Source organism: Pectobacterium sp. CHL-2024 (assembly GCF_044751765.1).
Lineage (GTDB): Bacteria > Pseudomonadota > Gammaproteobacteria > Enterobacterales > Enterobacteriaceae > Pectobacterium > Pectobacterium brasiliense.
Window position 1 is genome coordinate 1 of the sequence record NZ_JBIXKO010000023.1, and the last position, 43,023, is coordinate 43,023.

The window sequence follows — 43,023 nt, forward strand, 5'->3', positions numbered from 1 at the left end:
GAAACAGCAAAAGTATGACGAGAATTACGCTACAGCAGCTTGACGCTCAAGACGGTAGCTGTAAGCTCGGATTGCGCCATCCATGGCGCAAACGCTTTACTCTTCTATCCCATTATCACCGTTCTCGTTCTGTAAATCGGTTTGCCAAAAATCTTAATATGCCGTAAGGCAGCTTATTTACTGCTCCTACAGCCTTACGGCTGAAACGGCTGGCGGTGGAACAGGTCATGTGAGCATTTCGGGCAGAGTGGCAAAACTTCCGGCGTGTAGAATGCAATATGATGATGGCAGTTCTCACACACCAAATTACCTAGCCCCACCACTTCACCGCTGTGATACACCCCGTGATGATTCACATCTTTGAAGATCTCACGCCATTCTAGCTGCGTTTTATCCGTAATATCCGCCAGCTCCTGCCATAGGCTTTCCTTGATGACTCGCATAAACACGCTGTCGGTAAACTCATCCTGACTTTCGTTATAGCTGCGGGCAAACTCTTCCAGATCGCGCTGAACAGCCTGAATCACCTGCTCGATTTCTTTCTGCGTCAGCTCCGAGCTTTCCTGCAAGGTTTTGCGGGCGCTCTGCACCAGACTGTCGAGATCGCGTTCACCATTGTTCAGCCGGGCCGTCACTGAAACCATTAACTCGCGGTAATAGCGGGCTAGTTTATTCATGCTTCCTCCTGAATTAAGCGGGTTGAAAGGTGATAAAGCACGACTATTCGCTGTCTGGCACACCGGGCCAAAAACCGATACGTTGCCTATCTCTCTCTATTTTAGATTATTTTTTCGGTACGCCTGATAAATTGTCGCCAATTTGCGCAACGCCTCGCAGTATGCCGCTCACAGATCAGAAATATTCCTCAGTCAGGCGCTGGGTGTTGTTGCCCGCGCCGCTTACGGCTATGCTATGCGGATCTTTTGTTATGAATCAGAACAGGCTACTCACGTAGCGATTCTTCACTAAACAGGACCCCTGGCAGCCATGCAAGAGCAATACCGCCCAGAAGAGATAGAAGCGGACGTCCAGCTTCACTGGCAAGAGAAGCAGACATTTAAAGTCACCGAACAGCCCGGCAAGGAAAAATACTATTGCCTTTCCATGCTGCCTTACCCTTCTGGCCGACTACATATGGGCCACGTCCGTAATTACACCATCGGCGACGTGATCTCCCGTTATCAGCGCATGCTGGGCAAGAACGTTCTGCAACCGATCGGTTGGGATGCCTTTGGCTTGCCGGCAGAAGGCGCAGCGGTTAAAAACAACACCGCGCCAGCCCCCTGGACCTACGCCAATATCGACTACATGAAAAACCAGCTCAAACTGCTGGGCTTTGGCTATGACTGGGATCGTGAAGTTGCGACCTGCAAACCAGACTACTACCGCTGGGAACAGTGGTTCTTCACCAAGCTGTACGAGAAAGGCCTGGTTTATAAAAAAACCTCCGCCGTTAACTGGTGCCCGAACGACCAGACCGTACTGGCGAACGAACAGGTTATCGACGGCTGCTGCTGGCGTTGTGACACTAAAGTCGAACGCAAAGAAATTCCACAGTGGTTTATCAAAATCACCGCTTACGCAGACCAACTGCTGAACGATCTGGATACGCTGGAAAGCTGGCCTGAGCAGGTCAAAACCATGCAGCGTAACTGGATCGGCCGTTCTGAAGGTGTGGAAATCACCTTTGATGTGGCAGACAGCGACGAGAAACTGACCGTTTACACCACGCGCCCCGATACGTTCATGGGCGTGACCTACGTTGCCGTTGCCGCTGGTCACCCTCTCGCTGCGCAGGCTGCTGCAACCAACCCCGCGTTGGCCGATTTCATTGCAGAATGCCGTAATACCAAAGTTGCCGAAGCCGACATGGCGACGATGGAGAAAAAAGGCATGGCCACTGGCCTGTATGCGATTCACCCGCTGAACGGTGAGAAAGTCGCTATCTGGGTCGCCAACTTCGTCCTGATGGAATACGGTACGGGCGCAGTGATGGCCGTTCCAGGCCACGACCAGCGTGACTGGGAATTTGCCACCAAATACGATCTGTCCATCAAGCCAGTTATTCTGAACGCCGATGGCAGCGAGCCCGATCTGTCCGCTCAGGCGATGACAGAGAAAGGCAGCCTGTTCAACTCTGGTGAGTTTGACGGTCTGGATTTCGAGGCTGGATTCAACGCTATTGCCGATAAGCTGGTAGAAAAAGGCATCGGCGAGCGTAAAGTCAACTATCGCCTGCGTGACTGGGGTGTCTCCCGTCAGCGTTACTGGGGCGCACCAATCCCAATGGTGACGCTGGAAGATGGCACCGTCATCCCAACGCCAGAAGATCAACTGCCGGTGATCCTGCCGGAAGATGTCGTGATGGATGGCATCACCAGCCCGCTGAAATCTAACCCGGAATGGGCGAAGACAACCGTTAACGGTCAGCCAGCGCTGCGTGAAACCGACACGTTCGACACCTTTATGGAATCTTCCTGGTACTACGCGCGCTACACCTGCCCGCAGTACGATCAGGGAATGCTGGATCCGGCTGCCGCCAACTACTGGCTGCCCGTTGACCAATACGTTGGCGGTATCGAACACGCCATCATGCACCTGATGTATTTCCGCTTCTTCCACAAACTGATGCGCGACGCCGGTCTGGTGACCTCTGATGAACCCGCCAAACGCCTGCTGTGTCAGGGTATGGTGCTGGCCGATGCCTTCTACTATCTGGGCAATAACGGCGAACGCATCTGGGTGTCTCCGACCGACGTAACCGTTGAGCGTGATGAGAAAGGACGCATCGTCAAAGCCGTCGATAACGAAGGCCGTGACGTGGTTTACGCGGGCATGAGCAAAATGTCGAAGTCTAAAAACAACGGCATCGACCCGCAGGTCATGGTAGAGAAATACGGTGCAGATACCGTGCGTCTGTTCATGATGTTTGCTTCTCCGGCGGAAATGACGCTGGAATGGCAGGAATCCGGCGTAGAGGGCGCAAACCGCTTCCTGAAACGCGTCTGGAGACAAGCCTTCGAGCATACTGAGAAAGGTGCGGTAACGTCTCTGGATATCGCTACACTGACGGAAGATCAGAAATCACTGCGCCGCGATCTGCACAAAACGATTGCTAAAGTGACCGACGATATCGGCCGTCGCCAGACCTTCAACACCGCGATCGCTGCCATCATGGAGCTGATGAACAAGCTGGCGAAAGCGCCGCAGGACAGCGATCAGGATCGCGCGCTGACGCAGGAAACCATGCTGGCCGTCGTTCGCATGCTGTATCCGTTCACGCCGCACGTTTGCTTCACGCTGTGGCAGGCGCTGCAAGGTGAAGGCGACGTTGATACTGCGCCGTGGCCGGTTGCAGATGAGAACGCGATGGTTGAAGATTCCAAGCTGGTCGTTGTTCAGGTTAACGGTAAAGTACGTGGTAAAATCACCGTTGCCGCTGACGCAAGCGAAGAACAGGTTCGCGAACGCGCTGCACAGGAACCGCTGGTCGCGAAATATCTGGACGGCGTCACGGTTCGTAAAGTGATTTATGTCCCTGGCAAACTGCTTAACCTGGTTGTGGGTTAAGGCAAGGAGGAACTGTGCGACATCGTCTATTCACGTTGTTGCTGGGGCTGGCGGTGTTAATCACCGCTGGCTGCGGTTTTCATCTGCGCGGCACGACACAAGTGCCTGCGCAGTTACAAACACTGGTGCTCGACAGCAGCGATCCTTATGGTCCGCTAACGCGTGCAGTACGTGAGCAGCTCCGTCTCAGCGATGTGAAAATCGTTGACGATGCGACGCGTCAGGATATCCCGTCTCTGCGGGTACTGGGCTCAAGCGAAACGCGCGATACCGTCTCTATTTTTCAGGACGGTAAAACAGCGGAGTACCAGATGGTACTAACGTTGCAGGCGCAGGTGCTGATGCCGGGTGAAGATATTTATCCGCTCAGCGTGACGGTGTTCCGCACGTTCTTTGATAACCCGCTGGCTGCACTGGCGAAAGATGCCGAACAGGACATCGTCCGTCAGGAAATGCGTGAGCAGGCTGCCCAGCAGTTGGTGCGTAAATTGCTGACCGTCAACGGTAGTCAGGAAGTCAAAAATCGGTTGCAGTCTACCGATTCCACCGCTGCCGCCACGCGTTCATGATTCGGCTTTACCCCGAACAACTCACCGCGCAGCTCCATGAGGGGCTGCGCGGTTGTTATTTGGTCTTTGGTTCAGACCCGCTGCTGCTGCAGGAAAGTCTCGACAGCATCAAACGGGTCGCTCAACAGCACGAATTCAGCGAGCATTTCAGCTTCATCCTGGATCTTCATACCGACTGGGATGCGATTTTCAGCACCTGTCAGGCGCTCAGCCTATTCGCCTCGCGCCAATCGCTCTTACTGGTTTTGCCGGAAAACGGCCCAAACGCCGCGATGGGTGAAAATCTGGTTAAGCTCTCTGGATTATTGCACCCCGATATTTTGCTGATTCTGCGCGGTCATAAGCTGACCAAAGCGCAGGAAAACAGCGCCTGGTTTAAAGCGCTGGCGCAAGACAGCGTCTATATCAATTGTCTGACGCCGGAACAGGCCCAGCTCCCTCGCTGGGTTGCTCAACGTGCCAAGTCCATGAAGTTAACTCTGGATGACCAGGCCACGCAGCTCATTTGCTATTGCTATGAAGGCAACTTGCTCGCGCTGTCTCAGGCGTTAGAGCGGCTGGCGCTGCTTTATCCCGATGGCAAACTGACCCTGCCGCGCGTGGAAAGTGCGGTCAATGATGCCGCTCACTTCACCCCGTTCCATTGGCTTGATGCGCTGCTGGCAGGCAAAGGCAAACGCGCCTGGCATATTTTGCAGCAGTTAAAACAGGAAGATTGTGAGCCTGTCATTTTATTGCGCACGCTACAGCGTGAACTGCTACAGCTGCTGGCGCTAAAACGACGCATGTCAGGCACGCCGCTGCGTACGCTCTTCGATCAGCAAAAAGTGTGGCAAAACCGGCGTGACCTGCTCACCCAGGCACTGCAGCGGCTTTCTCTTCAACAACTACAGCAGGCCGTACGGTTGCTAACGCAGGTGGAAATAACCTTAAAGCAAGACTATGGTCAGTCCGTTTGGTCTGAACTGGAATCGCTTGCCATGCTTCTGTGCGGCAAAGCCTTGCCGGAGGCATTCATCTGAATACGTCACCCGCAGCGCCATCCCTGACCGCGTTTTTTGGCGGCACGTTTGACCCGATTCATTACGGTCACCTTCAGCCAGTGACTGCACTGGCAAAGCTCGTGGGACTGACTCAGGTCGTCCTGATGCCCAATAACGTTCCACCGCACCGGCAGCAGCCCGAAGCCAGTTCCCGGCAGCGTTTTCATATGGCTGAGCTGGCCGTGGAAGGCAACCCGTTATTTACCGTGGACGATCGTGAACTGCAACGGCAAACGCCCTCCTATACCATCGATACGCTGGAAGCGCTGCGTGCTGAAAAAGGCCGAGATGCACCACTGGGCTTTATCATCGGGCAAGATTCGCTGCTAACGCTGCACCACTGGCACCGCTGGCAGGATCTGCTTAGCGTCTGTCATTTGCTGGTATGCGCTCGGCCCGGCTATCGCTCGACGTTGGAAACGCCCGAATTACAGCAGTGGCTGGACGATCATCTGACGCACACGCCGGACGATCTTCATCAGCAACCGCAGGGACGGATTTTTTTAGCAGACACACCGCTGGTCACCATTTCCGCCACGGACATTCGCCAGCGTCGCCAGCAAGGTCTGGACTGTCGCGATTTATTACCTCCCGCCGTGCTCAGCTACATCGACGAAAGCGGCCTGTACCAATAACGCCGCTTTTCCTGCCCATCAGCCACGGGCTTTATACCACTCGGTAAAAGTGCGTGATATACTCCGCGGCTGGTTTCAATCACCGGGAAAAGCGGAAATTCTCGGCAATTACTCGGTGATTTACCTTTTTCCTAAACAATTCAGCGCCACACGCGTTCGTCAGTTGCTGACAAAACGCCATTGAGGGGGAACCTTTGCAAGGCCAAGCACTCCAAGACTTCGTTATTGATAAGGTCGATGACTTAAAAGCCCAGGATATTGTTGCACTTAACGTGCAGGGTAAGTCCAGCATCACCGATTACATGGTTATCTGTACGGGTACCTCTACGCGTCATGTCGCTTCTATCGCCGATCACGTCGTGCAATCTTCACGCGCCGCGGGTCTGATTCCACTCGGTGTTGAGGGCGAAAGCGCTGCTGACTGGGTTGTTGTCGATTTAGGTGACGTGATGGTTCATGTCATGCAAGAAGAAAGCCGCCAGTTGTACGAATTAGAAAAATTGTGGGGCTAGTATGAAACTGCAACTGGTCGCCGTTGGCACCAAAATGCCCGACTGGGTGCAGACTGGTTTCACCGATTATCTGCGCCGTTTCCCAAAGGACATGCCTTTCGAATTACTCGAAATTCCGGCGGGGAAACGGGGTAAAAATGCTGACATCAAACGCATTCTGGAGCGCGAAGGCGAACAGATGCTAGCCGCAGTAGGCAAAGGCAACCGCATTGTTACGCTGGACATACCCGGGACTCGCTGGGAGACGCCGCAGTTGGCGCAACAGCTAGAGCGCTGGAAACAGGACGGGCGCGACGTCAGTTTGCTGATTGGCGGACCTGAAGGACTTTCGCCGGAGTGCAAAACCGCAGCAGAACAAAGCTGGTCACTCTCGCCATTAACGCTGCCGCACCCGCTTGTTCGTGTACTGGTGGCGGAGAGCCTGTACCGTGCATGGAGCATTACGACTAATCACCCTTACCATCGGGAGTAAGGCGATACGATGAAACCTGTGAAATAACGCTGGATGAAAGTAGAACGTAAACCCTTTCGTGATTATACGGCTGAGTCCGCCCTGTTTGTGCGCCGTGCTTTGGTAGCCTTTCTGGGCATTTTGCTGCTTTCCGGTGTATTAGTCGCTAATCTTTATCATCTGCAAATTGTGCGCGTTGATGACTACCGCACACGCTCTAATGAGAACCGCATTAAACTGGTTCCTATCGCGCCCAGCCGCGGCATCATCTATGACCGTAACGGCACCCCGCTGGCGCTGAACCGCACTATCTATCAGTTAGAACTGGTACCCGACAAAGTCGACAACCTTAAAGATACGCTGGAAGCTCTGCGCCCTGTCGTCGATCTGACCGATAGCGATCTGGAAAATTTTGAAAAAGAGCGCAAGCGCTCACGCCGCTTTACCTCTATTCCGGTAAAAACCGGGCTCGATGAGATTCAGGTCGCCCGCTTTGCCGTCAACCAATACCGCTTCCCCGGCGTTGAAGTGAAGGGCTACCAGCGCCGCTACTATCCCTATGGTTCTGCACTGACGCACGTCATCGGCTATGTTTCCAAAATCACCGATAAAGAAGTAGAGCGGCTGACCAAAGAAGAAAAAATTGCCGACTATGCCGCCACGCGTGACATCGGTAAGCTCGGGATTGAACGTCATTACGAAGACCTGCTGCACGGCAAGCCCGGTTATGAAGAAGTTGAGGTTAACAACCGTGGCCGCGTGATCCGCCAACTCCATGAACAGCCACCGCAGGCCGGGCGTGATATTTATCTGACGCTGGATCTAAGCCTGCAAATCTATATCGAGAAACTGCTGGAAGGCAGCCGTGCGGCCGTGATTGTCACCGATCCACGCGACGGCGGTATTCTGGCGATGGTTTCCACGCCCAGTTACGATCCCAACCTCTTTGTCGACGGGATTTCCACCAAGAATTACGCAAAACTCCAAAGCGATCCCGATCGTCCGCTGATCAATCGCGCGACACAGGGGATTTACCCCCCCGCCTCCACCGTTAAACCTTATATCGCGGTTTCCGCCCTGACAGCGGGCGTAATTACTACGAACACGAGCCTGTTCGATCCTGGCTGGTGGCAATTGCCGGGCTCCGAAAAGCGCTTCCGCGACTGGAAAAAATGGGGACATGGTCGCCTTAACCTCACCAAATCGCTGGAAGAGTCCGCGGATACCTTCTTCTATCAGGTCGCTTATGACATGGGCATCGATCGCCTGTCCGAATGGATGAACAAATTTGGTTACGGCGAGAGAACCGGTATCGATATTTCGGAAGAAAGCAAAGGCAATATGCCAACGCGCGAGTGGAAATTAGGACGCTTCAAAAAACCCTGGTATCAAGGGGATACGATTCCGGTCGGGATTGGTCAAGGTTATTGGACCGCAACACCTATCCAAATGAATAAGGCACTGGTGACGCTGATCAACGACGGCCAGGTCAAAACGCCGCACCTGCTTTATAGCTCGCGGGAAAATGGCAAGATTGTGCCTTTCCGGCAGACAGAGAATCAGCAAATTGGCAACATCCACTCTGGCTATTGGGAAGTGGCGAAGGATGGGATGTATGGCGTAGCTAATCGGCCTAACGGTACTGCCCACAAAAGCTTTGAGGATGCGCCTTATAAAATTGCGGCCAAATCCGGTACGGCACAGGTTTTCGGCCTGAAAGAAAACGAAACCTATAATGCGCACAAGATCGCAGAACATCTGCGTGACCATAAATTAATGGTTGCGTTTGCCCCCTATAAAGACCCTAAAGTAGCGATGTCGATTATTCTGGAAAACGGTGGTGTAGGCCCGACCGTTGGCACCATCACCCGCCAGATCCTCGATCATATTCTGCTGGGTGATAACAATACCGATTTACCCAGTGCGCCTCCTGCGCCACCGGGTAGCGAGAGTGAGTAACAGACAGTCATGACCGATAGCCAACAAAAGGGATCGTTCTGGGCGAAAATCCACATCGATCTGCCGTTTCTTCTCTGCATCCTGGCACTGCTGGGCTATAGCCTATTTGTTTTATGGAGCGCCAGCGGACAAGACGTCGGTATGATGGAGCGAAAAGTCGTTCAAATCGTGCTGGGGTTTACGGTGATGATCGTAATGGCGCAAATCCCTCCGCGCGTATATGAAGGCTGGGCCCCCTACCTCTATGTATTTTGCGTGATTTTGCTGCTCATCGTGGATATTTTTGGGCAAATCAGCAAAGGCGCGCAGCGCTGGCTGGATCTGGGCTTTATCCGTTTTCAGCCGTCAGAAATTGCCAAGATCGCCGTACCGCTGATGGTCGCACGTTTTATCAACCGTGATATGTGCCCGCCGTCGTTAAAAAATACGGCCATCGCGCTGGTGCTGATTTTTGTCCCTACGCTGCTGGTTGCTGCGCAGCCCGACTTAGGCACCTCGATTCTGGTCGCGCTATCAGGGCTATTTGTGCTTTTCCTCGCCGGTATGAGCTGGCGCTTGATTGGCATCGCCGTCCTGCTACTCGCTGCTTTTATTCCTATACTCTGGTTTTTCCTGATGCATGATTATCAGCGCGCCAGGGTCATGATGTTGCTCGATCCAGAAAGCGATCCGCTCGGAGCCGGGTACCATATTATTCAGTCGAAAATTGCGATAGGCTCAGGCGGGCTGTCTGGAAAAGGCTGGCTGCATGGCACCCAGTCTCAGTTAGAGTTTCTGCCAGAGCGCCACACCGACTTTATCTTTGCCGTGCTGTCTGAAGAGCTTGGGTTAATCGGTGTGTTGGTTCTGCTCGCCATGTATCTGTTCATGATTATGCGTGGCTTGGTCATCGCCGCAAATGCGCAAACCTCGTTCGGCCGGGTGATGGTCGGCGGGCTGATGTTGATTCTGTTTTTCTATGTGTTCGTCAATATCGGGATGGTCAGCGGTATACTTCCCGTCGTTGGCGTGCCGCTGCCGCTAGTCAGCTACGGTGGGTCGGCGCTGGTCGTCTTAATGGCGGGGTTCGGTATCGTCATGTCGATACATACTCACCGCAAACTGCTATCTAAGAATTTATAACACGAGGTGAGCAATGCGTAAGGATTGGCTTTGGGTCGGCGTAGCAACTCTGGCGCTTGCGGCCTGTACCACAACGGAACAGCGGCAGCCTGCGCCGCCCGTAACCCAGGTTTACAGCGGACCGACGGAAGAGATCGGTGGCGCAGAACCGCGTTATGAACCCTACAATCAGGGTACGCTGCAAGACTACAGCATCAAAGGCAAGAGCTATAAGATTGTCAAAAACCCGCAAAATTTTAGCGAGACAGGTTTAGCCGCATGGTACGGCGAAGAAGCCAGCGGCAACCGTACGTCAATCGGCGAAACGTTTGATCCTAATGCGATCACCGCCGCCCACCCAACGCTGCCTCTGCCAAGCTATGTCCGCGTGACCAACCTGAGTAACGGTCGCCGTCTGGTAGTTCGCGTGAATGATCGCGGGCCGTATACACCGGGCAGAATTATCGATCTGTCGAAGGCAGCAGGCGATCGACTGAATATCTCGAACAATACCAAAGTAAAAGTGGACTTCATCAACGTCGCGCCAGACGGTACGCTCTCCGGTCCCGGAACCGTCGGCACCACCGTCGCTAAGCAAAGCTTCGCCCTGCCGGAACGTCCGAGCTTCGGTGCCAGCGGGCTGGGTACACCGATGATGGAAACGACGTCGCCAACGCCCAACAGCGCCGTGCGCCCGATCAGCAATAGCAGCCTGAGTGCACCAGCAGAAAGCACACAGCCGCAGAGCAGCGCGCCGTCGCACAGCGGTGGTTTTCTGGGGGCACCTTCCGCTCTGCGTGCTGGCGTAGTTGAGTCCAGCGTGACGCCAGCGGTAGCGCCATCGTCATCCGCTGCGCCAATGAACGCCGCGCCAGTTGCCGCTGCAACAGTTGCCGCGCCCGCGACTGCAACGCCATCTGCCACGGGTCGCTATGTGGTTCAGGTCGGTGCATTGAGCGATCAACAGCGCGCGCAAACCTGGCAGCGCAGCCTGAGCGAACGCTTCCGCGTGGCCGGGAAAGTCACGGCGAGCGGCGGCCTGTATCGTATTCAACTGGGGCCATTCCAGAATCGTCAGCAAGCCGCTGAACTTCAACAACGTTTGTCAGTCGAAGCTCAGCAGCAGTCGTTTATTATCGCCGCACCCAGCACCCTCTAGTAACAGATAATCGGCAGACTCACGCAGCGAAAACGGCGGCTATGGCATTGAACATACCGCCCTTTTGCAAAATCACGTAACGTAATGTCTGGTGCCTGCCTATTTCCCATCTGCTATAGTGTGGCTCGTTTTTTAACTCATACCCACGGATGTTGTTGTTCCAATCATGAATACTGTAAACACGTCTCGTTTTACTAAACGTACTGCGCTTGGCGCACTGCTCGCCATTAGCGCCTCTTCCTTTGCCTATGCCGAAGATATCAATCTTAAAACGATGATCCCCGGCGTCCCGCAAATCGATGCTGAATCCTACATCCTGATTGATTACAACTCTGGGAAAGTGTTGGCGGAAATGAATGCCGACACGCGCCGCGATCCGGCCAGCTTAACGAAAATGATGACCAGCTACGTAATTGGTCAGGCCATTAAATCAGGAAAAATCAGCCCGAACGACATCGTTACCGTCGGTAAAGATGCCTGGGCAACCGGCAACCCGACCTTCCAGGGTTCTTCCCTGATGTTCCTGAAGCCGGGCGACCGCGTTCCTGTCTCCCAGTTAAACCGTGGCATCATTCTGCAATCTGGTAACGATGCCTGCGTCGCAATGGCTGACTACGTTGCCGGCAGTCAGGATGCCTTCGTTAACCTGATGAACGGTTACGTGAAAGCACTGGGGCTGAAAAATACCAATTTTGAAACTGTGCACGGCCTTGATGCGCCGGGTCAGTTCAGTTCGGCACGCGATATGGCCCTGATCGGTCAGGCGCTGATCCGCGATGTGCCAGAAGAATATGCGACCTACAAAGAGAAAGAGTTCACGTTCAACAATATTCGTCAGCCTAACCGTAACGGTTTGCTGTGGGATTCCAGCCTGAATGTTGACGGCATCAAAACGGGCCATACGTCATCAGCAGGCTTTAATCTGGTTGCCTCGGCAACAGAAGGCCAGATGCGCCTGATTTCTGCGGTACTGGGTGGACGTAACGCCAAAGGCCGCGAATCAGAAAGTAAGAAACTGCTGACCTGGGGCTTCCGCTTCTTTGAAACCGTCGCGCCATTGAAAGCAGGCAAAGAATTCGCTTCTGAGCCCGTCTGGTTTGGCGACAGCGACCGCGTTGCGCTGGGCGTTGAGAAAGATGCCTACCTGACTATTCCGCGCGGCCGTATGAAAGATCTGAAAGCCAGTTATGTTCTGGACAACACGGAACTGCATGCGCCGTTAGCCAAAAATCAGGTTGTGGGTTCCATCAACTTCCAACTGGATGGCAAAACCATCGATCAGCGCCCGCTGGTGGTTATGAACGAAGTGAAGGAAGGCGGGATCTTTGGCCGCATGATCGACTACATCAAACTGATGTTCCACCACTGGTTCGGCTAATCCCCCTTGTGTGGGGCCAAAACGTCCCCATATAGATACCATCCATAACTCCCGCAGAACGCGGGAGTTATGCTTTTTTAGTATACTGTACTGATGTCAGTGCTAATACCGTCGGAATAATGTCGACGTATTACCCTCTCTGGAGCGCAAATGAAAACCAAATTAAACGAACTGCTTGAATTCCCCTGTGTTTTTACCTACAAGGTCATGGGCGAGGCAAAACCAGAGTTGGTCGATCTGGTCGTTGAAGTGGTACAGCGTCATGCGCCAGGCGACTACACGCCGCAGATCAAACCCAGCAGCAAAGGGAATTATCACTCCGTTTCCATCACCATCACTGCGACACACATTGAGCAGGTGGAAACGCTGTACGAAGAACTGGGCAACATCGACATCGTGCGCATGGTTCTGTAAAGCATGAGTTCTGTAAGACCTGGGGTTCTGTAAAAGTCGTACTGTAATCAAAATGGGCGGGAAAACTGGCGAGTGCGGCAGGGTTTTGTGATTTTGCAAAGTGCTGTTCGCTGAGGCTTCCCGCCGTTATAATCCCTCCACCTTTCCTTAACCTGAAGATGACACACTTGCTACAGGATAAGATCATCGTACGCCAATTTGACGTACAGCCGTATGAACCCGTCTCTCTGGCGATGCATAATTTCACCGACCGACGTGATGATAAAACCCCAGATGAAATCTGGCTGGTTCAGCACCCTCGCGTATTTACGCAGGGTCAGGCAGGCAAAGCCGAACATGTCCTCATGCCCGGTGATATTCCCGTGATCCAGAGCGACAGAGGCGGTCAAGTGACCTACCACGGCCCCGGTCAGCAGGTCATGTACGTGTTGATTGACCTGAAGCGTCGCAAGCTCGGCGTTCGTCAACTCGTCACCGCCATCGAAAATACCGTGATTGGCACACTGGCACATTTCCAGATTGAAGCTCATGCGCGCCCTGATGCGCCTGGCGTTTACGTAGGCGAGCGTAAAATCTGTTCGCTAGGGCTGCGTATTCGCAAAGGCTGCTCTTTCCACGGGCTGGCGCTCAATATTGCCATGGATCTTTCCCCTTTCCTGCGTATCAACCCGTGTGGTTACGCCGGAATGGAGATGACGCAACTCAGCGATCTGGTGCCGGGCGTCACGGTGGACGACACCGCCCCTGTGCTGGTGAACACTTTTTTGCAGTTAGTCGGCTACTCCGCACCCGAATTTGTTTCGTGGAATCTGGACGTTCAGGGTGAGCCGCTTCCTGGTTAACGCATTTCATCTTGTTAATAAAAATCAGTCAGGTAGACGATCGTTTTTTGATAAATTACATTTTATTCACATAATTTCTTCATTTTGATCGCGCAAAGGCTGATTGTGGTTAGGCAAGATGATATAATTTTTATAGTTTTTTAAAAAAAAGTTTAACTAAAAACATAATCCTTTGAATTTGAATTACAAATTTAAAGAAACGATTCAGAACTGGAACTTACGCAAACATGAGTAAACCGATTCAGATCGAACGCGGCGTTAAATACCGCGATGCCGATAAGATGGCGCTAATCCCGGTACGTACCGTCGTCACCGAACGCCAAGAGCTTCTGCGCAAACCTGAATGGATGAAGATTAAACTTCCGGCAGATTCAAGCCGTATTCAGGGAATCAAAGCGGCCATGCGCAAAAACGGGTTGCACTCAGTTTGCGAAGAAGCGTCCTGTCCGAATCTGGCGGAGTGTTTCAACCACGGTACCGCCACCTTCATGATTCTGGGTGCCATTTGTACCCGTCGCTGCCCGTTCTGTGACGTTGCCCACGGCCGCCCGCTTACACCGGATGCCAATGAGCCTGAGAAACTGGCACAGACCATCCATGACATGGGTTTACGCTATGTCGTGATCACCTCCGTTGACCGTGATGATCTGCGCGACGGCGGAGCCCAGCACTTTGCAGACTGTATCAGCGCCATTCGCCGCAAAAATCCGAGTATCCGCATCGAAACGCTGGTGCCAGACTTCCGTGGCCGTATGGATCGCGCGTTAGAGATCTTGACCGCCACGCCGCCAGATGTGTTCAACCACAATCTGGAAAACGTACCGCGCGTTTACCGTCAGGTCCGCCCTGGTGCGAACTATGAGTGGTCACTGAAGCTGCTGGAAAACTTTAAAAAAGCGCATCCAGATATCCCAACCAAATCTGGCCTGATGGTTGGATTGGGGGAAACCAATGCGGAAATCGTGGAAGTGATGCGTGACCTGCGCCGCCACGGCGTGACGATGCTAACGCTGGGACAATATTTACAGCCGAGCCGCCATCACCTGCCAGTACAACGCTACGTCAGCCCGGATGAATTCGATGAGATGAAGGCCGAAGCGATGGCGATGGGCTTTACCCACGCTGCCTGCGGCCCATTTGTTCGCTCGTCCTACCATGCCGACCTACAGGCAAAGGGCATCGAAGTAAAATAAGCGCTCATACATATTTACACATTTTTTGTGTGGGATAAAAAACGGACGGCAATTGCCGTCCGTTTTGCTGTGTGAGATGCGATCAGGGTTCTTTACGAGATGAATCATGCAGCGCTGCCGTATCATCCGTCTTTGCCGGCTGCTCGTCACTCATCGCCTTCTTGAAGCCTTTAATCGCCGCGCCCAAGTCACCGCCGAGGCTACGAAGTTTATTCGTACCGAACAGCAGAATGATTAACGCGCCAATCACCAACAGCTTGGCAATACTGATACCTTCCATACAAACCTACCTGATTTAGATGCTGGAGACGCCAGCGAACGAGAACGATTTTTATTGAAAATAATTCTTTTACTCTATGTCCTCTATCTAAGACCTTATGCAGTACGACACAATTAGCATCTGTAACAAATTGCATCTATAACAAAGTAAGACGCGGCAAAAGCACTTTCGCCCGTATTCAGATTGCTTTACAACTTTCACCTCGGCAGCACTACAAAAGTCCCTTCTGACGGCGTAAACTTTCCCTACTACAGCGGAGATGACATTCCTCCCTACCCTCGCGCAGCCAAAACGCTGACAGCCTTAAAAACAGGGTACAACCGCCACTCGGCTAATGATGTCTACGTCCACCTCGCAGAGAGGGCGTAGCGTCCTGCCCCATACTCTCCGAGACCACAAAAACAATTCAGGCAAAACAACCCAAGAAAGGTTTCTATGTTTAGTACATTACTCGCGGTATTTATTGGTGGCGGAGTCGGTAGCGTGGCGCGCTGGCAGCTTGGCGTGAAGTTTAACAATCTGTATCCAACGCTGCCGCTGGGCACTCTGCTTGCCAACGTGATCGGGGCTTTTGTTATTGGCGGCGCACTCGCTTTCTTCCTGCGCCATCCTCATCTCGATCAGGACTGGAAAATATTGATTACCACCGGGCTGTGCGGCGGTTTAACGACGTTTTCGACCTTTTCCGCAGAAGTCGTCATGTTCCTGCAAAGTGGACAATTGGCGGCGGCGGGGTTACACGTCCTGTTGAATCTGGCGGGTTCTTTGCTCATGACCGCACTGGCGTTTGCGCTGGTCACGTGGGTGACAACACATTGAGGTCATGTGGGAATTGATAGCACGTGGAAAATGAAGCAAAAAAAACCCGCCATAGGCGGGTTTTTCACGAAATCGGTATAATTAAATAGCGTTAACGTTAGCAGCTGAAGGACCTTTGGCACCGTCAGTGATTTCGAACTCTACACGCTGACCTTCAGCCAGAGTTTTGAAACCATTGCTCTGAATGGCAGAGAAGTGTACGAACACGTCTTTGCTACCATCTTCAGGAGTGATGAAACCGAAGCCTTTAGACTCATTGAACCACTTAACACTACCTTTAATCTTAGACATCAAACTTACCTTTACATGAATGAAAGACACAAAATCTGTGTCAGGTACAGTACAACAATAGATTGGCCTTTTGTCCAGTTGAAGTTGGATAAAAAGTGATAAAAGTCGCTAAAAATGTATACCGCGCAACTCAGCTGTCCTATTTTAACCCGATGCAGAACGCAGAGAGTTCAGTTCTGACCAATTCATCACTTTTTACGATATGAAGGAAGGCATCATGGTAAGTAAAACGCTGGGTCTGATCGGGGGCATGAGTTGGGAATCTACCATTCCGTATTACCGCATTATCAACGAGTATGTGAAAAGCCAACTTGGCGGCCTGCACTCCGCCAAAATCATCCTGCACAGCGTCGATTTCCACGAGATCGAACGGTTGCAGTCACAAGGTGATTGGGAACAGTCAGCCGCTGTACTCAGCAATATCGCAGTAGGATTACGTCAGGCGGGAGCAGAGGCGATCGTCATCTGTACCAACACCATGCATAAAGTGGCCGATGACGTTGAACGCGCCTGCCAGCTTCCTCTTTTGCATATTGCCGATGCCACCGGTGCCAGCCTGAAACAGCACGGATTGAAGAAAGTCGGTTTGCTTGGAACCCGCTACACAATGGAGCAGGATTTCTATCGCCAGCGCATTCAGGAACGATTTGGCGTAGAGGTGATAGTTCCTGACCATGAGGGAAAAGAAGCCGTTAATCGCATCATTTACGATGAACTGTGTCTGGGAAACATTAACGACGCATCGCGGCAGGTCTATCGGGACATTATCCAGCAGCTTGAACAGCAAGGCGCAGAAGGCATCATTCTGGGGTGTACGGAGATTCCGCTATTAATCAGCGCTCAGGATGCAAAGGTTCCTCTTTTTGATACCAGCAGGCTCCACGCGATTGCCGCTGCGAAATTTGCACTTAACCAGTCATGACTATGAATTAATTAGATAAAATAAAATTCATACGCAAACTAATAATAGCCTCTTTTATTCACTCAGGTTTCCCCTTTTCACAAAGAAAAAAAGCAGTATTGAGATACTCAATACTGCTTTATTCGTATGATTTTATTCCTGGTATGGTATGCAATGACTAACAGTACTTCTCGTTATTATTTACGTAACATTGCTTCAATAAAATCTTTCCAAGTACTTACTTCTACTTCTACCATGCGAACCTCTTGGTGATTAACGGCGACGCATTATATGCACACTTTTTAATCAGGAAAAAGTGTTATGAAAGTATAAAAACTATACTTCCTCACATTTCTGCTACACAGTTCACAGTAGATCTCCCCGCCTTTTTTCGGCATGCTGGGCTATCGCACGATTAGACTCAGTCAGGCCGTACTGTCCTGAACAACAATCGTCATGCAACCCAATAAGCAGAAAGGATTTTATCCCTATGGCGCTGACCATGTATGGCATCAAAAACTGTGACACTATAAAGAAAGCGCGCCGCTGGCTGGACGATCAACAGGTGGCGTATCGCTTCCATGATTACCGTGCCGATGGTCTGGATGAACAGCTGCTACAGCGTTTTATCGACCAACTGGGGTTTCAGGCCTTACTCAACACACGCGGAACGACCTGGCGTAAACTCAGTGAAGACCTGCGTGAACGGATCAACAGCGATGCCAGCGACAGCGCAGAGGCTGCCAAAAATCTCATGTTGGAACAGCCAGCGGTGATTAAACGGCCGTTGCTGATAACCGATGACGGCCAGTCGCTGCTTGGTTTCAGTATCGACAGCTACCAGAAATTTATTGCGGAGAACAAATAACGTGTCTTGCCCAGTCATAGAGCTCGCTCAACAGTTAATTAAACGCCCTTCCCTCAGCCCGAATGACGAGGGTTGCCAGGCGCTCATGATTGAACGCCTGACGGCGATTGGCTTTACCGTCGAAGCGATGGATTTTGGCGATACCCAGAATTTCTGGGCATGGCGCGGCACAGGGAAAACGCTGGCCTTCGCCGGACACACCGATGTGGTTCCCAGCGGCGATGAAAGCCACTGGCAGCATCCACCGTTTGAACCCATCATTCGTGACGGCATGCTGTACGGTCGCGGCGCGGCGGACATGAAAGGTTCACTGGCTGCAATGGTGATTGCCGCTGAACGCTTTGTCGCCGCCCACCCTAATCATCAGGGGCGTCTGGCGTTCCTGATTACCTCGGACGAAGAAGCCAGCGCCGTTAACGGCACCGTGAAAGTCGTTGAGGCGCTGATGGCACGCAACGAGCGATTGGACTTCTGTCTGGTCGGCGAGCCGTCCAGTACGCATGTTGTGGGTGATGTGGTCAAAAATGGCCGCCGTGGTTCTATCACCGCGAATCTCCGCGTACACGGCGTGCAAGGGCACGTTGCCTATCCTCATCTGGCGGACAATCCCGTTCATCGCGCAGCACCGGCGCTTAACGAACTGATCGCAACCGAGTGGGATCAGGGCAACGACTTCTTCCCACCGACCACGATGCAAATCGCCAATATTCAGGCAGGTACCGGCAGCAATAACGTCATCCCCGGCGAGTTATTTGTGCAGTTCAATTTCCGCTTCAGCACCGAATTGACGGATGTGTTAATCCAGCAGCGCGTGGCGGAATTACTGGATCGCCACCAGCTTAATTACACCATCGACTGGAAGCTCTCCGGCCAGCCATTCCTGACCGCACGCGGCGAACTGGTCGATGCCGTGGTGAATGCCGTCAAACATTACAACGAAGTTACCCCAGAGCTGCTGACCACCGGCGGCACCTCCGATGGCCGTTTCATTGCCCGCATGGGCGCACAGGTCGTTGAACTGGGCCCCGTGAACGCCACGATCCATAAAGTGGATGAATGCGTCAGCGCGGCAGACCTGCAACTGCTGAGCCGCATGTACCAGCGCATTATGGAGCAGCTCATCGCATGATGACGCCAGCTACGTTAACCGGTAAAAGCGACCAGCATCTGGTCGCTTTACAGGGTCGTCATCGTCTTCAACCGGAGGCGGTAACCGCGTTTCTGGCGCTACAGCAGGCGGCAAAAACGGCGGGATTTAACCTACAACCCGCTAGCACCTTTCGTGACTTCGAGCGCCAGCGTCAGATCTGGAATGGCAAGTTTCGCGGTGAGCGTCCCGTCATGGATGCCAACAGCCAGCAGCTGGACGTGTTATCTCTGGACGAAGGTGAGCGATGTGAAGCAATTCTGCGCTGGTCCGCTATGCCCGGTTCCAGCCGCCACCATTGGGGCAGCGATCTCGATATCTACGATCCCGATTTATTACCCGCAGGCCGTTCGCTCCAGTTGGAGCCGTGGGAATATGAAGAAGGCGGTTACTTTGCCGCGCTGAATACGTGGTTGAGTGCGCACATGCATGAATACGGTTTTTATCGACCTTATGCGCACGATCTCGGCGGTGTCGCAGCCGAACTCTGGCATATCAGCTATTATCCACTAGCACAGTATGCGGAAGAACAGCTTACACCCGACCTCATTCTTGCCGCCTGGCAAGATGAAGACATTGCAGGCTACCACTGGCTCAGTCAGAACTTGCCGCAGCTGTTTACCCGTTATATTCATAATGTTGATGAGGCGTAACCATGGCATGGCTGGCTGATTACTGGTGGATAATTCTGATTGTCCTGATAGGCATGCTGATTAACGGCATCAAAGAATTGCGCAACGTTGACCATACGCGTTTTCTGCTCAATAAACCGAAATTGCCTCCACACCGTGACAACAACGACAAGTGGGACAAGGAAGAAGACGACGACTGGCCGAAGAAAAAACCCTGACACCTTCCTCGCAAACCGCCTGCACGCGAGCTAAGCACCGCGCAGGCGGTTTGGATGCTTACACTTCCGCTAAACACGCATTTCCGCTAAAACGTTTCCCAATTCGCATTCGATGGCCCGGCATGAGCGGGTTTAGGCAACAGTGACTTTGGTAATGCAGCAAGCGAAGGCGCGCTCTCGGCACGGTGTTCCTGCTCTGCTGCCTGATTAATCTTGAACACCGCCACCGCGTTTTGTAAATATCTGGCCTGCTCTTCCAGTGCCGCTGCGGCAGACGCGGATTCTTCCACCAGCGAGGCGTTTTGCTGGGTGACGCGATCCATTTCATTGACCGCCTGCCCAACCTGATCGATCCCCCGGCTTTGCTCATCGGACGCCGAGGCGATTTCCCCCATGATATCCGTTACCCGGCTCACCGCACCGACGATTTCTTTCATCGTGTCACCCGCGTCTTTCACCTGCAAAGAGCCGGTATTGGTGCGGCTAACCGAATCATCAATCAGCGATTTGATCTCTTTGGCGGCCTGAGCACTGCGCTGTGCCAGCGTTCTCACTTCCCCCGCAACCACGGCAAAGCCTCGCCCTTGCTCCCCGGCTCGCGCCGCTTCTACCGCCGCATTCAGTGCCAGAATATTGGTTTGGAAGGCGATGCTATCAATCACGCTGGTAATGTGGGCGATTTTTTGTGAACTGTCGGCAATCTCATTCATCGTCTTCACAACATTGTCGACGACAGTACCGCCTTTATTGGCCGTTTCCGACGCATTTTTTGCCAGCAGCGTAGCCTGACGCGCATTGTCTGAGTTCTGCTTCACCGTTGAGGTCAATTGCTCCATGCTGGCCGCGGTTTCCTGTAGCGATGCGGCCTGCTGCTCCGTGCGCGAAGACAGATCGTTGCTGCCCACCGAGATTTCACTGGCCCCAGAATGGATGGAGTGGGAGCTGTCGCGCACCAGACTCACGGTGCGGATTAATGATTGCTGCATATGATGTAGCCCCGCCGCAAGCTGGCTCATCTCATTGCGCCCAGTCGTATCAATAGGATGTGTCAGATTGCCCTCGGCAATCGCGCTGATATGCTGCATGAGCGTACGCAGCGGATGCAAAAGAATACGCTGCAACCCGATCCAACTGAGGATAATCACCAGCACGACGACGACGGAAAGTGCGCCCAGAAGCCACAGCATCGTTTCAAATGCCGCGTGGTTTTCCTGTAGCCCGTCATCCGACAGCTGATTTTGCGCCGCCCGCCACGTAATATAGGCGTCCTGCATGGCCACATTCAGCGGCGTGGCACCGCTACTCAATTTCATCGCTGCCCCCGCTAACCCACCGGAAAGCGAATCCACAATATCATTCAGTAGCTTGTCGTAAGCGGTATAGCTCGCCTCAAGTTTTTTGGATAATGCTTCATCCAACCCGGGTGTATTAGGCAGAGACAAATAGTGTTTATAACTACTCTCTGAGGCGGCCAATTGCGATTTTGCTTGCTGTAAAAGAGCCTGCATAGCCTCTTTATCCGCATTCCCCATCATCATGTTTTGTATAATAGAACCGATAGCGATGCGCGTCTGATTCATCATAATCCATGCATCAGTAAAGGCCGCTACATTCTGGTTAGAGCGTTGTGAAACCAGGAATCCCTCTCTGTCGTTAGTCAATGCACGAACGGATAGCGCACCGGTTAAAAATTGAGATATCCCCAACACAAACAATAAGATAACAAGGATGGTAATGACTTTAATACGTTTAAACATGGCACACCCTCTTTTTCCATAAGGATGCGATATTTATATCTGAAAAAATAAGATAAATATTGAACACTCAACACAAATAAAAACATTGCCTATATTATTTAACATTCAAATATGGATTATATTCTTTTTAATATGGATAAATTCTCATTCCTAAAAATAGAATCTCTACGTTGAATAGAGAAATTAAGAAATGAGCAATAAGATAATCTGATGGAATAAAGAAAATAATTCGAGCGGCGTGATAAAACGTGAACAGGTTGAACAGCGCAAGGCGTTGGTCCTTTAAAGCCAGCTCATAAAGAACTGGGCATTTAAGGGAACAACGCTCAAGTAGCTTGAAGTATAGCGGGATAGGCTTTTATTTGAGGTAGGCCAGCGCCTGCTTCAGCATCCGTTCATCAATGCCGTGCCCGACAGCGGGGGCTACATCCAACGTAAATGACGTCCCCAGTTCCTGAAAGCGCTGCGCGGCAGCATGCGCATGTCCAACCACAATCACGCCGTCCGCTTCACCGTGAATCAGGTGCACAGCAACATCAGCAAAGGCTTTTTCTGGCAGCACAGCAAAGCGACCGCTGAACGCGATAATGTGCCCAGCCAGTGAGGGTTCAGACTTCAACGCCTCCAGCGACATAATGCTGCCTTGCGAGAAGCCCACCAGCACGGTTTGTTCCGCACTCACGCCGCTTTGCACCTGCCAGTGGCGCACCGTCTCAATAAAACGCGGCAGGTTTGCTTCAATACGAGATAACCGATTCTCTTCCGTGACACCTTGAACAGAGAACCACTGCCGCCCGTCGCCATAGCCAGTACTGAACGGCCCGGCAATACTGACTACCATCGCCTGCGGTAAAGCGGCAGCAAAATAGCGCCCAATCTGCGCCATGCCTGCGGCGGTATCACCCACGCCATGAAATAGCAGGATTAACCGATTCGCTTCCGAAGGCTGCTGAACAACAACATAATCTTGATTCACATTTCTCTCCTGAAGGCATGCGCCGAACACGTCACCTGCCGATATTCGTCATAAAGTACGGTTAGCTCTCACTATACGCCGCGCAATAACAGGAGAAATCGGGAATTACTGAATGAGATGTTCCATTTTTTGCAACGACAAAGGGGATATCCAGCCCACCCTGTCAGTGCGGTTTGATAATACGGGTCGTTGAAGCCGGATCGTTTACCAGACAGAGTGCCGGGCGAACTGGTCGTTTGACCAGTTCGCCGCCGCAGTTGGGGCAGGCGTGATGAAACACGGTATCCGCGCAGTCAGGACAGAACGTGCATTCGTAGGAGCAGATATACGTTTCGGCGTCCGGCGGCAAATCACAATCGCAGTGCTCACAGTTGGGGCGCAATTCCAGCATCGGCTTATCCTGAAAGGGACAGAGGAGAATTTACAACTTATCAGATTTCACAAAACTCGGGAAACCCATTCGCGAATGCGTTGCCCATCAAGATCACGCAACGCATTCGCGGTCTCCTCGCGCCAGCGTTTCAGAAGTGCTTTCCTACCGGTCAGCCCCAGCTTCATGGCTATCTGCTCGCTTTCACCTGGCTTTTCCGCCAGCAGGCGTAGCGCAGGCAGCGGCAATGCGGTGTGAACCAGCAGGCGGCAAAGCGCGGCGAAGCTGGCCTCCATCGGCCGATGCGCAAACGCAAACCCCGCCAATTCACGCCAGTCATCTTCATTCAACTCAACGCTTTCTGTCTGCGGCAACGCAAGGTTCAACGGAATCAAGCGCTGTAACCAATGCCAGTCACGCGCCAATTGCTGACTTCCCTGCTCCGCCAGTCTATGCCCTGCTTCACTCAGCGGCAGCACCGCCATCGCGCTGTAACAGCCGCTGCTGGCTTCAAGATGGCTGCCAATGCGCACCAGTTGAAATCCACACGACTGCCAGAATGCCCACAGATCCGGCTGATAGCCGAAGCTAACCGACAGGTAATCCAACGCCTGTCGCTGTGCCTCACGCCTCTGTTCTGCAATGAGCGCACGGCCAATCCCTTGTCGGCGGCATGACGATGCCACTGCAATCCGGCTAACGCGGCGAGCATGCAGCGTAGGCGCCTGCCATAAACCAGCGTGTGCCGCTAGCGACTGCGCCACCAGATTACCGCGCGGGCGTCGCCGTCCTGCCCACACCTCATGAGCCAGCGAATCCGACAGTCCGCCTTCCTCCACCAGCCACAGCACACCACACATCTCGCCCGCCATCTGTGCGCTGGCAATATGCATACCCGGCGCATCCATCAGGCGGCGCAAATCCAGCGGCGAAGTACGGTAATGCGCGCTGCACAAGAGCGCATAGCACCATGCCAGACGCTCAGGATGTATTAGCCAGTCGTCGGCACATTCGGTTCGACTTTCCAGCGCAGAAGAGGGAATAGATCGATCGGGCTGTGGCGGGGACTGAAACGCGTCGGGCTCGTTGAATAGCAGCGCCTGATCCAACACCCGTTCCAGCGGATCGTTCGCGGCCCAGCGCAGAGGCTCTTTCAGCGTAAACGCCCGCCACTGCGGCAGCGTCGCACAAAATTTCAGCAGAAATCCCCGTCCGGTGCCTTCGTACCCCTGTACCGTCGTGGTCATCAGAATGCGGGGAAAATGCGGTAACAGCGCGGAGAGTACGGAAGACGGAATCGCCGCCGCTTCATCAATTAACAGCCAGTCGATATCGGGCGCGCCATGAAGGCGGCAATGTGCGAGCAGCGCATCCGGAGCCCAGAATTGCGTCTCGGTACGTGCGTGCTGTTGCAGAATCTCCGCCGCGGCGCGGGAAGGTGCGGTAATCCAGCAGGCTCCCCGACTGCGCTGCGTCAGCATGCCCGCCAGCGCTGATTTCCCCCGTCCGCGCGGTGCGGTAATCACAAACACGCCAGATTCTGCGGCATTCAGCTCATGCAGAATCTGCTGCTGTTGCGCTGTCGGTTCACCGTTCGCAGGTTGCCAGTCCGATCGCGCGGCCAGTGGCCGAATCACGACTTCCTGGCCCTGCTGCCAGAGCACCACGTCCTCATCGGCCAACAGCTGGCGCTGAAAATGCTGGATAAAGTGCGGGGTAGCAATCGGCTGGTCTTGTTCGCTCCAGCGCAGGCTGTCTTCATCCGGCTGCGTCGGCCATGTCTGCCACGACGGCACCAGCATAATCAGCCAGCTACCGACCTGTAGCGTGCCTGACAGCATCGCCAGCGCCTCGACGTCCACGCCTTTGCGCGCATCAAACACCGCGTGAAGAAACTCCCGCCCCAGCAGGGTCCGCACTCGACTGGCTGGCAGCGCAGTGACGGAATCAGGCGCGGACTCGCCGATCCACAGCCAGTCACCAGACGATTGGCGGCTGAGCGCCAGCGCCTGTTCTTCACACCAGCTCGGTTCGCCGCTCAACACCAGCAATCGCCGGACGCCATAGCGCTGCTGCTGGCGTTGGCTGTGGAGAAAATCACGCAACATCATCACACGCGCCAGATGAATCAGGTCTTGCCAATCAGCAGGGAAAGCAGCCCTGCGGCAATCAGTGGACCAACAGGAACGCCGCGAAACATCGCCACGCCCATAACCGTGCCCACCAGCAGCCCCGCTACCACGGAGGGCTGGTTACTCATCAGCGACACGCCGCGTCCGCCAAGCCAGGACACGGCAACACCAATGAGAATCGCCAACAGAGATTTCCAGTGCAGGAAGGAATGCATGACTTCACTGGCGGTAATTTTTCCGCTGGCAATCGGTGCCATCACGCCAATCGTCAGAATGACGATACCGATGCTCAGGCCGTATTTTTCCACCCACGGGAAATAGCTGTTCAACGGTGTGATACGTACCGCCAGCAGAACAAGAATCGCCAGCGTAACGGTCATGTTGTGGCTGATGATACCCAGCCCCGCGAGGACGAGCAGAATTAACAATGTTGGATCGAGATAAGTCATGGATGCGAGTCTGTCGAAAGTAGTCAGATTGTGCGTTAAGCAAACCGCGATGATAGCATTAATAAGGGTCAGGGGCAGGAATCGAAGTAAAGGCCAAGTGAGCAAATGATTCGGGCAGAGACGAGAATAGAAAGGCAGCTTTTCGAGAGAGAAATGGGCAAAACATTCAGGCCGTCAGCCTATCACCGACCGGCGACCTGAACGTAAACGATTGCGCAGTTAGTCTAATTTTACGCCGATACGGTGCGCAACTTCTTCATACGCTTCAATCAAACCACCGAGGCTCTGACGGAAACGGTCTTTATCCATTTTGTTCAGCGTTTCTTTGTCCCACAGGCGGCTACCGTCTGGTGAGAACTCATCACCCAGCACAACTTCACCTTTGAACAGACCGAACTCCAGCTTGAAATCGACCAGAATCAGCCCGGCGTCGCCAAACAGTTTGCTCAGCACGTCGTTCGCCTTGTAGCTCAGCTCTTTCATGCGAGCCAGATTCTCTTCATTCACCCAGCCGAACGTCTTGCAGTAAGATTCGTTCACCATCGGGTCATGCATCTCATCATTTTTCAGGAACAGATCGAACAACGGCGGGTTCAGCTCGATGCCTTCTTCGATACCCAGACGTTTTACCAGCGATCCCGCCGCGCGGTTGCGCACGACACACTCGACCGGCACCATCTCCAGCTTTTTCACCAGCACTTCATTGTCAGACAGCAGGCTCACCATTTGCGTTGGGATTCCAGCTTCTTCCAGTTTGCTCATGATGAAATGGTTGAATTTGTTATTCACCATTCCTTTACGGTCAAACTGCTCAATGCGTGCACCGTCTCCTGCTGATGTATCATTGCGGAACTCCAGCACCAGTAGATCGGGATCTTCGGTGGTGTAGACGGTTTTCGCCTTTCCACGATACAGCTCAGCTAGCTTTTGCATCTTTAATTACTCCACACAGTGAGGGTCAACAAGTACGACCCGATATTTAACGCTTCCCCGAACGGTTGCCGATAGCGCCCGTCAATTCGGGTAGAGATTGTTGAATGAAGAAGGGCCGGATAATCCGACCCTTGGTTTATTTATGCGTTATTTACTGAACGCCGCCTGGAATACGGCCACCAGTGCATCGTTCTGAGACTGGGTTAGCGTATGCCCTTTGGAGTCGATAAATTGCAGACTGCTGCGGTTATCTAAATCGCCGACCTGCAATTTGTAATCGCCGTTAGGCAGTTCAGGATTTTTCGCACCCAGGTCATCCCAGGTTCCGCCGCTCGGTGCACGATACGTCACGGAGACAGAACCCTGCGGACGGCTGCGATCGTTAACCTTCATGCCGATTTTGTCCAACGCGACAGGCAGACGATCCCACACCACGGTATACGGGCCGCGCACAATCAGCAGTGGCAAGCCAGTATCATCCGCCCCGCTCTGCACATCCAGCGAACCAATGGTGCGGTTTGCCAGCGCGTTTTCGCGTGCGGTTGCCTGAGTATCCAGACCATTGCTAAGCGCATTCAGCATCAGGCCGGTGTAGCGCTGAGCCTGATCGCCCGCCGTTACCGGCTGACCGTTCAACTGCAGTCCCAGCAGCTTCACGATCAGTGCAACCTGATAACCCTGCTGCTGCACGGAGATCTGATAACGCCCCTGATATGGGACGTCTTCATCTTCACGCGGCCATGAGATCCAGTCGGTCGTCAGCGTTTGGCTGGCATCCTGACGGCTGGCAATGGTGAACGCCTTGTCTTGCAACACGCGGATAACCTGAGACCAGAGCTGGCTGTTTTGCGCACTGTTTTCTAACAACAGCGTTGCCGTATCTCCTGAGATCTGGGTACGGGAACCATTCAACAAAGCCAATGGCTGCACTGGAGGACGGATATCCAGCTCCTTGCCGACCGCACCATTCAGGGTAACTGGCGGAATATCAAAATCCCCGTTCTGCACCGGTAAAATCATCCCGGCAGGCGTATTCAGCGCGTGCAGCGCCGGTGCCTTCAGATAGGATTCATCGCCACTGACCTGACGCTTATAGCGCTGATCGCTGGAACAAGCCGCCAGCAACATCACGAGTGATATGCCAACAACTTTCGCCACCATCGACTTTTGTAATGAATAACTCATTAAATCTCCCTAACGATTACAGCAAACCCGCTTGCTTAAGTGCTTGCCCCATCACCGTACGACCGGAATCGGTCAGCGGTGTCATCGGCAGGCGCAGCGTATCGGTCGCCATGAGTCCCAATTCCTTACAGGCCCACTTCACCGGAATAGGATTGGGTTCAACAAATAATTTCTGATGCAGTGGCATCAGGCGCTGATTTAAACGGCGCGCTTCAACAAAATTGCCCTGTGCCGCCAGCTTGCAAAGTTCCGCCATTTCACGCGCAGCAATGTTCGCCGTTACGGAAATCACACCGTTACCACCGAGTTGCATAAAGTCCAGACCGCTGGCGTCATCGCCGCTCAGCAAAATGAAGTCTTCACTAACCAGCTCTTGGATCTGGCTTACCCGACTTAAGTTCCCCGTCGCTTCTTTAATTGCGACAATATTTTTCACTTCGGACAAACGGGCAACGGTTTCCGGCAGCATGTCGCAGCCGGTGCGGGAAGGTACGTTATACAGGATTTGCGGCAGATCGGTATGCTCGGCAATCGCTTTGAAGTGCTGGTACAGGCCTTCCTGCGTCGGTTTATTGTAGTACGGTGTGACCGTCAGGCAGCCAACAACACCGGTGCCATGAAAGCGTTTAGTCAGTGAAACGCCTTCAGCGGTAGCATTCGCACCAGTTCCAGCGATGACAGGAATACGTCCGTCGCTCAGTTCCAGCGTCAGCAGCACGACATCGCCATGCTCGTCGTGACTCAGCGTGGCGGATTCCCCCGTCGTGCCGACAGAGACAATCGCCGATGTACCGCTAGCGACATGATAATCAATCAGTTTTTTCAAGCTCGCCCGATCGACGGCGCCTTTGGCGTCCATCGGCGTAACTAGCGCAACAATACTTCCCGTAAACATTGGCCATCCCCTCCACAAACAAGTGCTTCATGGTACTTTTGACTTCTATGCAAAAGCAAGCGGACAAGGGCGTTGTAGGTGCCTGACGCAGGTTTTTTTATGACGCAGTAAACGAAATTAAAAATGCTTCTGACGTTTTGGTACAAAAGCAGCCCGTTTACTGCGACTTATCCGTCACTCGCGGGACGTTTCAGGTTGTTTTTTACTCAACCGGTCAAATCCAAATATCATTTTCAGCCGTACGCTCGCCGCCTTCATGACCCGTATTCAGCACGCCTTTCGGTTCAATGAGCAGCATTTTTACTTCGTGTTCTGCATAAGGCTTATGTTCAACGCCGCTTGGGACAACGTACATTTCCCCAGCATTGATATGCACATTGCCATCACGAAAATCGATTCTCAGTTGCCCTTCCAGCACGATGAACGTTTCGTCCGTTTCGGGATGGGAATGCCAGATAAAATCGCCCTGAATTTTAACGATTTTAAACTGATAGTTATTCATCTGCGCGATCACTTTCGGCTGCCAGCGATCGTCGAATAACGCTAACTTTTGGGCAAAATTAATGGATTTATACATATCGTCTCTCCTTATGATGACGCCCTCAGGCTAGCGAAGCAGAGTACCGGTTGTATTGAACGATTGTGCAAGCAGGCTAAAGCGCAGTGAACATGCGCTGCCAGTGACCGGGAGAAAGGCCAAATGCCTTTACGAAATGGCGCGTCATATGGCTTTGATCGGCGAAACCGGCTTGAGCAGCAATATCGACGAGGCTGCCACCAGCCAGCATGAGCCGCCGGCAGTGTTCGAGGCGGCGCATGGTGACGTAGCGGTACGGCGTCGTGCCGAAGAGTGCGCGGAAATCGCGTGTCAGACTCCAGCGATCCCGACCGCTCACCTGTGCCAGCTCATCAAGCGTAATGGTCTTATCAGAAGCATCATGAATATATTCACGCGCCCGCTCGGCAGCGTGATAGTCGAACAAACGCCGCGGATGCCGCTGCCCCCCCACGGCCGATAGCGCCTGCGCCAGATCGTAGAGCACATCGTCTTCTTCCAACTCATCAAACGCCTCTTCCATTGCTCTGAGCAGCGGTTCTGTTGCCGCAAACAGACGTGGATCGTTGGATATACCGCCGTTAATGAAGGGCAAAGGTTTACCACCGAGTATTTTTTGAATCAGCGCGGGCTCAACGTAAATCATGCGGTACTGAAATCCGTCGACAGAACCCGCTTCGCCATCATGAATCTCATCCGGATGAAGCACCAGCGTTCCCCCCGGCACGCTATTGCACAGGCTGCCGCGATAGTGAAAACGCTGCACGCCGGATAGCGTCCGTCCAATCGCATAGGTATCGTGCCGGTGGGGATCGTAGCCATGGCCACGGAAAAAAGCCTCAATTCGTTCGAACGAGGCGGGATGCTGAGCCTGTTTTACCCAGTCGTTGTTTATTTGATGGCGTCGCATGATGAAAGGCGCTTTATCTCCAATGACCAGTGCTTACCTTAGCGCGGAATGTCTACAATCACGAAATATTGTCTGAGCCGCCCCCTTCGGGCCGCCGCGAGCGGCGTTAAAAATTGCTCCAGTTTTTTATGGCGGGCTATCCCTGCCCGCCACCCTTCGGGCCGCCGCGAGCGGCGTTAAAAATTGCTCCAGGCAATTTTTTATGTTTACCATGTGATTAATGGGAAAAAAGACAGGAAGCATGATGTTGCCAAGCTCACAAGAACACTATCTGGTTATTACCGCGCTGGGAGTCGATCGTCCCGGTATTGTCAATGCGATTACGCGCCACGTCAGTAGCTGTGGCTGCAACATCGAAGATAGCCGTCTTGCTATGCTGGGCAAAGAGTTCACCTTCATTATGCTGCTGTCCGGTAGCTGGAACGCGATAACGCTGATTGAATCAACCCTGCCGCTGAAAGGCGCGGAGATGGATTTGCTGATCGTGATGAAGCGGACGGAGTCACAAGCTAGCCAACCAACCCCCTCCACCGTCTGGGTGAAGGTTGACGTTGCCGACTCTCCTCACATCATCGAGCGTTTTACCGATTTGTTCGATTCTCACCAGCTAAACATTGCTGAGCTGGTTTCAAAAACCCAGCCTGCCGAGGGTGACAAGCCGCCGCAGTTGTATATTCAGATTGCCGCACACAGTTCTGCCACGCTGGATAGCTCAATTATTGAGCCAGCCTTTCATCAGCTATGTACAGAATTGCACGCACAAGGCAGTATTAGCGTCGTTAACTATGCCCAGTAGCATTTGTGCCCAATAGTATTGGGCCGCAAGATTATGGGTATATCCACAGCATAAAGAGAAACAAGACGGAGAGTCGTGATGAACACACTGAAAGCCGGTGATATTGCACCGAAATTTAGCTTGCCCGACCAAGATGGCGAACAAGTAAATTTAACCGACTTCCAGGGACAGAAAGTGTTGGTGTATTTCTACCCTAAAGCGATGACGCCAGGATGCACCGTTCAGGCCTGCGGCCTGCGCGATAATATGGACGATTTGAAAAAACATGGCGTTGAAGTTCTCGGTATTAGCACGGACAAATCAGAAAAGCTGTCCCGCTTCGTCGAGAAAGAAGTCTTAAATTTCACGCTGCTTTCTGATGAAGATCATCAGGTTTCAGAAGGATTTGGCGTTTGGGGAGAAAAAACCTTCATGGGGAAAACCTATGACGGTATTCATCGCATCAGCTTCTTGATCGACGAAAACGGCAAGGTAGAGAAGGTTTTTGACGACTTCAAAACCAGCAACCACCACGACATCGTTCTCGATTATCTGAAAAACGCCTGATTCGCGGTTTTCAGCTCGTCCACCGGCACCGTCATACGTGCCGGTTTTTCCTGCCATTCTCTCTCTTCACCACGTTTTTCCCGCTCGGGCATTTCTTTGTCTGCCATCGCTGGCTAAGATAGTCAGCAGAATGTTTCCACGTTAGCTGTTGATAAGGTTATCTTCCGTTATGTCTATTCGGTTAAGAAAAACGGTCATGTCCGTCCTGTTTGGGGCATTACTGGCTGGCAACCTGCTTCCTGCTCAGGCCGACACGCAGGATCGGCTGCCGGATATCGGCACCACCGCCGGCGGTACGCTCAGTATCAATCAGGAACTGGCAATGGGCGATTTTTACGTCCGCCAGCTGCGGGCGGGTGCGCCGCTTATCAACGATCCGCTGCTGTCCAATTACATTAATCAGCTCGGTAACAGATTGGTCAAACAGGCTGATTCGGTGCGTACACCGTTCCATTTTTACCTAATCCGCAATGACGACATCAACGCCTTCGCCTTCTTCGGCGGCAACGTAGTGCTGCATTCCGCGCTGTTCCGCTACGCCGATAGCGAAAGCGAGCTGGCCTCGGTGCTGGCACATGAAATCTCTCACGTTACCCAGCGCCATCTGGCACGAAGCATGGAATCACAGCAGCGTAGCGCCCCGCTCACCTGGGTCGGCGCGCTCGGTTCTATTCTGCTGGCGATGGCCAACCCACAGTTGGGAATGGCGGCGCTCAGCGGCACGCTGGCGGGCGCGCAGCAGGGCATGATTACGTTCACGCAGGCGAACGAGCAGGAAGCAGACCGCATCGGTATTCAGGTATTGCAGCGCGCGGGCTTTGATCCGCAGGCCATGCCGAACTTCCTGCAAAAGCTGGCGGACCAATCTCGCTATGCCTCCAGACCGCCGGAAATGTTGCTGACTCACCCCTTGCCGGAAAGCCGCCTGTCCGATGCCCGCAACCGCGCCAACCAGATGCGCTCAACGCCGGTACAATCTTCTCAGGATTTCCTGTTCGCCAAAATACGTACCTTTGGTATGTATGGCTCACCGGAGCGTCCGCTGAACAACGATCTACTGGAGCAATGGGAAAAAGGCAACGTGCGAGAGCAACTGGCCGCGAAATATGGCCGCGCGATACAGCTTTATCAGGCGAAGAAGTACGATGAAGCCCGTAATGTGCTGCAACCGCTGCTAAACAGCGCGCCTGAAAACCCGTGGTTTCTGGATATGATGACGGATATCGATATAGGACAAAGCCGCGCGACACAGGCTATCGCCCGTTTACAAAACGTGCCCGGAATGCAGGCGAACCCGGTACTTCAGCTTAATTTGGCGAATGCTTATGTAGAAGGGAAACAGCCTGCTGCCGCCAGCAAAATACTGTATCGCTACACCTACGCGCACCCTGACGATTCGAACGGTTGGGATCTGCTGGCACAAGCCGCAGCAGCACAAGGACAGCGGGCAGAAGAACTGGCTGCACGAGCGGAGAGTCTGGCCCTCAGCGGTCAGCTCGATCAATCTATTCGGTTACTGAGCAACGCGAGTTCACTGGTTAAATTGGGGAGTCTGGAACAGGCGCGTTACGACGCCCGCATTGACCAGCTCCGCCAGTTGCAGCAGCGCTTCCGCCAGTACCAGAAATCCTGATAAGGAGCATGACGATGACACCGTCCTCAACCCAAACACCTGTAACGATTTACCACAACCCGCGCTGCTCCAAGAGCCGTGAAACGCTGGCGCTGCTACAGGAACACAATATCACGCCCAACGTCGTGCTCTATCTCGACACGCCGCCCGACGCCGCAACGCTGGCTCAGCTTATCAAGCAGTTGGGCTTGACTAGCGCGCGCGAGTTGATGAGAACCAAAGAAGAGATTTATCAGCAGTTGGGGCTGTCCGACGCCGCACTAACGGAAGCGCAGCTGATTCAGGCGATGATCGATAACCCGAAGCTCATCGAGCGACCTATTGTCGTGGCACAAGGTCAGGCACGTATTGGCCGTCCGCCGGAACAGGTGCTGGAAATACTGTAGTTGTAGATAAAACGATAGCCGTAAGCGATCCTCAACGACGATCGTTAATAACAGATCGTTGACTACAGACCGAGGATCTCTTTCACAAAAGGAATGGTCAGCTTGCGCTGTGCAGTGATGGAAGCATGGTCGAGCTGATCGAGCGTCATAAATAACGTACGCATTTCCCGATCCAGACGCTTAAGCAGAAAACGGCTGACGTCTTCCGGCAATTCGAATCCGCGCAGTCTGGCACGCAGCTGTAGCGCTTCCCCTTTTTCGTCATCCGACAATGGCTGCAGCTTGTAGATCTGTCCCCAATCAAGGCGAGAAGCCAGATCGGGCAGACGTAAATTCAGCTGACGCGGCGGACGATCGCCAGTAATCAACAGCCGGGCACGCCCTGTTTCCTGAATGCGGTTATACAGATTAAACACCGCCATTTCCCACTCTTCATCGCCCGCGATAGATTCGATGTTATCGATACACACCAGCGCCAGTTGCTCCATCCCTTCCAGCACATCGGGTACAAAGTAGGCACGTTTATCCAGCGGCACATAGCCCACCGCACGTTCCTGACGCGACAGTTCGGCGCAGGCAGCATGCAGCAGATGGCTGCGCCCGCCCCCTTCGCGTGACCAGAAATAGATGTAGCTACCATGCTCCTGATACAAAGCATTATTGACGGCGGCAAGAAGAGACGCGTTTTCACCCGGATAGAAACTGGCAAATGTTTCGTCATCGGGTAAGTAGAGTGGCAATGAAAGCTGTGCCGGCGTGTTCAGAATCACCTCAAGCAAAACGGGCAGGAAACGGATCGAGTTTATCACAGAAACCGGCCCCTGTTGAGGACGCGATACGCACGGCCTCAACAGGGGGAGGAATGACGCGGTTATGAACGCGCGTCGTTCTCTTCCGGCGCATCGAGGATCTCTTCCTCTTTGCGGAACAGGCTGATGACCTTAAACACCAGACTCATGCCGATACCAACAACCGTCGCCAGCGCCATGCCCTTCAGTTCGGTCGAGCCCAGATGCACTTTCGCGCCGCTGACGCCGATGATCAGAATCACGGAGGTCAGGATCAGGTTCTGCGCTTTGTTGTAATCCACTTTGGATTCAATCAGCACGCGAATACCGGATGCACCAATTACGCCGTACAGCAGCAGCGACACGCCGCCCATAACGGGAACCGGTACAGCCTGAATCGCCGCCGCCAGTTTGCCCACGCAGGAAAGCAGAATCGCCAGGATCGCCGCACCGCCGATCACCCAGGTGCTGTACACTTTAGTAATCGCCAGCACGCCGATGTTTTCACCGTAAGTTGTGTTCGGTGTGGAACCGAAGAAACCAGACAGCACGGTAGAAATGCCGTTGGCGAACATGGAGCGATGCAGCCCCGGTTCACGCATCAGGTCTTTCTTCACGATATTCGCCGTCACCACCAGGTGACCAACGTGTTCCGCAATCACCACCAGCGCCGCAGGCAGAATCGCCAGAATGGCAAACCACTCAAAACGTGGCGTATAGAATGTCGGCATCGCGAACCAGTGCGCTTCACGAATCGGAGTTAAATCCACCACGCCCAGCGCGAACGACAGCGCATAACCTGCCAGTACCCCGATCAGAATCGGGATGATCGCCAGAAAGCCGCGAAACAGCACCGAGCCCAAAATGGTGATTGCCAGCGTCGCCAGTGAAATCGTCACCGCGGTAGAATCGACAGAAGCGCCATCGGCAGGCAGCAGCCCAGCCATTCCCGCTGCGACACCCGCCAGTTCAAGACCGATAACGGCGACAATCGCCCCCATCGCCGCAGGCGGAAACAGCACATTTAGCCAGCCGGTGCCCGCTTTCTTAACAATCAGCGCCACCAGACAGAACAACACGCCGCACATAATGAAGCCACCCAGTGCAACTTCATACCCCAGCGGCAACAGCAGTAAAACCGGGGAAATAAACGCGAAGCTCGACCCCAAATACGCCGGGATTTTGCCCTTACAAATGAATAAATAAAGCAGCGTACCGACCCCGTTGAATAACAGTACGGTTGCCGGATTGATCTTGAACAGAATGGGTACCAGAACGGTAGCGCCAAACATCGCAAACAGATGCTGGAAACTCAACGGGATGGTTTGTAACAAGGGTGGTCGTTCACTTACCCCGATGGCGCGACGAGTCATCTTCAATATCCTCTGTAGTGTTGTTATCTAGTGTTGCTATTTATGTGTGCAGGTAGACCCGCACTTATTATCACAGCCAGACTTACCCCCGCCTCACCGTAGTGAAGCAGGAACATGTTGACTGCTGATGTATAAAAGAACCGCGTGTGACGTAACACAGGCCATGGCGCACCATAGGAAATACTTAGGTTTACGCCAAAAAAAAGCCGACTATCAAGTCGGCTTACCTGTTATTTCGTACCAAATATTTTATCGCCCGCATCACCCAGGCCCGGCATGATGTAACCCTGCTCGTTGAGGCCTTTATCGATGGATGCCGTGTAAAGCTCGACATCTGGATGGGCTTTTTCCAGTGCGGCAATCCCTTCTGGAGCGGCAACCAACACCAGCACTTTAATGCTGTGACAACCCGCTTTTTTCAGCAGATCGATCGTCGCGATCATTGAGCCACCGGTTGCCAGCATAGGGTCAACCACCAGCGCCATGCGCTCTTCGATATTGGAAACCAGCTTCTGGAAATAAGGAACAGGCTCCAGCGTCTCTTCATCACGGTAGATGCCGACAACGCTGATACGCGCGCTAGGGACATTTTCCAGCACGCCTTCCATCATCCCCAATCCTGCACGCAGAATCGGTACGACGGTAATTTTCTTGCCTTTGATCTGATCGACTTCAACCGGACCGCACCAGCCATCAATGGTGACTTTTTCGGTTGCCAGGTCAGCCGTCGCTTCGTAAGTCAGCAAACTTCCCACTTCGGAAGCCAGCTCACGAAAACGCTTCGTGCTAATATCGTTCTCACGCATCAAACCCAGTTTGTGTTTGACGAGTGGGTGTTTCACCTCGACGATCTTCATCATTATCTCCCCATCGGCTAGTGGACGGACAAAAACGCCAAACGCGTTTTTAAACACCGCTTGCGGCGGCCCGCAGGGCGGCGGGCACAAGAGCCCGTCGTAAAAAAAATCGCGGGATTATACCGCCTTTTTTACTTAGCGCCATATGATTAAGCCTGATCCAGATCAACCGAGAAGAGAAATTGTCGCCATTAACGAAAAATAGCCAGCCGATGACTCATCACTCGCAAACGATTGCCTACACTGTTAGAATTAGCGCGCATTATTTTTACCACAGTATGTTTTCTAAATACCGTGTTTTCTGAATACGACCCGTAACCTTCGTGGGGACTCAGCAGTGACCGACAAAACCTCTCTCAGCTATAAAGACGCAGGCGTGGATATCGATGCAGGCAATGCATTGGTCGACCGTATCAAAGGTGTAGTGAAACAGACCCGTCGCCCGGAAGTTATGGGTGGATTGGGTGGTTTCGGTGCCTTGTGCGCCTTACCGCAAAAATACCGCGAACCGATTCTGGTTTCCGGCACTGACGGAGTCGGCACCAAACTGCGCCTGGCGATGGACCTGAAACGCCACGATACGATTGGTATCGATCTGGTTGCAATGTGCGTGAACGACCTGGTCGTTCAGGGCGCTGAGCCGCTGTTCTTCCTCGACTATTACGCCACGGGCAAGCTGGATGTTGACACCGCTGCCAGCGTGATTACCGGTATCGCGGAAGGCTGTAAGCAATCAGGCTGTGCGCTGGTCGGTGGTGAAACCGCCGAAATGCCGGGTATGTATCACGGTGAAGACTACGACGTTGCCGGCTTCTGCGTCGGTGTCGTAGAAAAATCAGAAATTATTGACGGCAGCAAAGTGCAGAACGGCGATGTTCTGGTTGCCCTCGCTTCTAGCGGCCCGCACTCAAACGGCTATTCGCTGGTGCGCAAAGTGCTCGAAGTCAGCAAGACCGATCCAGAGCAGTTCGAGCTGGAAGGCAAATCACTGGCCGATCACCTGCTGGCCCCGACCAAAATCTACGTGAAATCAATACTGTCCCTGATTGAGAAAGTCGATGTCCACGCCATTTCTCACCTGACCGGCGGCGGCTTCTGGGAAAATATCCCGCGCGTACTGCCAGAAGGCATGCAGGCGACGATCGACGAATCCAGCTGGCAATGGCCTGCCGTTTTCAACTGGCTGCAACAGGCCGGTAATGTCAGCCGTCACGAAATGTATCGTACTTTCAACTGCGGTGTTGGTATGATCATCGCACTGCCAGCCGAACAGGCAGACGAGGCCGTTGCATTACTCAACAGCAGCGGCGAAAACGCATGGAAAATCGGCGTCATTACTCAAACCGATGCCGGAGACGCAGTGGTTATTAACTGATGAAAAACATCGTTGTGCTGATTTCAGGTCATGGAAGCAACTTACAGGCGTTGATTGACGCCTGTAAGAACGGACGCCTTAAAGGAAAGATCGTCGCCGTATTCAGTAATAATGCGGAGGCTTACGGACTAGAACGCGCACAGGATGCGGATATTCCTACGTGCGTCCTGAATCCTGAAGATTTTGCCGACCGCGCCGCATTTGATGCCGCACTGGCAAATGAAATTGAGCAATATGAGCCGGCGCTGGTGGTTCTGGCAGGTTACATGCGGATTCTTAGCCCGGAATTTGTTGCCCAGTTTGCCGGCAAAATGCTGAACATTCACCCTTCCCTGCTGCCCAAATATCCTGGCCTGCATACACACCGCAAGGCGCTGGAAAATGGCGATCGGGAACATGGGACATCCGTCCATTTCGTCACCGATGAACTGGATGGCGGCCCACTGATTCTGCAAGCGAAAGTGCCTGTATTCAGTGACGACACGGAAGAAAGCCTGAGCGAGCGCGTGAAGACGCACGAGCACACGATTTATCCGATGGTCATCAACTGGTTCCTGAACGGCAGACTGGTGATGCGTGATAATGAAGCCTGGCTGGACAGCGTGCGTATTCCACCACAGGGCTACGCTGCCGAGTGATGTTGTCAGCTCATCGCTTCATCATAGAGTAAGGCTCCCCTGCGGAGCCTTACTTTTTATTGCGTCTTCTTATTACGTCTTCTTTTCTACATCCACTCATTAATTATCACCCTTTTCCCCTTCCCTCTCTGCGCTTTAAATATTTACTAATCTTTACGAAATAATCACTAAGACTCAGATAAAAAAGAACATTTCTATCAACCCAAATTACACGCACTCTTCATCGGTTGAAAACGAAAATGACAATGATTATCTTTCCCCATCTTAAATTTTGTGAACTCCACCATGCGTACCGTCTTACTGCTTTGCCTGCTGTTTCTTAGCCCGCTCTTGCAGGCAAAAACCGTCACCGACATTTTAGGCCGACAGGTCGCGATCCCAGACAATCCTCAGCGCATCATTCTTGGCGAGAGCCGCATGCTGTATACGCTGGCGTTGCTCCAACCTGATAATCCGGCAAAACATGTCGTCGGCTGGCCGGGAGATATGGCGCGCTACGATGCGCAGAGCTGGTCACGCTATATCGAAAAATTCCCACAGCTGAGCCAGATCCCCCAGTTAGGTAACGGCAGCCTGCAAGCAATGAATGCAGAAATGCTGCTGCCGTTAAAACCCGACCTGGTCATTTTTCCACGGCTGGCAAAAAATGCGGCTAATGAAGACCTTCTGCAACAAACGCTGACCCGTGCGGGGATCCCATTTATTTACGTCGATCTGCGTATCGATCTGCTTAACAACACATTGCCCAGTATTCATCTACTCGGTGAAGTACTGAATCAATCTTCGCGCGCTACCGCCTTCAGCAATTTCTATCAGCAGCATATGGACGTGATTCGCCAACGCATCGCGCAATACCACGGCAAGAAACCGACGGTCATGCTGCATCTGCATTTGGGCAGACGAGATACCTGCTGCACCACGGCGGTCGGCGGCAGTCTTGGCGATCTGCTGACTTTCGCTGGCGGCGAGAATATTGCCAGCGGCACCATCAATAGCGTCTACGGAGAGCTGAGCCCGGAGCGCGTTCTGGCCGCCAATCCCGACGTCTATATCGCCACCGGCATGGCAGGGCCGGAGGGCAAACGTTTCTCCAGCCTGATGCTCGGACCTCTGGTTAATGCAGAGCAGGCGAAAGAGAGCTTCGACACGCTTATCCGTCAGGAACCTATTTTGTCTCACCTGCGCGCCGTGCAAACAGGCCATGCCTGGAGTATGTGGCACAACTTCTACCTCAGCCCGTACCACGTCGTCATGGTCGAGATGTTTGCCAAGGCGCTCTACCCGGAGCGATTTGCCGATATCGATCCGCAACAAACACTACAACAACTTTATCAGCAGTTTTTACCTATTGAATTTTCAGGGATTTATTGGAGTCAGATTTCGCATGAATAAAAAGACCACGTTACGTCACGGCTGGCCGCTGCTGGCACTGTTGCCGTTTAGCATTCAGGCAGCCATCGTTGATGGCAAAGCAGACACCATGGTGGTAAACGCCACCACTGGCGATCAGGCAGGAAAAGAAGCCGGCTATCAGCCGCATAAAACCGTGACTGGCACCCGTACCGAAAGCCGCCTGCTGGATGTCCCGCAGGCCGTCAACGTCGTCCCGACTCAGGTGCTTGACGATCGTGCGGTACGCAACATTGATGAAGCACTGTATAACGTCAGCGGCATCACCCAGTCCAATACGCTGGGCGGCACACAGGATGCCATCATCAAACGTGGCTTCGGCGATAACCGCGACGGTTCGATCTTTCGTGATGGCGTGCGCTCCATTCAGGCACGTAACTTTACGCCCAGCAGCGAACGCGTCGAAGTGCTGAAAGGCCCGGCCTCCATGCTCTACGGCATGGGCGAACCCGGCGGCGTGATCAATATCATCAGTAAGAAGCCCGAACTGGTACAGAAAACGCACATTGAAGGCTGGGGAAGCAGCTTCAAAGGTGGCGGCGGGCAGCTGGATGTCACCGGCCCGTTAGGTACGTCCGGTCTGGCTTACCGTATGGTGGTCGATCACGATGAAACTGATTACTGGCGCAACTTCGGGCGTAACCGCCAGACGACGGTTGCGCCGTCGCTGATGTGGTACGGCGAAGACACCACCGTGCGCGTAGCCTACGAACATATGGAATACCTGACACCTTTCGATCGCGGCACCCTTATCGATCCGAAGACGGGTAAGCCGGTAAATACGCCACGCGATCGCCGTTTTGATGAAAGCTACAATGCAACACGCGGCGATCAGGACAGCGTCACCATGCAGGTTGACCGTAATCTGAATGACCGCTGGAAAAGCAGCCTGACTTATTCGTATAACCGCAACCGCTACAGCGACAATCAGGCGCGGGCGATGAGTTATAACGCTAACACAGGAATACTGACTCGCCGTGCAGATGCAACCGCCGATGCACATTCTCAGACTCAAATCGTCCAACTGACGCTGAATGGCGATATGGATTGGGGACGCATCAATCACCAATTGCTGCTTGGATTTGATTACGAAGCAGACCGAACCTTCCGCGGTGATATGATTCGTGCAACAAAGAGCACATCTGGATTTGATATTTATAATCCGGTCTATGGGCAGCTCCCTGCGTCAACTAACGTTCTCGCCGCCGAAAGCGATCAGCGTGAAAATATCGATAGCAAAGCCTTCTTTATGCAAGATGCTATTCGTCTTAACGATCGCTGGCAGTTGCTGGGTGGCCTGCGTTATGACACGTTCGATACGATGTCTGGCAAAGGGCGTCCGTTCGTCACGCGTACTGACAGCACCTACAGTCGCGTTGTCCCACGTGCGGGTGTGGTTTATAGCCTGACATCCTATTCTTCGCTTTATGCCAGCTATAGTGAATCATTCAAACCGAACACCTCTATCGCTACACAAATCGATTCACTGCCACCAGAGTTAGGACGATCTTACGAAATAGGAACCAAATGGGACCTGCCCAACCGCATTACTGGTAACGTGGCGTTGTTCGATATTGAAAAACAAAACGTAATGGTGGACGAGCTGATAAATGGTCAAACGGTAACACGCACTGCAGGCACGGTACGTTCGCAAGGTATCGAACTGGATCTGGCGGGCAATATCACCGATTCCTTAAGCCTGATCGGTTCCTATGCCTATACCGACGCCCGTGTCACCGCGGATCCAGAAAACACCGGTAAACGCATGCCTAACGCTGCGCGCCATACCGCCTCGCTATTCCTGACGCAGGACTTCGGCAGCATTGGTTTGGCGGCTGGTGACGATCTTCGTGCTGGCGCAGGCGCGCGCTACGTCAGTCGTCGCGCGGGTGATGCAGCAAACACCTTCTATCTGGATGATTACACCGTCGCCGATGCCTTTGTTACCTATAGTCTGCCGCTCAACGGTTACAAGGTGAAATGGCAACTCAACGTGAAGAACCTGTTCGACCAGACCTATTATCCATCCAGCGGTAACAATCTGCGCGTCGCCGTCGGTGAACCGCGTCAGGTGGTACTGCGCGCCAGCGTCGATTTCTGATGCACTTTCGCCCCGCGTCTCACCGATGCGGGGCACCTTGCTGTGTTTCATTCCACATTCAGCGTTCAGCACCAGCCTCCCCGCCGCTATACTAGCGTTGGCATACTCATGCCAGCGTGACCTAGGTAACCACGGTTCACGTCCCTTTTATCAATTAAGGATTCACTATGTCCGGTACGAGCAATTCCGTTCGGCTACGACCGCTGGAGCGGGACGATCTCACTTTTGTTCATCAGTTGGATAACAATGCCAGTGTGATGCGTTATTGGTTTGAAGAGCCTTACGAAGCCTTTGTCGAACTCAGCGATCTGTACGACAAACATATTCATGACCAAAGCGAGCGGCGCTTCATTATTGAACACGAGCAGACCAAAGTTGGTCTGGTTGAGCTGGTGGAGATCAACCATATCCACCGCCGTGCGGAATTTCAGATCATTATCGATCCCGCGTATCAAGGCAAAGGTTACGCCAGCGCGGCAGCCAAGCTGGCGATGGATTACGGCTTCTCGGTGTTGAACCTCTATAAGCTGTATTTGATTGTGGATAAGGAAAACCAGAAGGCGATCCACATCTACAGCAAACTGGGGTTTGAGGTCGAAGGCGAACTGATACATGAGTTTTTCATCAACGGTGAATATCGCAACACGATCCGCATGTGCATTTTCCAACATCAATATCTGGCGAAGCACAAAACCGTGACGGGAACCGGCGGCGAAGCACCGGGAAGTTCTATCAGTCAGTGAGATAAAAAGGCCAGCTCGCTGGCCTAAAGCGATTTACATCCTCTACCCCTCTTAAGCTCGTTTTATGTAGGCTTGGAGACGGTTTCGTGCGCAACAATACCGCTATTCTTATGCTACCTCGTAGCACGCGCCCGACGCAGGGCGCTTGTATCTTTCTCACGTAGTGATTAGCTATCACTACATGAAACAGAGTGAGCTTCCGCAGGGCGCTAAGGCTATCAACCTTGCGATT

46 protein-coding genes and 1 riboswitch are annotated in these 43,023 nt (G+C 53.1%); of the genes, 28 read left to right on the forward strand and 18 right to left on the reverse strand.

All coding sequences use genetic code 11. The features are described from left to right. Window positions 1-194 precede the first annotated feature (194 nt). A complete protein-coding gene (locus tag ACIPUG_RS19860) occupies window positions 195-677 on the reverse strand; it encodes a zinc ribbon-containing protein (protein WP_040034572.1) in 483 nt (160 codons plus the stop codon). A gap of 310 nt (window positions 678-987) precedes the next feature. Between ACIPUG_RS19860 and leuS the strand changes: the two genes are divergently transcribed. The 13 genes from leuS to lipA all read left to right on the forward strand — a co-directional run bounded on the left by leuS (window position 988) and on the right by lipA (window position 14,826). Beyond that, on the forward strand, window positions 988-3,570 hold the full coding sequence (gene leuS, locus ACIPUG_RS19865; protein WP_400339913.1) for a leucine--tRNA ligase: 2,583 nt from the start codon (window positions 988-990) through the stop codon (window positions 3,568-3,570). A 14-nt stretch (window positions 3,571-3,584) separates the two neighbouring features. Continuing rightward, window positions 3,585-4,139 (forward strand): LPS assembly lipoprotein LptE, encoded by a 555-nt coding sequence (gene lptE / locus ACIPUG_RS19870; protein ID WP_010284054.1) that lies wholly within the window; start codon window positions 3,585-3,587, stop codon window positions 4,137-4,139. Next, window positions 4,136-5,161, forward strand: a complete 1,026-nt coding sequence (gene holA, locus ACIPUG_RS19875; protein WP_349907000.1) for a DNA polymerase III subunit delta — start codon at window positions 4,136-4,138, stop codon at window positions 5,159-5,161. The genes lptE and holA overlap by 4 nt, the downstream gene beginning before the upstream one ends. After that, window positions 5,128-5,817, forward strand: a complete 690-nt coding sequence (gene nadD, locus ACIPUG_RS19880; RefSeq protein ID WP_010284050.1) for a nicotinate-nucleotide adenylyltransferase — start codon at window positions 5,128-5,130, stop codon at window positions 5,815-5,817. The genes holA and nadD overlap by 34 nt, the downstream gene beginning before the upstream one ends. 194 nt (window positions 5,818-6,011) lie before the next feature. Continuing rightward, complete coding sequence (gene rsfS / locus ACIPUG_RS19885) at window positions 6,012-6,329, forward strand: ribosome silencing factor (protein ID WP_010284049.1); 318 nt, start codon at window positions 6,012-6,014, stop codon at window positions 6,327-6,329. Window position 6,330: 1 nt separating this feature from the next. Further along, window positions 6,331-6,801, forward strand: a complete 471-nt coding sequence (rlmH, locus tag ACIPUG_RS19890) for a 23S rRNA (pseudouridine(1915)-N(3))-methyltransferase RlmH (protein WP_203450178.1) — start codon at window positions 6,331-6,333, stop codon at window positions 6,799-6,801. 33 nt (window positions 6,802-6,834) lie between these two features. Further along, window positions 6,835-8,739, forward strand: coding sequence for a peptidoglycan DD-transpeptidase MrdA (gene mrdA, locus ACIPUG_RS19895; protein ID WP_039275325.1), 1,905 nt, complete (start codon window positions 6,835-6,837; stop codon window positions 8,737-8,739). Between the two features lie 9 nt (window positions 8,740-8,748). Further along, a complete protein-coding gene (gene mrdB / locus ACIPUG_RS19900) occupies window positions 8,749-9,861 on the forward strand; it encodes a peptidoglycan glycosyltransferase MrdB (protein WP_010284047.1) in 1,113 nt (370 codons plus the stop codon). A 13-nt stretch (window positions 9,862-9,874) separates the two neighbouring features. Further along, on the forward strand, window positions 9,875-10,999 hold the full coding sequence (gene rlpA / locus ACIPUG_RS19905; protein WP_400339920.1) for an endolytic peptidoglycan transglycosylase RlpA: 1,125 nt from the start codon (window positions 9,875-9,877) through the stop codon (window positions 10,997-10,999). Window positions 11,000-11,165: 166 nt separating this feature from the next. Further along, window positions 11,166-12,377 (forward strand): D-alanyl-D-alanine carboxypeptidase DacA, encoded by a 1,212-nt coding sequence (gene dacA / locus ACIPUG_RS19910; RefSeq protein WP_010284040.1) that lies wholly within the window; start codon window positions 11,166-11,168, stop codon window positions 12,375-12,377. Between the two features lie 150 nt (window positions 12,378-12,527). Then, entirely contained in the window at window positions 12,528-12,791 is a 264-nt protein-coding gene (gene ybeD / locus ACIPUG_RS19915) for a DUF493 family protein YbeD (protein WP_005976281.1), read from the forward strand. Between the two features lie 158 nt (window positions 12,792-12,949). Further along, complete coding sequence (lipB, locus tag ACIPUG_RS19920) at window positions 12,950-13,633, forward strand: lipoyl(octanoyl) transferase LipB (protein ID WP_174435849.1); 684 nt, start codon at window positions 12,950-12,952, stop codon at window positions 13,631-13,633. Between the two features lie 227 nt (window positions 13,634-13,860). Further along, a complete protein-coding gene (lipA, locus tag ACIPUG_RS19925; protein WP_014914620.1) occupies window positions 13,861-14,826 on the forward strand; it encodes a lipoyl synthase in 966 nt (321 codons plus the stop codon). Between the two features lie 82 nt (window positions 14,827-14,908). Here the strand turns inward: lipA and tatA are convergent, their stop codons facing one another. After that, complete coding sequence (tatA, locus tag ACIPUG_RS19930; protein ID WP_039275319.1) at window positions 14,909-15,106, reverse strand: Sec-independent protein translocase subunit TatA; 198 nt, start codon at window positions 15,104-15,106, stop codon at window positions 14,909-14,911. Between the two features lie 246 nt (window positions 15,107-15,352). Beyond that, a riboswitch (Fluoride riboswitch) is annotated at window positions 15,353-15,457 on the forward strand. An 84-nt stretch (window positions 15,458-15,541) separates the two neighbouring features. Between tatA and crcB the strand changes: the two genes are divergently transcribed. After that, window positions 15,542-15,925: a fluoride efflux transporter CrcB gene (gene crcB, locus ACIPUG_RS19935; RefSeq protein WP_010284026.1), complete on the forward strand. Its 384-nt coding sequence runs from the start codon at window positions 15,542-15,544 to the stop codon at window positions 15,923-15,925. Between the two features lie 81 nt (window positions 15,926-16,006). On the opposite strand, the gene cspE is transcribed toward crcB, so the two are convergent. Further along, window positions 16,007-16,216: a transcription antiterminator/RNA stability regulator CspE gene (cspE, locus tag ACIPUG_RS19940; protein ID WP_005976270.1), complete on the reverse strand. Its 210-nt coding sequence runs from the start codon at window positions 16,214-16,216 to the stop codon at window positions 16,007-16,009. Window positions 16,217-16,433: 217 nt separating this feature from the next. On the opposite strand from cspE, the gene ACIPUG_RS19945 reads away from it, so the two are divergent. Continuing rightward, complete coding sequence (locus ACIPUG_RS19945) at window positions 16,434-17,138, forward strand: aspartate/glutamate racemase family protein (RefSeq protein ID WP_205544917.1); 705 nt, start codon at window positions 16,434-16,436, stop codon at window positions 17,136-17,138. Window positions 17,139-17,314: 176 nt separating this feature from the next. Here the strand turns inward: ACIPUG_RS19945 and ypfM are convergent, their stop codons facing one another. Continuing rightward, window positions 17,315-17,374, reverse strand: coding sequence for a protein YpfM (gene ypfM, locus ACIPUG_RS19950; RefSeq protein WP_137739554.1), 60 nt, complete (start codon window positions 17,372-17,374; stop codon window positions 17,315-17,317). Window positions 17,375-17,607: 233 nt separating this feature from the next. Between ypfM and ACIPUG_RS19955 the strand changes: the two genes are divergently transcribed. Genes ACIPUG_RS19955 through ACIPUG_RS19970 form a run of 4 tightly spaced genes read left to right on the forward strand, consistent with a single transcriptional unit; the run spans window position 17,608 to window position 19,982 of the window. Then, window positions 17,608-17,985: an ArsC family reductase gene (locus ACIPUG_RS19955; protein WP_400339923.1), complete on the forward strand. Its 378-nt coding sequence runs from the start codon at window positions 17,608-17,610 to the stop codon at window positions 17,983-17,985. Between the two features lies 1 nt (window position 17,986). Next, window positions 17,987-19,114, forward strand: coding sequence for a succinyl-diaminopimelate desuccinylase (dapE, locus tag ACIPUG_RS19960; RefSeq protein ID WP_010284001.1), 1,128 nt, complete (start codon window positions 17,987-17,989; stop codon window positions 19,112-19,114). Continuing rightward, window positions 19,111-19,785 (forward strand): M15 family metallopeptidase, encoded by a 675-nt coding sequence (locus tag ACIPUG_RS19965; protein ID WP_400339926.1) that lies wholly within the window; start codon window positions 19,111-19,113, stop codon window positions 19,783-19,785. The genes dapE and ACIPUG_RS19965 overlap by 4 nt, the downstream gene beginning before the upstream one ends. A gap of 2 nt (window positions 19,786-19,787) precedes the next feature. Continuing rightward, complete coding sequence (locus ACIPUG_RS19970) at window positions 19,788-19,982, forward strand: YpfN family protein (RefSeq protein ID WP_010283998.1); 195 nt, start codon at window positions 19,788-19,790, stop codon at window positions 19,980-19,982. Between the two features lie 86 nt (window positions 19,983-20,068). On the opposite strand, the gene ACIPUG_RS19975 is transcribed toward ACIPUG_RS19970, so the two are convergent. The 10 genes from ACIPUG_RS19975 to ACIPUG_RS20020 form a co-directional block, all read right to left on the reverse strand. Next, window positions 20,069-21,739, reverse strand: a complete 1,671-nt coding sequence (locus tag ACIPUG_RS19975) for a methyl-accepting chemotaxis protein (RefSeq protein WP_039503970.1) — start codon at window positions 21,737-21,739, stop codon at window positions 20,069-20,071. Between the two features lie 358 nt (window positions 21,740-22,097). Next, on the reverse strand, window positions 22,098-22,715 hold the full coding sequence (ypfH, locus tag ACIPUG_RS19980; protein WP_205538092.1) for an esterase: 618 nt from the start codon (window positions 22,713-22,715) through the stop codon (window positions 22,098-22,100). Window positions 22,716-22,878: 163 nt separating this feature from the next. Then, the gene (locus ACIPUG_RS19985; RefSeq protein ID WP_400339928.1) at window positions 22,879-23,106 is read right to left on the reverse strand and encodes a DUF1272 domain-containing protein; all 228 of its coding nucleotides are present in this window, start codon (window positions 23,104-23,106) and stop codon (window positions 22,879-22,881) included. A 47-nt stretch (window positions 23,107-23,153) separates the two neighbouring features. Then, the gene (locus tag ACIPUG_RS19990; RefSeq protein ID WP_400339929.1) at window positions 23,154-25,196 is read right to left on the reverse strand and encodes a tRNA(Met) cytidine acetyltransferase TmcA; all 2,043 of its coding nucleotides are present in this window, start codon (window positions 25,194-25,196) and stop codon (window positions 23,154-23,156) included. Between the two features lie 17 nt (window positions 25,197-25,213). Further along, complete coding sequence (locus ACIPUG_RS19995; protein WP_400339931.1) at window positions 25,214-25,666, reverse strand: DUF441 domain-containing protein; 453 nt, start codon at window positions 25,664-25,666, stop codon at window positions 25,214-25,216. 219 nt (window positions 25,667-25,885) lie between these two features. Further along, complete coding sequence (gene purC, locus ACIPUG_RS20000) at window positions 25,886-26,599, reverse strand: phosphoribosylaminoimidazolesuccinocarboxamide synthase (RefSeq protein WP_010301568.1); 714 nt, start codon at window positions 26,597-26,599, stop codon at window positions 25,886-25,888. 147 nt (window positions 26,600-26,746) lie between these two features. Then, on the reverse strand, window positions 26,747-27,784 hold the full coding sequence (gene bamC / locus ACIPUG_RS20005; RefSeq protein WP_039287988.1) for an outer membrane protein assembly factor BamC: 1,038 nt from the start codon (window positions 27,782-27,784) through the stop codon (window positions 26,747-26,749). 16 nt (window positions 27,785-27,800) lie between these two features. Beyond that, window positions 27,801-28,679, reverse strand: coding sequence for a 4-hydroxy-tetrahydrodipicolinate synthase (gene dapA / locus ACIPUG_RS20010; RefSeq protein ID WP_010286511.1), 879 nt, complete (start codon window positions 28,677-28,679; stop codon window positions 27,801-27,803). 214 nt (window positions 28,680-28,893) lie between these two features. After that, window positions 28,894-29,256 carry a cupin domain-containing protein gene (locus tag ACIPUG_RS20015; protein ID WP_400339933.1) on the reverse strand — a complete coding sequence of 121 codons (363 nt, stop codon included), beginning with the start codon at window positions 29,254-29,256 and terminating at the stop codon, window positions 28,894-28,896. A gap of 76 nt (window positions 29,257-29,332) precedes the next feature. After that, window positions 29,333-30,145, reverse strand: coding sequence for an AraC family transcriptional regulator (locus ACIPUG_RS20020; RefSeq protein WP_320696403.1), 813 nt, complete (start codon window positions 30,143-30,145; stop codon window positions 29,333-29,335). A 244-nt stretch (window positions 30,146-30,389) separates the two neighbouring features. On the opposite strand from ACIPUG_RS20020, the gene ACIPUG_RS20025 reads away from it, so the two are divergent. Next, complete coding sequence (locus tag ACIPUG_RS20025; RefSeq protein WP_010286503.1) at window positions 30,390-30,941, forward strand: glycine cleavage system transcriptional repressor; 552 nt, start codon at window positions 30,390-30,392, stop codon at window positions 30,939-30,941. 78 nt (window positions 30,942-31,019) lie between these two features. After that, on the forward strand, window positions 31,020-31,487 hold the full coding sequence (gene bcp, locus ACIPUG_RS20030) for a thioredoxin-dependent thiol peroxidase (RefSeq protein WP_010286501.1): 468 nt from the start codon (window positions 31,020-31,022) through the stop codon (window positions 31,485-31,487). On the opposite strand, the gene ACIPUG_RS20035 is transcribed toward bcp, so the two are convergent. Continuing rightward, entirely contained in the window at window positions 31,469-31,594 is a 126-nt protein-coding gene (locus ACIPUG_RS20035) for a hypothetical protein (RefSeq protein WP_257982500.1), read from the reverse strand. The genes bcp and ACIPUG_RS20035 overlap by 19 nt on opposite strands. 89 nt (window positions 31,595-31,683) lie before the next feature. Here ACIPUG_RS20035 and ACIPUG_RS20040 point away from each other — a divergent pair, with 89 nt between their 5' ends. Both ACIPUG_RS20040 and arsC read left to right on the forward strand, forming a co-directional pair. Beyond that, window positions 31,684-33,120, forward strand: a complete 1,437-nt coding sequence (locus ACIPUG_RS20040) for a M48 family metallopeptidase (protein ID WP_400339942.1) — start codon at window positions 31,684-31,686, stop codon at window positions 33,118-33,120. 14 nt (window positions 33,121-33,134) lie between these two features. Next, window positions 33,135-33,506, forward strand: coding sequence for an arsenate reductase (glutaredoxin) (gene arsC / locus ACIPUG_RS20045; protein ID WP_039287995.1), 372 nt, complete (start codon window positions 33,135-33,137; stop codon window positions 33,504-33,506). Between the two features lie 62 nt (window positions 33,507-33,568). On the opposite strand, the gene hda is transcribed toward arsC, so the two are convergent. From hda to upp, 3 genes are all read right to left on the reverse strand, one after another. Next, window positions 33,569-34,276, reverse strand: coding sequence for a DnaA inactivator Hda (gene hda / locus ACIPUG_RS20050; RefSeq protein WP_005976214.1), 708 nt, complete (start codon window positions 34,274-34,276; stop codon window positions 33,569-33,571). A gap of 101 nt (window positions 34,277-34,377) precedes the next feature. Then, window positions 34,378-35,667 (reverse strand): uracil permease, encoded by a 1,290-nt coding sequence (gene uraA, locus ACIPUG_RS20055; protein WP_039287998.1) that lies wholly within the window; start codon window positions 35,665-35,667, stop codon window positions 34,378-34,380. Window positions 35,668-35,897: 230 nt separating this feature from the next. Further along, window positions 35,898-36,524, reverse strand: a complete 627-nt coding sequence (upp, locus tag ACIPUG_RS20060; protein WP_010286492.1) for a uracil phosphoribosyltransferase — start codon at window positions 36,522-36,524, stop codon at window positions 35,898-35,900. A gap of 337 nt (window positions 36,525-36,861) precedes the next feature. Here upp and purM point away from each other — a divergent pair, with 337 nt between their 5' ends. The 5 genes from purM to speG all read left to right on the forward strand — a co-directional run bounded on the left by purM (window position 36,862) and on the right by speG (window position 42,791). Further along, window positions 36,862-37,899, forward strand: a complete 1,038-nt coding sequence (gene purM, locus ACIPUG_RS20065) for a phosphoribosylformylglycinamidine cyclo-ligase (RefSeq protein ID WP_010286490.1) — start codon at window positions 36,862-36,864, stop codon at window positions 37,897-37,899. After that, entirely contained in the window at window positions 37,899-38,537 is a 639-nt protein-coding gene (gene purN / locus ACIPUG_RS20070; protein ID WP_014914590.1) for a phosphoribosylglycinamide formyltransferase, read from the forward strand. Before purM ends, purN begins: the two co-directional genes overlap by 1 nt. Before the next feature lie 285 nt (window positions 38,538-38,822). Beyond that, complete coding sequence (locus tag ACIPUG_RS20075) at window positions 38,823-39,929, forward strand: ABC transporter substrate-binding protein (RefSeq protein WP_400339936.1); 1,107 nt, start codon at window positions 38,823-38,825, stop codon at window positions 39,927-39,929. Then, window positions 39,922-42,048 carry a TonB-dependent siderophore receptor gene (locus ACIPUG_RS20080; RefSeq protein ID WP_400339939.1) on the forward strand — a complete coding sequence of 709 codons (2,127 nt, stop codon included), beginning with the start codon at window positions 39,922-39,924 and terminating at the stop codon, window positions 42,046-42,048. Before ACIPUG_RS20075 ends, ACIPUG_RS20080 begins: the two co-directional genes overlap by 8 nt. A 167-nt stretch (window positions 42,049-42,215) precedes the next feature. Continuing rightward, window positions 42,216-42,791: a spermidine N1-acetyltransferase gene (speG, locus tag ACIPUG_RS20085; RefSeq protein WP_039288008.1), complete on the forward strand. Its 576-nt coding sequence runs from the start codon at window positions 42,216-42,218 to the stop codon at window positions 42,789-42,791. Window positions 42,792-43,023 lie beyond the last annotated feature (232 nt).

Bases quoted from the DNA above. Each gene is read 5' to 3' on its own strand.
- ACIPUG_RS19860 (WP_040034572.1), bottom strand. From the start codon at position 677: ATGAATAAACTAGCCCGCTATTACCGCGAGTTAATGGTTTCAGTGACG.
- leuS (WP_400339913.1), top strand. From the start codon at position 988: ATGCAAGAGCAATACCGCCCAGAAGAGATAGAAGCGGACGTCCAGCTT.
- holA (WP_349907000.1), top strand. From the start codon at position 4,136: ATGATTCGGCTTTACCCCGAACAACTCACCGCGCAGCTCCATGAGGGG.
- rlmH (WP_203450178.1), top strand. From the start codon at position 6,331: ATGAAACTGCAACTGGTCGCCGTTGGCACCAAAATGCCCGACTGGGTG.
- mrdA (WP_039275325.1), top strand. From the start codon at position 6,835: ATGAAAGTAGAACGTAAACCCTTTCGTGATTATACGGCTGAGTCCGCC.
- mrdB (WP_010284047.1), top strand. From the start codon at position 8,749: ATGACCGATAGCCAACAAAAGGGATCGTTCTGGGCGAAAATCCACATC.
- rlpA (WP_400339920.1), top strand. From the start codon at position 9,875: ATGCGTAAGGATTGGCTTTGGGTCGGCGTAGCAACTCTGGCGCTTGCG.
- dacA (WP_010284040.1), top strand. From the start codon at position 11,166: ATGAATACTGTAAACACGTCTCGTTTTACTAAACGTACTGCGCTTGGC.
- ybeD (WP_005976281.1), top strand. From the start codon at position 12,528: ATGAAAACCAAATTAAACGAACTGCTTGAATTCCCCTGTGTTTTTACC.
- lipB (WP_174435849.1), top strand. From the start codon at position 12,950: ATGACACACTTGCTACAGGATAAGATCATCGTACGCCAATTTGACGTA.
- lipA (WP_014914620.1), top strand. From the start codon at position 13,861: ATGAGTAAACCGATTCAGATCGAACGCGGCGTTAAATACCGCGATGCC.
- tatA (WP_039275319.1), bottom strand. From the start codon at position 15,106: ATGGAAGGTATCAGTATTGCCAAGCTGTTGGTGATTGGCGCGTTAATC.
- crcB (WP_010284026.1), top strand. From the start codon at position 15,542: ATGTTTAGTACATTACTCGCGGTATTTATTGGTGGCGGAGTCGGTAGC.
- cspE (WP_005976270.1), bottom strand. From the start codon at position 16,216: ATGTCTAAGATTAAAGGTAGTGTTAAGTGGTTCAATGAGTCTAAAGGC.
- ACIPUG_RS19945 (WP_205544917.1), top strand. From the start codon at position 16,434: ATGGTAAGTAAAACGCTGGGTCTGATCGGGGGCATGAGTTGGGAATCT.
- ACIPUG_RS19955 (WP_400339923.1), top strand. From the start codon at position 17,608: ATGGCGCTGACCATGTATGGCATCAAAAACTGTGACACTATAAAGAAA.
- ACIPUG_RS19965 (WP_400339926.1), top strand. From the start codon at position 19,111: ATGATGACGCCAGCTACGTTAACCGGTAAAAGCGACCAGCATCTGGTC.
- ACIPUG_RS19970 (WP_010283998.1), top strand. From the start codon at position 19,788: ATGGCATGGCTGGCTGATTACTGGTGGATAATTCTGATTGTCCTGATA.
- ACIPUG_RS19975 (WP_039503970.1), bottom strand. From the start codon at position 21,739: ATGTTTAAACGTATTAAAGTCATTACCATCCTTGTTATCTTATTGTTT.
- ACIPUG_RS19985 (WP_400339928.1), bottom strand. From the start codon at position 23,106: ATGCTGGAATTGCGCCCCAACTGTGAGCACTGCGATTGTGATTTGCCG.
- ACIPUG_RS19990 (WP_400339929.1), bottom strand. From the start codon at position 25,196: ATGATGTTGCGTGATTTTCTCCACAGCCAACGCCAGCAGCAGCGCTAT.
- ACIPUG_RS19995 (WP_400339931.1), bottom strand. From the start codon at position 25,666: ATGACTTATCTCGATCCAACATTGTTAATTCTGCTCGTCCTCGCGGGG.
- purC (WP_010301568.1), bottom strand. From the start codon at position 26,599: ATGCAAAAGCTAGCTGAGCTGTATCGTGGAAAGGCGAAAACCGTCTAC.
- bamC (WP_039287988.1), bottom strand. From the start codon at position 27,784: ATGAGTTATTCATTACAAAAGTCGATGGTGGCGAAAGTTGTTGGCATA.
- dapA (WP_010286511.1), bottom strand. From the start codon at position 28,679: ATGTTTACGGGAAGTATTGTTGCGCTAGTTACGCCGATGGACGCCAAA.
- ACIPUG_RS20015 (WP_400339933.1), bottom strand. From the start codon at position 29,256: ATGTATAAATCCATTAATTTTGCCCAAAAGTTAGCGTTATTCGACGAT.
- ACIPUG_RS20020 (WP_320696403.1), bottom strand. From the start codon at position 30,145: ATGCGACGCCATCAAATAAACAACGACTGGGTAAAACAGGCTCAGCAT.
- ACIPUG_RS20025 (WP_010286503.1), top strand. From the start codon at position 30,390: ATGTTGCCAAGCTCACAAGAACACTATCTGGTTATTACCGCGCTGGGA.
- bcp (WP_010286501.1), top strand. From the start codon at position 31,020: ATGAACACACTGAAAGCCGGTGATATTGCACCGAAATTTAGCTTGCCC.
- ACIPUG_RS20035 (WP_257982500.1), bottom strand. From the start codon at position 31,594: ATGGCAGACAAAGAAATGCCCGAGCGGGAAAAACGTGGTGAAGAGAGA.
- ACIPUG_RS20040 (WP_400339942.1), top strand. From the start codon at position 31,684: ATGTCCGTCCTGTTTGGGGCATTACTGGCTGGCAACCTGCTTCCTGCT.
- arsC (WP_039287995.1), top strand. From the start codon at position 33,135: ATGACACCGTCCTCAACCCAAACACCTGTAACGATTTACCACAACCCG.
- uraA (WP_039287998.1), bottom strand. From the start codon at position 35,667: ATGACTCGTCGCGCCATCGGGGTAAGTGAACGACCACCCTTGTTACAA.
- upp (WP_010286492.1), bottom strand. From the start codon at position 36,524: ATGAAGATCGTCGAGGTGAAACACCCACTCGTCAAACACAAACTGGGT.
- purN (WP_014914590.1), top strand. From the start codon at position 37,899: ATGAAAAACATCGTTGTGCTGATTTCAGGTCATGGAAGCAACTTACAG.
- ACIPUG_RS20075 (WP_400339936.1), top strand. From the start codon at position 38,823: ATGCGTACCGTCTTACTGCTTTGCCTGCTGTTTCTTAGCCCGCTCTTG.
- ACIPUG_RS20080 (WP_400339939.1), top strand. From the start codon at position 39,922: ATGAATAAAAAGACCACGTTACGTCACGGCTGGCCGCTGCTGGCACTG.
- speG (WP_039288008.1), top strand. From the start codon at position 42,216: ATGTCCGGTACGAGCAATTCCGTTCGGCTACGACCGCTGGAGCGGGAC.